The organism is Plantactinospora soyae, from assembly GCF_014874095.1.
Lineage (GTDB): Bacteria > Actinomycetota > Actinomycetes > Mycobacteriales > Micromonosporaceae > Plantactinospora > Plantactinospora soyae.
Genome location: NZ_JADBEB010000001.1, coordinates 5,453,383 through 5,511,053 on the forward strand (window position 1 = coordinate 5,453,383; position 57,671 = coordinate 5,511,053).

Genomic DNA, 57,671 nt, shown 5'->3' on the forward strand with positions numbered 1-57,671 from the left:
GCAGCTATCCGGCCGGCGACCACGTGATCGTCGTGGGCGTCGTGCGGGCCATCGAGCAGTTCCGTGCCGGCAGCGCACTGCTGTACGGGTTCCGCCAGTACGGTCAGTGGGCGCAGACGGCTCCGGCCACCACCGGCTGAGACGTATCCACTGTGGCGTGTTCGGCCGCTCTGTCCGGCGAGTCGCACGCTCGGCGCCGGTCACCGACGCCATTGCACCCACCGGAACGCTTCTGTCAGTCTTGCCGCGGTATTCGAGTCCGACGATGCTCCGCTTGGGAGGCCAGATGACGGCGCAGCAGATCGCGTTCGTCGAACTGTACGCGAGCGAACAGAAGGCCGCCGTCGACTACCTCGCCTCGGCCCTGGGTTTCACCGAAGTGGCGGAATCGGAGGACGAGGCGTCGCAGTCGGTCCTGCTGCGGCAGGGGCGGGTGCAGCTCGTCGTCACCACCGGGCCGTGCACCGAGCGGTTCATCGAAGCACATGGCGACGGCGTCGCCGACCTCGCGCTGGGCTGCGACGACGTCGCCGCCAGTCACGCCACGGCGATCGCCGCGGGTGCCACGGATCTCGGCACCTCGCGCGGCAACCCGATCGTCTCCGGCTTCGGATCGGTCCGGCACACGCTCGTCCCGGCGAGCGCGGACGTGTCGCCGCCTGCCGGCCACGCGTGGCGGCCGGTGTCCGCCGATCTCGCCCCGGCGCCCCGGATCCGCCTGCTCGACCACGTTGCGATCTGCGTCGAGCACGGTTCGCTGGACCAATACGCCGACTTCTACGCCGCCGGGTTCGGCCTCGGCCGGTACTCGTCCGAGTTCGTCGACGTCGGCGGCAGCTCGATGGACTCGGTCGTGGTACGCGGCGGGTCGGACGACGTGACGTTCACGTTCGTGGCACCGGGCTCGGCGACCGGGACGGGACAGCTGAACGCGTTCCTCGACCGCAACGGCGGCCCCGGCGTGCAGCACCTGGCGCTGCTGGTCGATGACATCGTCTCGGCGGTGTCCGAGGCCGGGCAGCGGGGCGTCGACTTCCTGCGGACGCCGGCGTCCTACTACGACCTGCTCGCCGAGCGCTTTCCCGACATGCCGGAACGGATCGCCGGCCTGCGTACGACGAACGTGCTGGCCGACCGGGACGAGTGGGGATACCTGCTGCAGCTGTTCACCCGATCCCCGTACCCCAGGAACACACTGTTCTACGAGCTGATCCAGCGTCGTGGCGCACGCGGCTTCGGCAGCGCCAACATCCGGGCTCTCTACGAGGCCGTCGAGCGGGACCGGCTGACGGCTCGCTGATGGACATCCTGACCCTCGCGGACGCCGCGCGACTGGCGCAGACGCGGCTGCCCCCGGCGGTCTGGGATTTCATCGAGGGCGGTGCCGGCGACGAGCGTACCCTCGCGGGCAACCGGGCCGCCTTCGACCGGGCCTGGATACGCCCGACGATGCTCGCCGCCGCAGGCACGCCGCAGCTGGCGAGGACGATTCTCGGCCGTCGCTGGGCGGCACCCTTCGCGGTGGCACCACTGGCCTACCACACCCTGGTCCACCCCGACGGCGAGCTCGCGACGGTGCGGGCGGCCGGCGAGGCCGGCGTACCCGTGGTGGTGAGCACCTTCGCCGGGCGTACCTTCGAGGAGCTGGCCGGCGCCGCGACCGCACCGCTGTGGGCACAGGTGTACTGCTTCCGGGACCGGGCGATCACCCGGGACCTCGTGCTGCGGGCCGAACGTGCCGGGTTCGAGGCACTCGTGGTGACCGTGGACACCCCGCACCTCGGTCGGCGGCTGCGTGACGACCGCAACGGGTTCAGGCTGCCGCCGCACATCCGACCGGTGAACCTTCCGGAGGGTGAGTACGCCTCACCCGGGGAACACGCCCGCGCGCAGTTCGACCCGGCGCTGGACTGGTCGGCCATCGACTGGCTGCGCTCCGTCAGTCGCCTGCCGATCCTGCTCAAGGGCATCCTGACGGCGGTGGACGCCCGCCGGGCGGTCGACGCCGGAGCCGACGGTCTCGTGGTGTCCAACCACGGTGGTCGCCAGCTCGACGGCGCGCCACCGACCCTCGACGTGCTGCCCGAGATTGTCGCCGAGGTGGCCGGCGGGTGCGTGGTGCTGGTGGACGGCGGTGTGCGTCGCGGCACCGACGTGCTGGTCGCGCTCGCGCTCGGCGCGGACGGCGTGCTGGTGGGACGCCCGGTGCTGCACGGCCTGGCCGCCGGGGAGCAGGCGGGCGTGGCGCGGGTGCTGGGGATCCTGCGCGACGAGCTGACCGACGCGATGTCGCTCGCCGGGGTCACGGCGGCCGACCAGACGGGTCCGGAGCTGGTCGCGGTCGCCGGACCGGATCGCCGCCGCGCCGTGCTGCAACGGGAGCACCTGCACGGGAGCCTCTCCGACCCGCTGCTGGACACCATGAACTTCCTCAACGAGATCACGATGCGCCACCCGCAGGCGATCTCGTTCGCCGCCGGCCGTCCGTACGACGGGTTCTTCTCGACCGAGCAGATCTTCGACTACCTCGGCCGTTATCTCAAGCATCTGGAGGACGAGGGGCGTACGCCGGACCAGATCCGCAGTCTGCTGTACCAGTACGGTCCCACGGCGGGTCAGATCCGGGAGCTGGTCGGCGACGCGCTTCGCATCGACGAGAACATCGACGTTCCGGCCGAGTCCATCGTGGTCACGGTCGGGGCGCAGGAGGCGATGCTGCTCGTCCTGCGCGCGCTGGCGTCGGGTCCGGCCGACGTCCTGCTGGTCGCCAGTCCCTGCTATGTCGGCATCACCGGGGTGGCGCGGCTGCTGGACGTCGAAGTGGTGCCCGTGGTCGAGCGGCCGGACGGGCTCGCGGCGGAGGACGTCGTCGAGGCGATCCGCGCGCAGCTCGCCCGGGGGCGCCGGCCGAAGGCGCTGTACGTCATTCCCGACCACTCGAACCCGGCGGGCACCACCATGCCGCTGCCGACCCGCCGGGCGCTGCTGGACCTCGCCGCCCGGCACGACATCCTGCTGGTCGAGGACAGCCCCTACCGGCTGGTGAGCCCGGGAAACCAGCTGCCGACACTGAAGTCGCTCGACACCGAGCATCGGGTCGTCCATATCGGGTCCTTCGCGAAAACGATCTTTCCTGGTGCCCGCGTCGGATTCGTCGTCGCCGATCAGCCCGTACGCGACGCAGCCGGCCGTACCGGGCTGCTCGCCGGGGAGCTTACCAAGATCAAGAGTATGGTCACGGTCAATACCTCCTCGCTCAGCCAGGCGGTCGTCGCCGGTGCGCTGCTCAGCGTCGACGGCTCTCTCGCGGCACTCAACGCCGGTCCCGCCGGGCACTACGGTGAGTCGATGCGGCTCATTCTGGATCATCTTGACCGGGAACTGCCGGCTGCGCGCCGCGCCGAACTGGGCGTGACCTGGAACAGTCCGAGTGGCGGCTTCTTCCTGACCATGTCGGTGCCGTTCCGGGCCGATAACGCTGCCCTCGGCCGCTCGGCGGAGCATTTCGGCGTGCTATGGACACCGATGTCGTACTTCTACCCTGGCGATGTCGGTGGAGAGCGCGGCATACGTTTGTCCACCAGTTACCTCACTGCCGCGGACATTGAAGAGGGGATAGCCCGGTTGGCCCGATTCGTCGAAGCGGAGGTCGACGAGTCCGCCGGAGCGAACCACCCGGCAATTCGAGGGTGACCTGGCAACGGTGTGTTAACGGCCCGGCGGCCCCGGGGTCTGTGGAAGTTTCCCCGTGTCGCACGTCGCCATGCCTTTCGTATGGATGGGCGTCTTGCCTGTTGCCCGCATCAGTTTTGTGTGACTAGGATGTTTCGGGACGGGTAAGGATCAACGCTACGCGCGCGTGTCCTCCGAAGGTACACGCGCGACGATGGGCCATGGATCAACCGTTTCGGGGGCTGTCTTGGAGCAGAGTCGTGTCGTCAACGTGGCCGTAGAAAGAAGAGTGGAAGTATCTAATTCGATACATTCCTCTGTAGTGCGGCAGGGATTGCCGGGAGTTCATTCGGAAGTGCAATGGTTGCCAATTCGATCGCTACTGCCGGGAGATTCGCCGCGAGCGGTCGGCGAGGATTTGGAACATACGCGAGTCCTGGCAAAGGTCGAGGATCGACTTCCACCTATCATTGTGCATCGGCCGACGATGCGCGTAATCGACGGAACTCATCGTCTGGGCGCGGCCCTGCTACGCGGCGATGAGATGATCGAGGCACTGCTGTTCGACGGGAGCGAGCAGGAAGCGTTCGTGTTGGCGGTGCAGGCGAACATCGCCCACGGTCTGCCCCTGTCGCTGGCGGACCGGACCCGGGCCGCGGAGCGGATCATCGGATCGCATCCGAACTGGTCGGACCGGGCGATCGCGGCGGTGGCGGGATTGGGCGCGCGGACGGTGGGCAATGTCCGCCGCCGGATGGACCTTGGCACGGACGCGAGTGACATCCGCGCGAGGACCGGCCGGGACGGCCGGGTGCGTCCACTGAACAATGCGGAGGGCCGGCTGCGTGCCGCCGCGCTGATCAAAGAGCGGCCGGGAGCCTCGCTGCGCGAGATCGGCCGGGAGGCGCATGTGTCGCCGAGCACCGTGCGGGACGTGCGCAGGAGAATCCAGCGGGGTGAGGATCCGGTGCCGCAGGTCGGCGGGCGCCGCAACGACGCGAAGGCCGTCGAGCCGGGCGTCGAGCAGTTGGCCCAGGGCGCCGGGCTCGCCTGGATGTTGCAGGGTCTGAAGAAGGACCCTACGCTGCGCCTCACCGACTCCGGACGCAACCTGTTGCGCTGGATCTACACCCGTGCGATCCGTTCCAACGAGCGGTTGCACGTCGCCGAGCAGGTGCCGCCACACTGCACCTACATCATCGCCAACGTCGCCCGGGCCTGCGCCGACGAGTGGACGCAACTGGCGGACGAGCTCGAGCAACGCAGCATCAGCGACACTGCCTGACCGCCATCTGTTCACCGGGGCGCGGCACGTGCGACTGCGCACCTGGCGCGGTTGTACGGCTGCTGTGGCGTAATGGTTTCCCATCATGGTTCCCGACAACCGATAGGGGTGACCGACCGTGATCACTGTGGCGACCCGCCTGCGGAGCAAGCCTCGCATGTGGGGGTGGACCTTCCGATGACGCCTGCCGTCAGCACCGAGGTGTCCGCCACCATCGCACTGCCGCGCCCCAGGCCGGTCAGGCCGGCCACCGCCGACCCGTACATCGCCGGCATCGGCACCGCCGTCTCCGGCCGTCCCTACTCCCAGCGGGAGTTGCTGGACCTCTACGGCATCACCGATGCCAAGGTGCGGTCGGTCTTCGCCAACAGCGCCATCCAGCGGCGTTACCTGACCGTCCCGGAACGCGTCGACGGCGCGTTCGTCGACGAACCCCAGGGCGCACTGCTGCGCAAGCACAAGTCGGTCGCCGTCGACATGGCCGCGCGCGCCGTGCGGGCCGCGCTCGCCGACGCCGCACTGACGCTGGTCGATGTGGACTATCTTTGCTGCGTGACGTCGACCGGCTTCGCCACCCCCGGCGTCAGCGCACTGCTCATCCGCGAACTCGCCATCGACCCGGGCTGTCACCGGCTCGACGTCGTCGGCATGGGCTGCAACGCCGGCCTCAACGCCCTCAACGCGACGGCGAGCTGGGCGAAGGCCAACCCCGGCCGGGTGGCGGTGATGGTGTGCACGGAGGCCTGCTCGGCCGCCTACGTCATCGACAGCACCATGCGTACGGCGGTGGTCAACAGCCTCTTTGGCGACGGCGCCGGTGCCATCGTGCTGACCGCGCCCTCGGCCGGACCGAACGGCGTGGGCGAGTCGTCGCCCCGCCGGTCGAGGGGACCGCGGATCCTCTCCTTCGCCAGCGCCATCATCACCGACGCCTTCGACGCCATGCGCTACGACTGGGACGACGCGCAGCACAAGTTCAGCTTCTTCCTCGACCCGGACATCCCCTACGTCGTCGGTGCCCACGCCGGCCCGCTGGTCGACGGGTTGCTCACCCGGGCGGGCCTGCGCCGCAGCGACATCAGGCACTGGCTGGTGCATTCCGGCGGCAAGAAGGTGATCGACGCCGTCCGGGTCAATCTGGGTCTCACCCGCCACGACGTACGGCACACCGTCGGTGTCCTGCGGGGCTACGGCAACCTGTCGAGCGGATCATTTCTCTTCTCCTACCAGCGGCTGCTGCAGGAAGGCGTCGCGGCGCGCGGTGACTACGGGGTGCTGATGACGATGGGACCGGGTTCGACGATCGAGACAGCGCTGGTGCAGTGGTGACCCGGGGGCAGACGCCGGTGGATTCCGGCGCGGCGGCCGGCGACGATCGGCTGGAGCTGCGGATCGACGGTGCTCGGCCACTCAGCGCCGAGACGGTGGCGGCCGTCGCGGCGGTCTGCGACCGGGCGGAGGACCTCGAGGGTTCCGCCGTCGTGGTGTTGCACGTGTCGGGCAGTCCGTCCGGCGACTGGGCCGGTGCCCTGACGGTGAAGCTGGTGAACCGCTGGGAACAGGTGCTACGCCGCCTGGAGCGGCTTCCGGCGACCACCATCGCGGGGGCCGTCGGCGACTGCGGCGGGCCGGCGCTGGACGCCCTGCTGGCGACGGATCACCGGATGGCCACCGCGTCGGTCCGGCTGATCCTGCCGGTGCAGGCGGGTCTGGTCTGGCCCGGCATGGCGCTGTACCGCCTGGCGAGGCAGGCGCCGAACGCGGCGGCCGTTCGGCACGCGGCCCTCTTCGGCAGCGTCCTCGACGTCCGGGACGCGCTGACGCTGCACCTCGTGCACGAGGTGGTCGACGACCTGCCCACCGCGCTGGCCGGGGCGGTCGCCCGGGCATCGCTGCTGTCCGGCACCGAACTGGCGGTGCGCCGGCAGCTGGCCCACGACGCGCAGAGCGTCGGCTTCGAAGAGGCGCTCGGCCCGCACCTGGCCGCCTGCGACCGGGCGCTGCGCCGGATCGCCGCCGTGGCGGCGCCATGAGTACCGCCCCGGGGAATGCTCTGCTGACGGCGGACGCGGACCTCGCGACCGCCCGGCACGCTCTCGCCGACGCGGCGCAACGCGCCGCCGCCGTGCTGCGGCGGCTGCCGCAACCGTCGGACCGCTCGCCGGAGCAGCGTGCGGCCGGCGCCGCGGCCCACGCTGACGTGCGCGCGATCCGGGTCAGGTTCATGCGCCGGCACGGCCCGGCGGTCTACGCCGAGCTCACCGACGGGCTCGCGCGGCAGCCGCGCCTCGCCGAGCTCTGCACCGCCGCCGCCACGGCATTCCCCGGGCTGGTACCCGACGAGCCGACGATGGCCGTCGAACGCGCCCGGCCGCAGGCGGACAAGGAAGGCTGGGAGATCGATCAGGGCATCTTCGTCAGCGGCGTGCTGCGGCTGCCGGAGGAGGGCGTGCACCTGCTCGACGCGATGCTCCGGCCGACACCACGTGCCCTCCGGTTGCTCGACGGTTACCTGGACGGCGGCGAGATCGACCTCGGCTCCGTCCGGCTGCGGCGGCACGACGGCACCGCACACCTGACCATGTGCCGCGACGACTGCCTCAACGCCGAAGACAACCGCCAGGTCGACGACATGGAGACCGCCGTCGACCTGGCGCTGCTCGACCCCGCGGTAGAGGTGTGCGTGCTGCGCGGCGGCCCGATGACCCACCCGCGCCACCGTGGCCGGCGGGTGTTCAGCGCCGGTATCAACCTCAAGGCGCTGCACGCCGGCGAGATCGGGCTGGTGGACTTCCTGCTGCGACGCGAGCTGGGGTACGTGCACAAACTCGCGCGCGGGCTGCGCGAGGCGGACGGCTGGTCGTCGGGTGGGGGCAAGCCGTGGCTCGCCGTCGTCGACGGGTTCGCCATCGGCGGCGGCGCGCAGCTGCTCCTCGTCGCCGACCAGGTGATCGCCGCGTCCGACGCGTACCTGAGCCTGCCGGCCGCCCAGGAGGGCATCGTGCCCGGTGCGGCGAACCTGCGGCTCACCAGGTACGCCGGTGCCCGCCTCGCCCGACAGGTGATCCTGCTCGGCCGCCGGCTGCGGGTCACCGAACCCGAGGCTCGGCTCTTCGTCGACGAGGTCCACGAACCCGGCGAGGCACTCGACGCGGCGGTGCGGCCGGCCGCCGAGCGCCTGCGCGGCGAGGCGGTGGTCGCGAACCGGCGGATGCTGCTCGCCGCCGAGGAACCGGTCGACGCGGTGCGCGGCTACCTCGCCGAGTTCGCGGTGCAGCAGGCGTTGCGCCTGTACGGCGGGGACGTGGTCGGCAAGGTCGGCCGCTTTACCGTGCGCGAGTGAGCGGTGCGGACGTGACTGGGGTGGATGTCAGGCCGGGTGCCGGGCGGTCGCGTGTGCGGTTCGAGAAGCGGGCCCACGTCGCGTACGTGACGCTGGACCGCCCTGAGGTGCTCAACGCGATGGACCTGCGGATGCACGAGGAACTCGGGGTCATCTGGGACGAGGTCGAAGCCGACGACGACGTCCGGATCGTCGTGCTGACCGGCGCCGGTGACCGGGCGTTCTCGGCCGGGCAGGATCTGCGCGAGCGTGCCGAGCTCAACCGGCTCGGCGCGCAGCCGACCACCTTCGGCAGCCGAGGTCAGCCCGGCTCGCCACGACTCACCGAGCGGTTCAACTTCTCCAAGCCCGTGGTGGCCCGGGTCAACGGCTACGCCTTGGGCGGCGGGTTCGAACTGGCGCTCGCCTGCGACATCATCGTCGCCGCGGACCACGCGGTGTTCGCGCTGCCGGAGGTGCTGCTCGGTCTCGTGCCGGGCGCCGGCGGCGCATTCCGGCTGTCCCGGCAGCTCCCTTTGAAAGCCGCGATGGGATACCTGCTGACCGGGCGCCGGATGACCGCACATGTCGCGTTCCACTTCGGACTCGTCAACGAGGTGGTGCCGGCCGACCGGCTCGACCGGTGCGTCGCCGACTGGGTCGACGCGCTGCTGCGCGGCGCACCGCTGGCCATGCGGGCCATCAAGGAGGCGGTGCTGCGGTCGGTGGACATGCCGATGGAGCAGGCGTTCGCGACCCGCTTCGAATGGGAACAGCGACGGATGTACAGCCGGGACGCGGTCGAGGGTCCGCAGGCGTTCGCGGAGAACCGCGACCCGGTCTGGGACGGGCGCTGAGTACTCGTCCGGTCCACACACTCGCACACAGTGGTCGCCCTGGGTCAGGATCCCTCTGGCCCGTCGGAAGGGGTGACACGATGACGCTGGCGCCGCCGCTCGGAGCGCATCAGCTGCTGATCTTCCTGCTCGCGGTGGCGACCCTGCTGCTGCTCGCGCGGTGCCTGGGGTGGCTGGCACAGCGGGTGGGGATGCCCGCGCTGGTCGGCGAACTCCTCACCGGCGTGTTTCTGGGACCTTCGCTGCTCGGCTGGGTCGCCCCGGACCTCAGCGGTTGGCTGCTGCCCGCCGAAGCGACCCAGATGCACCTGCTCGACGCGATCGGCCAGTTCGGCGTACTGCTGCTCGTCGGCGTGACCGGAGCGCATCTCGACATCGGCCTGTTGCGACGGCGAGCCGGTACCGTCGTCCGGGTGAGCCTCGGCGGGCTGCTGATCCCGTTGAGCTTCGGCATCGCGCTGGGCGCGTTGCTGCCCTCGTTGATGGAGACCGGTGACGGCGGTCGGCTCCTGTTCGCGGTGTTCCTCGGGGTGGCGATGTGCGTCTCGGCGATTCCGGTCATCGCCAAGACGCTGTCCGACATGCGGTTGCTGCATCGCAACGTGGGGCAGCTCATCCTGCTGGCCGGCACGCTCGACGACGTCGTCGGATGGTTCCTGCTGTCGGTGGTCTCGGCGGCCGCGGTCAAGGGCGTCAGCGCCGGACAGGTCTCGCTGTCCCTGCTGTACCTGGTCGGCTTCATCGTCTTCGCCGTCCTGGCCGGCCGACCGGTGGTGCGCCGGGTCATGAGGATCGCGGACCGGTCGGAGGACGGCGGCCCGAGCGTGGCCACGGCCGTCGTCGTCATCCTGCTCGGCGCGGTCTGCACCCACGCCCTGGGCATGGAGCCGGTCTTCGGCGCGTTCGTCGCCGGCATCCTGATCGGCCTGCCGGGCGCGGCCAACCAGATCAAGCTGGCATCTCTGCGTACGCTCGTCACGGCGGTGCTCGCCCCGATCTTCCTGGCCACCGCCGGACTGCGGATGGACCTCACCGCACTCGTGGACCCGACCGTCGCACTCGCCGCGCTGGCAGTGCTCGTCATCGCCATCCTCGGCAAGTTCGCCGGCGCGTACATCGGCGCCCGGCTCAGCCGGCTCAGCCGCTGGGAGGGCCTGGCGATCGGCGCCGGTATGAACGCCCGGGGCGTGGTCGAGGTCATCATCGCCCTGACCGGCCTGCGGCTCGGTGTACTCAACACCGTCACCTACACCATCGTCGTGCTGGTCGCCATCGTCACCTCCCTGATGGCACCACCGATTCTCCGGTACGCCGTCAGCCGCCTGGAGCAGGGCGACGACGAGCGGCTCCGCGAGATCGAGCAGGAGGCCTGGCGCGGCATTCCGGGTACCCAGCCCTCCCGCGACACCAATCCCGCGTCCGGTCCGACACCATGACGCCGACACCCGGGTGTTGGAAGGCTCGAACGGGCGTCACGGGACAGCGGTGACAGATTTCGCGCAGCTACTGGAGCCTTAGTACTCCAACGTCACTGGGTTTCGGCGTTGGGCGTGGCGTCGGCATGACGACGGCCACCGCGTTGATCATCGATAGTTCGTGCGGACAATCGAAGATCGTGCGGTGGCCGTGGGCGTCTAGGGCTCGAGCGTGGCGGGCATGCTGAAGGCGGCGACCTGACGAGCGCCGATGAAGGCGTTGCTCTCTACGATCTTCCCGTTCTCGATCCGGAGTACGTCGACGACCAACGCCTCGTAGTACGGGCTGCCGGGCAGGCGGAGATAGTTGATCAGTGCCGGGCGCCCGTTGGCCGAGGTGGGGAAAGTACGCCAGTCGAGCGGTCGACTGAGGAACTCCGCGGCCGCGTCGATCCCGACGACCGGCGGCTCGGGCGGCATCGTGATCCGTACGTCCTCGGCGAGCAGTGCCCGAATCGTCTCCGGGTCCTTCGCGTTGGCGTAGCGGCGCAGGATCTCTTCGTCCTCACTGGTGAGCTGCGGGCGGCGCCAGTCCTTCGGGTCCGACGGAGCGCGCCGCCGGAGGGTGTGGCGGGCCCGCTGGAGGAGGCTGTTGACGGCCGCTACGGCGGTGTCGAGCGCGGCGGCGATCTCCTGCGGCGTCCAGCCGTAGACGTCGCGCAGCACGAAGGCCACCCGCTGCCGCGGCGGCAGGTACATGAGCGCTGCGATCACGGCCAGCTCGACGGTCTCCCGGGCGGCGAGACCGGTCTGCGGATCGTCGGCCAGCAGGGCGTCGGGATAGGGACCGAGCTCAATGGACCACTCCAGTGGGTCACCATACGGTACCGTCCGGTGACCGGCCGCCTTGCGGCTGTCGAGAAAGACGTTCGTGGCGATCCGGTAGAACCAAGTGCGCGCCGACGCCCGACCCTCGAAGCGGTCGCGCGCCCGCCAGGCACGCAGGAAGGTCTCCTGCACCAGGTCGTCCGCGTCGGTGACGTTCCCGGCGAGGCGGTAGCAGTGCACGTGTAGCTCACGCCGGTGCTCGTCGAAGGCGCGCTGCAGCCAGACCGCCTGCTCATCAGGCGAGTCGGACATGTGATCTCCCTGCGGTTCGGTGGTCCTCACCACCGTACTGACGACCGCGCACCCCATCCGTCATCGGTCACCGATGACGATCGCCGACTCGGTCGTCTGTACCTGTGACCGATCCCCACTCCACGAAGGAGATAGCCATGACGGCAACCCCCGCGCCCAGCGCCGCCGCGCCCCCGGTCGTCGACCGGGAGACCTGGCTGCGCGAACGCAACGAACTGCTGGTCCGGGAGAAGGCCCATACCCGCGAAGGAGACGCGATCGCAGCCGCTCGTCGTCAGCTGCCGATGACCTTCATACCGACGGTGACGGTGCGGGGCCCTGGCGGGAACACCCCGTTGGTGGAGGTGTTCGAGGGCCGCCGGATGCTCATCGCCTACTTCCACATGTGGCACGACGGCAAACCGTACGAGCATCAGTGTGAGGGGTGCACCTTCTCGACCTGTCACATGCAGATGCTGGACTACCTGCACGCTCGGGACGTTACTTACGCCGTGTTCTGCGAGGGTCCCTACGACGAAAGCGCCCCGTTCGCGGAGTTCATGGGCTATAGGTTCCCCTGGTATTCGGCGAAAGACTCCGACCCGGTTCTGGCCGACGGTCGCGGCTTCGGGTTCGTCGCGTGCTACCTGCGCGACGGCGACGAGGTCTACGAGACCTACTGGACCACCGGGCGGGGCGTGGAGGCCTTGATGACCACCTACCACGCCCTGGACCTCACGGTGTACGGCCGGCAAGAGAACTGGGAGAACTCGCCTGAAGACTGGCCGCGGGTCACCGGGCACCCGTGGCGTCTCAACGGCCGCCCCACCGCGCAATGGTCACGCCCCGGCGCCGCACCGCGATGACGTCCTGATGATCGAGGTGATCATGCTCGGGTCGGGCCACGATGTCAGCCTGCTGCTGCGTCGTGCCGCGGGCGGGCGCTTCACGCAGCGCCCGAATGCTTGCGGGTGCGGTGGTGGCTGTCATGGTCGCGGTGACCCTCGACGCCGCATCAGTTGTGTAGTACGCGGGCACGCTGCTGCTCCTGGCCTTGGCGGTGGCAATCGTCGTCGGCGGTCCGACCGAGCACGGCCCGGAGGTGGAGTGGCACCGTATGGCCAGGGCCGTGCTCATGGCGTTCGCCGTGCTGATGCATCAACACGGCGAGTTGACGGCTACTTCCCACATGGCCGCCGGGCCCGGACGGACCACGGCACCGTCACCGGCCATTATGCGGCGCTCGTGTTGCTACGCGCCACCACGGCGGCTTACCTCTGCTGGATAGCGACCGTACTCGTCCGGCTGCGCAATCGACCGATCACGGACCTGCTCCGTCGGGAGCACCTGGTGGCTCTGTTGCGTCGCCGGTTGCGGGCCGGGGCAGTGTTGACGCATGAAGCAATCGGGCCAGCGTCCTGCGTGGTCGCCGCCAGGGTCGGCGTTCGCCGGGTTCCGGTTTCCGGCTGAGGTGATCGTCGTCGCGGTCCGCTGGTACCTGCGCTTCAACCTGTCCTACCGGGATGTGGAGGAACTGCTGGTCGAGCGGAGTGTCGCCGTCGACCACGTCACCGTATACCGGTGGGTACAGCGGTTCATGCCGCTGCTGGCCGACGCCGCCCGGTTCGCCCGCCACTCGCCTGGTGACCGGTGGTTCGTCGACGAGACCTACGTCCAAGTCAATGGTGTGTGGCGGTACGTGTACCGGGCCGTCGACCAGCATGGGCAGGTCATCGACGTCCTCGTGTCGACCCGCCGGGACGCCGCCGCGGCGCGACGGTTCTTCCAACGGGCGCTGCGAATCCTGAAGGTGACACCCGCCGAGGTGGTCACCGACGCTGCCCCGGTCTACCCCGCGGTCCTCGACGACCTCGTCCCGTCAGCCTGGCACCACGTCGAGCGGTACGCCAACAACCCGATCGAGGCCGACCACAGCCAGCTCAAGCACCGACTACGACCGATGCGCGGGTTACGGACAGACCGGACCGCGCAAGTGATCATCGCCGGACACGCCTTCATGCAGAACCTGCGACGCGGACACTACGAACTCGGACACTACGAACTCGGACACGAAGCGCCACCGGCGCTCCGCGTCGCCGCGGCGTTCACCGAACTCGCCCGAGCGATCTGAATCCCGACCTGCATCCGAGGTTCGACATGTCCACCGAGTCGAGAACGCAACAGCCCCCCGGCCGGGATCGAGAAGTTGTCCGGCTCGCGCAGGCCGTCCGATCCGGTCTGTAGGGTCTCCAACAACGCGTCGCGATCGCTGCTTGGTACGAACTGACGGGACAGCGTCGGCTCCCACGACGCATGCCCGGCCGAGGCGCTGGCCCGCGCGCTGAGGTGTGCTGCGGCGACTAGCGCACCGACCATGCTGTGCTCGTACCCAGATGCGGTCCCCCCGACGACAGTGTGCGGCCCGGCCGACGCGCTGACCGGTACCATCCGCGCCGCGACCCGCTGCCAGGTCACGTCCGGCGGCGCCTCGGTCGGCACGCGTTCGGGTCCGTGATACGACCGGCACATATAGCACCAGGTGCGTGGATCTGCCTGCCACAGGTCATGGGCAAAGTTCATAGCCTGCCGGAGTTGGTCGCTGGTTAGCCGTCGAGCGTCCCAGCCCAAGGCGGCGAGCTTGGCCCGTTGTGGGTGCGGTGGGTGGCCGGTTTCGACTGGTGGACCGACCCCGGTCAGGGCGGCCAGGTCACCGGTTCGGATGCCCAAGACGTTCGCGAACGCGGTCACGTAATGCGGAGTCAACGCAAACCGGCCGTGGCAGACTCCCTTAACGGTGGAGTTGGACACGTACGGGCCATCGCCGACGACACATAGCAGGCGCGCGTTCCATGGATGGATGTTGCGGTTCTCCAGCAGGCGCAGCAGCGTGGTGGCAGGCCCGGGCGGATAGCTGCTGGCCGGCCGGCTCGGGCCAGCCGGGGGGACGAGGGGCAGCGACCGGATGAAATCGTGCAGCCGCTCCCGAAGCTCCGGCAGCAGGCGGGACGCGTCAGACATCAGCTGTCCGGCGTTCCAGGAGACGGTCCCGGTCGCCGCGGCCAGTTCGTCCGGCAAGTCGAGTTGGGCGATCACGAACAAGTCCGCGGCGTGCAGACCAAGCGCGGGTGCCAGACGCCACACTAGCGCCGGCCGTACCTCGCTACCGGCAAGAACGGCATCCAATTCCAGTACGGACACTTCGGCCATCCGCGCCAGGGCGGACGCCTCGATCCCACGGTGGGCAAGCAGGCGTCCCAACGGAGCGGCCGAAGGTTGTGCCAGATTCCCGTTCACCCCGGCAGCGTACGCACGGTGGCAACGAGCGCCGACAACAGCGCGCCGTCACAGGTCATGATGCTGCGGCGAATGCTTCTGGAGGCCATCGGGCCGGACGAGCCTGAGAGCACGCGCCCGCACGGCTCCTCGGCCCGGTACGCGGGGACCACTTGGGGACCACACGTGGTGCGTGATGGTGGACGATGCGCGGTCAGTTGCACGACTCGATCGTGGGCATAGCGTGCGTGACGTGCGGGAACGCTTAGCGAATCGTCCTGGGGGTCAAGGGGTCGTCGGTTCGAATCCGGCCGTCCCGACAGAGTTACAACAGGTCAGGGCCTTGATTCACTTCGGTGGGTCAGGGCCTTTGGCATACCTCATCTCACACCTTCTCACGTACGGGCGTACTGCTACCGCCGAACAGGCCCGAATCGAGCTTCTTCGCAGCGTCCTGCAAGCGGGTCAGGTCGGGCTTCACGTAGATGCGTTCGGCCAGAGTGCCGCCGTCCGCGTGACCGGCCCACGCCCGTGGGGCTCGAAAATTCGGTCACGGCCTGTGAGCTGGGCGCCTTTTCGAGGAACGCCTTTCGTTCGGCCGAGAGATAAACGCGTTCAATCAAACGCAGGCGTTTCTCAAACGCGTTCAAGTTGACGAGGAGTGTTGATCATCGCTGACCACATAACGCCAGTTGAGGCCCTATTGTCGAGTATTCGAGCTCCACAGGTCTTGGCCGGCGTGTCGTGACCGGCGGGAACGCACCCCGGCCGTTCGCGTCATGCCGATGGGGTCGCCCCGGCGCTCGGCGGTCCTCCCCGGGTGGCGTTGGGGCGGATCGCGGCGAGCAGCGGTGGGGAGGTCCACGCTGGTTCGCCGGTGAACCAGCGTTGTACCGCCGGGGACGGTGGACGACGTACGCCGCCCAGCGCGTAGAGCGCGACCGCGAGCAGCGTTCCGCCGACGGCCAGACCGAGGCAGACCCAGAGGGCCGTTTGGGCGCCTGCTGCGGGGCTGTCCCCAACGGTCATGGCGACGTACAGCAGGATTGGCGTGATCATGAACGCGGCCACCGCCCGCAGCAGTTCGATGATCGCGAACACCCGCTGGAGAGCGGCGTTGCGCAGCGAGAAGCCGGCGATGAACAGCGCTGGGGTGACCGTGGCGCCGACGCCGATCCCGATCAGCCCCGTTCCGACCAGCGTGGCGATGGTGCCGGGCGGGATGCTGACGGCGATGAGCGCGATGCCCGCGATGAGCGAGAGCATCCCGGCCAGCGCGAAATAGTGAAGTGCCCGCGTGGTGAACAGGTTCGCGAACACGATCGCGGCGATCACCGCGCCGCCGAACTCGGGCAGGAAGAGGAGTCCCAGGTCCAGGGGCGAGTGCCGGTCCCGGAGCACGACACCCGTCAACACGATCGCGGGTAGGGAGGATGCCGCCGCGGACATGGCCACCACGATCCCGGCCACCGGTAGCGTGCTCGTGAGTGGGCGCACGATCAGCAGCGGCCGCTTGGCGCGGTACTGCTGGATCAGAAGGATGAGGATCAGCGCCACGCCCACGATCAGCGGTGCCAGCGCGGTCGCGTCGAGGGACTGGTGGGGGAGGAGCTGGGATGCTCCGTAGAACGCGGCCACACAGCCTGCGGTGGCCAGTGCGACGGCGACCGGGGAACGCGTGGCCGTGGGATCGGCCGGCGGCACGTCCTCGAAGGTCAGCAGCGCCAGCAGCAACGCCAAGACGGCGATTCCCGTAACCACCCAGAACAGCGGCCGCCAACCGTTGTGGTCGGCTTGGATGCCGGCGATCAGCGGACCCAGCGCGACCGCCCCGAAGATCGACAGGTTGAGGACGGCCGCGGTCGGGAGGAGCTTCGTCGGCGGGAATCCGGTGACGAGCGGCGGTACGGCGGCGATCAACAACAGACTGGTGCACAGGCCCTGGAGTACGTGCCCGAGGATGAACTGCACCGGCCCGGTCGCTGTCGCCGCCAGCACCGAACCGATCACCAGGATCGAGGCGTAGATGATCAGCATCCGGCGCTGAGGCAGATGCTGGGCGAGCTGGACCGACAGCACGGTGCCCAGCGCGTACCCGGCGTTGGCCAGTCCCTCCGCCAGACTCGCCTCTCCCGGGCTCATGCCGAGTTCCTTGCTGATGATCGGCAGGAGTGGATCCAGCGTCGACGAGAGCACCAGGTACGGAGCGAGCGCGGCGACGACCATCGCCGCCACCGCGGGGTAACGGCCAGCCAGTGGACCTTTTCTCATCATTTCGGCAGCCTCACCATTTTGCCAGCAGACCAGGCGCCCACTGTGCTCGGCCGCAGGTCGTGGGCGCCGAACATAATGGCTCACCACCCGTCCACGGGGCAGGGCGCAGGATCACCCGGCACGGGGGAGGATGGCGGGCGCTGAACGGTCGTTGATTCGTGCCGGCGGCACCGATCATTCTCATCCAAGCTACTCGGTCAACGGGCCCTACGGGCCGGATTGCGACGGCACGAGCCCGACCAGCGGCATCCCGCCTTCATCGATGCCGACTTGTCGGTGTACATCCCGAACAGATGGTTCCGGTCCGCGGTCCTCGTGCGGACGCCATGGAGGGCTTCGCTGCCGGGCATAGTGAGATTCTCGCTGACGAGGCGGTGCGCCATATCAAAACCCGGTGTTCAGCTGAGTTCCAACCAGGGAATCATTTGATCGGTAAGAGAATCGCCGCCGGGCTCGGCCCAGTGTCGACCCAAGGAGTCGGCAACGAGCTGAGGGGCCCGCCGGCGGCTCTCTGCCGCACGGACTACGAGACGTTCGCCCCTGCTCGCCGCTGGACGGACGGTGGTGCCGCGCGAGGCTGACGACCCAGGACTTGGGTGCCCCGTTCCGGGTCCCCGCGCATCCAGTCGATTCGCCGTCCCGAAACCCTTGCGTGGACTGGCGAGCGACGGTGGACGCCGAACTGCTGGCCGCAGTCGTCCCTCGCGGGATGCACGCCATCGAGCGCACGACGACACAGACGGTACCGTTCCATCTTTCCGACATTCACCTCTCTGTCGGTCGTCCTGATCTATCATCTGCATAACGCGCCCAAACCGGGCCGGCCTGCTCCCTACGACGTCGCCCCCGCTGTGATAGTGGAGGCGGCAAGCAGTTCCGACCGGACCATAGCCCGAAGTCGAAGCCAAAGGGTGTGGCTGCCGGCTGCGGCTCGCTGCTTGCCGTGGGTTATCCCGTCTTCCGTGAGGCTCGCTCCCCGAAGGAGAACGACATGGTTTTCGTGCGCGTACATTCTGTCAAGGGTTATCTGAGTGCCGAACAGAAGCGCGAGATGGGCGACAGGCTGATTGCAGCCGTAGCGGATGCGGAGGGTCTCTACAACTCGGAACGCCACCAGCAGACTTCCTGGATCCAATATTTCGAACTGGACCCTGAGAACTGGTACGCACCCTTTACCGTCGGTGACACGAAAGCCTTTCTGCAGGCGGACATGATCGCGCCGCAGGATTACGTGAAATCCAAGGAGGACGCCCGAATCGCGATCGAGAAGGTCACGGCTGCGATCCGAGACGTGATAGGTGATGGCCTACTCCCCGGGCGTGGGCCCTGGGTCCAACTCTACGTTATTCCTCAAGGGCAGTGGGGCATGGATGGCCTGGTTCCGGACTTCGAGAAAGCGCGCGCCTACTTTGCGGCCGAGACCCATGATGAAGCAGTGCGAGTACTTGAGACGGTGATGGGCCAACGGGTGGATCCCTCCCAGGTCTCCTGATACCCCGAATGGAGATCTCGTCCCTCGGGGCGGTTGCGGTAGTAACTAACGTCAAGCCTGATCCGACCTGCAGCGAACTCGCCCACCGCTTCCATCGACAATCCGTCTTGGCCGCGCAGCTCGACGCGATCTTCGCTACAGCGCGGGAGCCGCTCTATCCGAGACCATTGGGTACCTGGCCGCGTACGTGAGGAGCCGGCAGGTCACAACGATCTGCGGCTGGCGATCCGCGTGCCAGGTTTCGATACATGACGAGGCGCTTGATCTCACATGTCGCGTCAGCCCGGATCGGTGGTGTCAGTCCGAGGCGGCGGCGAGAGTTCGGGAAGCGTTCAGCTCGGCGGGCAGCGGCACGGCGGGGTTCGAACACGGCGTTGAAGCCGGTCACGCTAGCGATCAGGGACGCCCGAGGCGAGTCCGGCGATCGAATGGATATGGTGGGTCCTGCCGATGGGCAGCGCGGGGCAGTTCGAGTGAGCGTTGCGGGTGGCCTGAGCGTTGCGGTCAGAACTCGACGGAGCGGGTTCCGAGGCGCTCCTCCAGGTCTCCTGACTGCTGCAGTCCGGCTGCGAAGGCACCTGCTGACCAGCTTTCGTAGCGCGGCATGCCGAGTCGTGCCGCGAAGGTGGCGGACTGGGGTGGGAATTCGTTGTCGTCGGGTAGGGTGATGGCGTTTACCCAGCCCTTTATCTCGGCTAGGGCGCCGCGGTCGAACGACGCGACACGACTGGCGAACGCGGTGACGAACTCGTCGAGCTCCGCGTCCGGGACGGCCCGGTTGACGTAGCCGTACCGTTCGGCGAGGTCGCCGTCGAAGTCTTTGGCGCCGACGAGGATTTCCAGGGCGCGGCCGCGACCGACAAGGCGCGGCAGGCGGGCTGGGCTTCCGCCGCCTGGTGGGACGCTGCCTGCGCCCATCTCGAACTGGCCGATCAGAGTGCGCTCCCGGCTGGCGAAACGGATGTCAGTCGCCAGGAGGAACTCGCTGCCGGCCCCGCGCGCCCGACCGCGGATCTTGCTGATCGTGACGACGGGGAGCTTGCTCAGGCGCACCACGACGTCGACGAAGGGCTGCTGCCCGGTGACCGGCGGCGGCTGGTCGGCCAGACTTGAGAGGTCGTCGGCGAGATCCCAGTGCGCGATGAAGTAGTCGGGATTCGCGCTCTCGAACACGATGACGGTGAGCTCGGGATCTTTTTCGGCTGCGTCGAGGAGAGCGCGCATTTCGATGATCATCTGTGCACCGAAAACGTTGACCGGCGGGTTGTTGAGCGAGGCACGCCAGAAGGAGGGCGACTCCTTCGTGATGTTGATCTGCGTCATGCATCGAGTATGTTGCAAACAATGGTCGGACGGACGCGAAACTGTGTTTGGCAAGCCGAAGGGCTTGGGACTCAGTCTCGACGCGGAGGCGTGGTGGCTGGGTCGGCTCCTGGTGCGCCGGGCATACGAGATCGGTTGCGGGAGAAGTCGCGTCGCGACTGGACGAAGACGCGCCTGACGGGAGTCCCGAATACTTCGTACCGCTCGGCTTATGGATTGGCCGCTGTGCCGATAGTTCGAGCAGGCGTGTGCGGGGTCTGCGGTGATTGTCGCCGTCGCGCGTACTTCCCGGGTGCTGTTCGCTGAGGTTCGCCGGGGGCGGGGCGGGTAAACGTTGGGACGACGTAACCGGCGAACGAGTTCCACTCGAGGTGATTGCATGTTGCGTGCCGACGGTGCCGGTTCTGCCGGAGCCGGTCGTGGCGCAGGCTGGCGGACCACTTTGACGAATGGTCTGCTGGCCGGTGCCGCCGCCACGCTCGCCCGGGAGCTGGTCAGCTCACTGGACATGGCGGTTCGAGCCCGACCGTCCAGCGACACCCACGAGCGGATGGTGCGGCGGATCGCCCACGGAAGCCACGTGAGCCTTGGGACGGGGGAGCGTGCGACGAACCGCCTGGCTGGCCTCGGTCCTGTACTCGGCTTCGCCAACGGGGTGCTGACCGTGACGCTCTTCGCGCTCCTCACCCGGCGGCGTCGCCCCTTGCCGCCGGTGTCGGCGGTACTGGTCGGGGCTGGCGGCATGCTGGTCGCCGACGCTCCGATGGCGGCGCTCGGGGTGGCCACCCCGCAGAGTTGGGGGATGCAGGGCTGGTTCGAGGACGGGCCACCCTACGTTGCCTACAGCCTGGTCGCGGTCGCCGCACTGGACCGTCTTGAGCGGGGGTCCGGGCGGCGGTGACCCACCCCAGCCGGCGCCTTTGTCGGTCAGGAGGCCGCCGGTGGGGCGGGCGGAGGGAGGAACCGTCCGCGGGCCGCGGCCACGATCGACCGTACGGCGATGCCGCCGATCAGCGCCGAGACGACTGCCAGCACTTAAGTAGGTGTCGACGCGGTGACCCGGGGCTGGTCATTGGTGATCCAGTGGAGGGCGATCGTCGCTACCGCTGACCAGGAGAACGTGAACGCCCAGAAGCTCGGGGCGAAGCTGAGTCGCAGGTAGAGCGAGAGCAGGCGGATCTGCGCGATGACCAGCAGCAGTCCGTACCCGGAAACCAGCATTACCCAGATGTCGATCCGGCCGCCGTCGCGGGCGAAGAGCGCGAGGCCGGCCACGGCGGAGGGGGCCACCTCGATCGCGAGGGTCGGTACGAGCGGCGTGGGCAGCGGTGGCCGGATGAAGAGCCGGTTGAGGATCCGCGAGCCGAGGACGAGCCAGCAGATGAGCCCGAGCCCGAGCATGATGTTCGCCAGGGTGTGTTGTCCGACGTCGGACGCGGCGGCCGAGGCGATGAGCCCGCCGGCCACGGTGGGTAGGAAGTAGCCGGGGTGGATCTGGTCGATGTCGATCCGCCGTAAATCCACTGCCCGGTGATCCAACCGCCGAAGATGAGGGTGAGGACCAGGAACACGTCGACGAGGACCCGCCCGACGCCCAGGTTGTACGGAACGACGCCCTGCGCGCTGGGAGATATGTCAGGCACTAAATGAGGCCGATACGCTGGCCTGATGTGGTCGCCTGGAGGCAGACGACCACACCAGCGCGAGTTGCTCTGCTACCGCGATGCGAGAGTTGGGTACAGGGCGGAGATGGGCTGGGAGAGCGCGGCTTGCACCTTCTTGGTCATTTCGTCGAGGAGCACCTCGTATTCGCCCGCCTCGAGCGCGTCGAACACCGACGCGACGACGTCGGACGGCTTGCTCATTCCTGACCGGTCCTCGCCCGGTTGCATCGGTGTGTCGGTCGGGCCGGGGTAGACGCCGAGCACCTGCACGCCGTCCGAGGCGAATTCGAGCCGGAAGGCGTTCGTGGCCATCCACAGGCCGGCCTTCGAGACGCTGTGGGCCTTTCCGACCGCGAACCAGCTGAGCACGGAGTTCACGTTGACGAGCGCACCGTTGGCTGACCGCAGGGCGGGCGCCAGGGCGCGGGTCAGGCGGATCGGCCCGGTCAGGTTGGTCTCGATGGTCGTCGTGATGTCGTCGATCGGGGCGCTCAGCAGGTCACCGCGCGGGAAGATAGCTGCGTTGTTGACCAGGATGGTGGTGTCACCCGCCTGGCCCGCGGCCCGATCGATCGACGCGGGGTCGGCCATGTCCAGCTGCAGCGACACGACGCGGGCGTCGCCCCACTTCTTCTCGGTCCGTGCGCCGGCGTATACGCGGTCGGCACCTCGTTCGAGAGCCGCCTCGACGAAGGCGGTACCGAGTCCGCCGTTCGCGCCCGTGACGAAGACAGTCGCGCCGTTGAGCGATGCCATCTTTCTTGTTCCTTCCGTTTAGGACCAGATCTACCAGGGGAGGAAAAACTGGCGCTACGCCGCGTGAACCTTCCCGCGCCGAGCCCCGTACGTGCCGGTGACGACGACGCCGACCACGGCCACGACCGCGATGGCGATCCCGAAGTCGACCGCCATGGCGGCCACGCCGACGCTTCCGACGGACATGCCCGCGACGATCGAGGAGATACCCATGGCGAGATAGGCCACGAGGAAGATCGCAGCGAATAGTCCCGCCCGCTCGTGAGCTTGCACCTGAGGCACGAGTCCACGAGTGGTGCCGGCGAATGACGCACCGAGCCCCGCACCGCAGAACACCGCGGCGGCCCAAAGGAGAGGCAGCGCTTCGGCACCGACGCATCCGATGAACAGGATCGCACCGATCGTCATCGCACTGGCCCCAAAAAGCCTCAACCGGTGCGGTTGCACGCCAGTCGTGACCGCCGAGACCACAGTACCCACTCCGAACGTGACGAATGCAGCCAATGCCGCAATAACAGGACTCTCCACGTCGAACGCGGCGCGGAGCACGATCGGGACCAGGCCCAGGAACAGCGCCATCGTCATGAACGCGCTGATCGTCCCCGGCAAGGTTGACGCGAACAGACCGCGTACCTGCGACGGCACCGAGACACGTGGGATCAGCGACGCCAACGCGCCCGCCTTCCGGGACCCCGTCTCGGGGGTGAACACGGTGAAGACGGTTGCGACTGCCATGAGCACGACGAGAACGAGCCATACCGTGAACGCGGCGTCGGAGACGATCTGCGCGAGGATGCCCGCGAAGAGCGCTCCGATGCCCAGTCCCGCCAACGGCGCCATGCCGGCCATGAGAGCGCCGAGCTTCTTGTGCCGCTCGGGGGCGAGTTCCACCACGGCAGCACTGAGGGCGCTGGAGGCCGCTCCCGTGGCGACTCCTTGAACGATGCGAGCAGCGATGAGCCCGTCGATCGAGGAGGCGAACAGAAACATCAGCATCGCCACCAAGTTCAGCGCGAGCGCTGCGATCATGAGCCGACGGCGGCCGATATGGTCGGACAACGATCCGATCACGAGGATCGCGACCAAGAGCGCGATGGCGTAGACGCCGAACGCGAGGGTCAGCTTCCACGAGGGGAAGCCCCACTCCCGCTCGTAGATCGGGAGCAGCGGCGTCGGCGCGCCGGCCGCGACGAGGATGGACACCATCGCCGCCGAAATGCCCACGAAACCGACAGTGTGCGGCACGTATGGCCAGCGTGCGGTGTTGACCGGCCGCCGGCCGCTCTTGGGTGGCAACTCGGCTCGGAATGCATCAGTGACAAAACCATATTTCACATCGGCCACCGTATCGGATTGCATCGGTGATCGAACCATCCTGAGCTGTGACAGCGCACACTGCCACCGTCACGGAACCAGACCGCTACGTGGCCGTACCTGTGCGATCAGCTGGTCCTGCCTTCAAGCAGCCGCCATCAGATGGACTGCCAGCCGCGCGGGCTTTGGATGCCGTGGGCGAGCGGCGACCCTGCTGATCATCGGACCGCGCCGTTACGGCGATCTCCGCAAGCGCACCTGCGGGTCGGGCCCGCGACCCTCACGCAGCGCCTCATTCGACTCATCGGCGAAGGAGTCGTTGCCCGTGTCCCCGGCCGGGGCGCGCGACGAGTTCGAGTTGACGCCCAAGGGCCAAGGCCTCTGGCCGGTCCTGAACGGGCTCGCCCAGTGGAACCTGTGCGCTCGCGGGCACGAGACCCGAACCGACCGCTCGACCCGCTGCTGGCTTCGATCACAACAGCGCCGATTCACCGAGAGCCGTAAGCTCAGCGCACGGGGAGCGGGCAGCCACTACCCGGGCAGGCGCTGCCTCGACTGCGGCACGCCTTCAGCGGGAACCGCGCGGCAAGTCGACGTTTCTTCTGTGGCGGTAGCGGTGGCTGGTGAAAGGCGAAGGTCACCGCTTCGACTACAGAACAAGACTGCTACGGTGACAGAACCTGTTGGGATATCCTTCGGGCATGTCTCTCGGCGGCCGCTACGAACTCGACTGCGCGATCGCGCGGGCGTTGGACGTCGTGGGCGAGCGGTGGACGCTGCTGATCATTTGCGAGCTTTTCTACGGGCTGCGTCGTTACAGCGAGTTACGTAAGCATATCGGCGTCTCCCCTGCGGTCCTGACCCAACGCCTCAACCGGCTCATCGAGGAAGGCGTCGTGGCCCGCGTCCCGGGACCCGGGGCCCATGACGAGTACGAACTGACCCCCAAGGGCGAACGCCTCTGGCCGGTGCTCTACGGGCTCGGCCAGTGGGGAGACGAGCACTACACAGAGCCCGAGGCGCGCCGGACCCTCACCCACCACCAGTGCGGGACACCTCTGGGCGACGCCGGCATGTGCGAACATTGCAAGATCGTTCCGCCCGCTCGTGATGTCGTCGCGCAACCGCGGCCGGTTGAACTCGAAGCTGAACGCACCCGAACCCGCACGCGGGACCCGCACCGACTTCTCAATCCGATACGTCTCTGATCACAACGTGAACCCCGAGTCTCAGATGCGCACTTCGACGCAGCACGTCGTGTCGTCGGGCGCGCTCGGGCTCGGCCAGCGGGCTCGCGCGTACGTCGCCGGCGCGGCGTTGCGGCGAGGAGATCGTCATAACGGCGAGGCCCAACGCCCACCCCCCGTACCATCAGCGTGTCGGCCCCGCCGAGTAGTCAGTCGTACGCGCGTCAAGACCCGCCCGCTCGTTTGAGGAGACCAATTTCGGCCCGCTCCGGGGCGCAGTCCGCTATGCGATCTCTTGGTAGGCAGGAGTCCATGGTGATCGACATCGACGAACTGGTCCGGCGCAACGCCGAGTTCGCCGCGAGCGGGGCCTTCGCTGACCTTCCGATCCTGTCCAGCGGCAACCTACGCGTTATCGGCTGCGTCGATCCTCGTGTCGACCCGAGCCACGTTCTGGGCCTCAGCGCGGGCGAAGCCGTGATCATGCGCAACATCGGCGGCCGCGTGACGCCTCCGGCCCTACGCTCGTGGGCGATGCTGGCGAAGGTCGCCGAAGCCCGCAGCAACGGCCGGCCACAAGGCGACGCGCACATGGTGATTTTGCATCACACCGACTGTGGAATCAGGGACCTGGTGCCGTTCCCCGATCTGCTGGCTGATTACTTCGAGATCCCGGCCGCCGGCCTGGACACGAAGGCGGTTACCAATCCGCACGTCTCCGTCAGGATTGACGTCGAAGCCATGAAGCATACGCTTCCAGCCGGAGTTCAGGTGTCAGGTCTCGTCTACCACGTCGAGACCGGACTCATCGAGACCGTCGTTCCGCCCACGGCAGGCACGAAGCAGGCACAACCGACGGGTCGGTACCACAATCGCCTGCCGTAGGTTGATGTGCCGGGGCCGGCTCGTCACGTACGCGACCAGGTCCGCGATGTCCTCGGGTGCGAGCGGCTCCCGCGCCGCGTCGAAGATCGCATCGAGCTGCGCGGCGATGTCCGGGTTGTCGATGTGCTCAGCTGTGCGCACGGCCGTCCGCAAACTTCCGGCCGCCTCCAGCAGCGGATCGGACCCGCCATCCCGTTCGTCGTGTCACTGCGCCACGTCTTCCGCCGGACTATGACGCCCACCATCGACGTGCTGATGAACGGTCACCACCACAACCCGAACAGCCTGCAGCACCGGTGTCTGCCTTCGACACGGTCTTCACCGCCGCCGGTATCGACGTTCTCGCCTCGCCGCCACAGGCCCCGCAAGCGAACGCCTTCGCGCAGCGCTGGGTCGGCACGGTACGGCGCGAGTGCACCGATCGGAGGCTCATCGTCGGCGAGCGGCACCTGGCGGGCGTCCTGACCGAGTACCCGGAGCATTACAACGGCCACCGGCCACACGGATCACTTGGACAGCGACCACCGAACCCACCACCGCAGGTCGTTGACCTCAACGCCGCCCACGTCGAACGACGCCGATCCTGGGCGGACTGATCAACGAATACTCGCAGGCAGCGTAGCCGACTCTGATTACGAGCCCCACACCCTGCCGATTTCTCCTTCACTGAAGCGGGCCCGCGCTCGGCGCTTTACCCGGCGGCGTCGGCGAGGTCCCATCCGCTCAACGACACTATGAACGCGAACACCTGGATCGGCGCCGGCAGCCCGGGCAGGTCGGCGTGGGAGACATCGCTGTGCAGGTATTTGCGGCGGATGGAACCGGCCGGTTTGCCGTCGACGATGAGCCGTTCCTCCAGCCGGAAGATCGAGGCGCGCTCGAACGCGTACGTTCGTCCACCCGAGGTGATCGTCCAGTTCTTGCGCCCGACGCGTTCCGCGACCGCGACCAGCATCCCGGTCTCGTCGGTCAGCTCCCACTGGGTGGCCAGTATGTTGGCCTTCACCTCGTAGGTCCGGCCGTCGAGCGGGAACGATCCGCCACTGCGCAGGCTCTTCGCGTTCCAGTAGGTCAGCGGTTTCCCGTCGGCGCTCAACTCGTAGTCGTTCTTGAACAATCCCTGGCCTTTCGCAGTCAGCTTCACAGCCACACCACGATGATCAATTGGCCGATCAGGTTGTTGACCAGGTGGACGACAAAGCCGGGCCACACCGAACCGCTACGCCGACGCAGCTCGGCGGCGATCAGGCCGACGACGAGCGCGATGACGGAGATCGAGAGGTTCCAGTGGGCCAAGGCGAAGATCAGCGTGCTGCCGATGACGCCGATCAGCGCGCCGTAACGCAGCAGCGCTGTGGTGATGACACCGCGGAACAGGAACTCCTCGCCGAGCGGGGTGAGCACGGCAAGGAACAGGATGGACAGCACGATAAAGAACACGCTGCCCTGGGCCGCGTCGCGATACGGCTCCTGGATGTTCTCACTCGGTCCGGCGAGGACGAAGACGATTCCGGCCACCACCCGCCACACGGTCGCCGCGACGATTCCGCCGGCGACGCCGATCAGCAGCCACCGTACGGAGGTACGGCGTACGCCGAAAGCGGACCAGTCGCGGATGCGTACCTGATTGGCGGCGAAGAAGGCGATGAGTCCGGCCACGCCGGACAGCGCGGCGAGGATCAGACCGGAGACCAACGATGAGAGCTGCTCGGCGACCCCGGTGGCCTTGAGCAGCGCCGGAAAGCCGAACGCGACGGCCACCAGCACGACCAGGCCGACCACGATCTCCGGCCAGCCCGGTGTGATCGAACGGCGTGTCTCGCTTCCCGTCAGGACTTCGGTAGAGGACATGAACGGCTCCTTCAAGAGTACGTCTTGGCCTATGCCAAGACTCCCATTGACCGCTCTCGTCCTATGTCAAACCCATCGCCTGGCCCGGATCTCATCGACGACCGTCGCGACCATGTGGATCGATCCCTCGTCGAGGACGTTGCCGAACTCGACCACCTCGGTGCCCGGACCCACGCCCTCGCCGAGCCGCGGATCCTCGCTCGGCACGACCAGCACCGCCAGGTCCGCGGGGACCGGCGCGGCGGACGCGATGAGCACGACTTCCGCGCTTCCGGCGGTGGCCAGCCAGTCGCGGACCTGCGCGCTCTGGTGCTCCGTGGAGTAACGGACACCGACCCGGGCGCCGGCGGGCAACTCGGCGACCTTCATCAGCGTGCGGATGTGCGGGGCCACCACGATGGCGGCCGTTTCGATGTCGCGCTGCCTGGTCCGCGCCCACTGACGGACCTTCGCCAGGTGGAAGAACGTGGTGATGACCAGGTCCACGTCGGTCGTGATGGTGTCCAACTCGGTGAGCAGCCCCGGCCGCACGTCGATGTGCAGCCGGGCGGACAGCTCCTTCGAGAACGCCTGCGCGCGTTCCTCGTTGCACTCCACGAACGCCGCCCGCACCCCGCTCGCGCCCTGACGGGCGATCGAGTACGCAGCGTCGCGCACCTGCTCCGGAGACATCCCGCCGTGCAGCGCCGCCAGCACGGCGTCCCGCAACGCCGGCGCCTGCTGCACTGCGACCGGCGGCGTGGCGATCACCGTCCCGGACGCACCGCGGGTTTCGATCATCCCCATCTCGCGCAACGTGGCGTACGCCTTCACCACGGTGTTCCGGTTGACGCCGAGATTGTCTGCGAGCCGCCGGACCGGTGGCAGGCGCTCGCCCGGCCGCAGCCCGCCGCTCTCGACCAGGAACCGGATCTGCTCCACGATCTGCCGATAGACCGGGACGGCCGACGCCGACTCGACGGACAGCTTGCTCATCGCCCGAGCGTACGTCGCCCGATTGCCCAGGCCAGGCCAACACCGCCGCCGCGCAACGCGAGCAGGCCAGACGCATCGGTCGGGAAGAACTTGCCCACGCAGCCCGGCTCACCGGGGCCGCCGCATGAGCCGTGATCCCACCCCGCGCTGGTACTCGCCCGCCGAGGTCGCCGTCCTGCTCGGCTTCGGCATCTCCAGGGTCAAGATGAGGATCGCTACCGGCGAACTGGCGCTCTATCAAGGACGGCAAGTACCGCCGCGTCCGGTCCCGCCAGGACAGTCGTGGCCGGACCGGAACCTGACGGCGTAGTACCGCCACCTCATGCCGTAGCGTGAGGACCTCGACCAGCAGCGCTCTGTCGCCCCGGACCAGTAGCGCCAATCCGGTGAACAGGCGGATCATCCCCAGGTACAGCAACCGTACGACGACCATACCGGCGATCATCAGCCCGAGCCGAGAAACGCAGCTCCCAATATGTGCGACGAGTTCTGGCACCGTACACGGGATGACTGGCGTCCGCGCTTAGCATTTGTTCTCCGCAGTTCCGAAGATGAAGCGCCGGCACGGCCCAGCGCACTATGGGCGGCGACACGCCACGCGAGATCAGAGGACCGTGCTGATGTCTGACACCATTGAGATCGTCCTGCCCAATCACGCCGAGTGTCACCTGCGCAACCCCGCCCTGCGGCTGTCCGGCGAGGACCGCGCGCGCCTGATCAGTTTCAGCGGCACCTACGAGTCCGAGCACTCGGTATTCTGGAGTTCGGAACCCCGGGTTCTGGTTCTCTCCGAGGGCTGGAACCGGCAGTGGTTCGACGACATCCACCGGGTGCTGGAGCTGGCGCCCCCGCCGGTGGTGTCGCCCGCGATGCGGTCCAGCCTGCTCGTCAGCGATCTGCTGCTCGACGGCGCGGCGCAGAACGAGCTGCGGGAGCTGGTCGCCGGCCGGCACACCATCCGGCTGGTCATGGTGGGGCCTACCCCGGAGACGTACGCCCTGGCCGCCCTGATCCGCGGTTGGGGGCACACGGTGGAGCTGGACTCGGCTGGCGAGGACGCCTACTGGACCAGCCTCTACCTGGACTCCAAGATGAGCTGCCTGGACCTGGCCCGTGAGGTGCCGCTGATGCGGGTTGCGCCCAGCATGGTCGTCGGCAACCTGGTGGAGCTCAGGGGCGCGCTGCCGAAGATGTTGGCCGAGCACGGCCGGGTGATCGTCCGGACCCTGTTCGGGGTGGCCGGCGACGGGACAGCGGTGGTCACCGGCGAGCCGGGGCGCGTCGAGCGCGTCCTGGAGGATGCCAGCCGCGACTCGTTCTTCGCCTTCCCCGTCGTGATCCAGCGGTTCGTCGGGCACGCCGAGGGCGTCGGCTGTCCGGCCGCGGACCTCTGGGTCGGAGAGGACGGCGTCGAGGACCTGACGCTCTGCGCGCTGACTGTTGAGCGCGGATACAAGTTCAGCAGCGTGGACGTCGGGCTCGGGTCGCTGCCCGAGGTCTGGGGTGAGCGCATGACTCGGGCCGCGTACGAGATCGGCGAGGCGGCCCGGGCGCTCGGCTACTACGGCTGGATGTGCATCAACGCCGTGGCTGGCGTGGACGACGAGCTCTACATCACCGAGATCAACGCTCGGCGCAGCGGATCGCTGCACGCCAACGGGCTCCTGCGGCACTGGGGCGCCGAGAAGGACCTCACCGTGTCGACGCACTTCGTCGTGCCGGTCCCCGAGGGCATCACGTACGAGGACCACATCCGCCCTGTCTTCCAGCGGCTCTGGGACGGCGGAGTCCGGGCGTACCCGACCAGCCTCCGCGCCCTGGGGTGGCCGGGTCCGATCATGGCGGTGGTCGCGGCGGCGTCCACCGCCACCGAGGCCCGGGACCTGGTGTCCCAGATCCGCGACAGCATCGAGGCGGCCGCCCGGGGCCGTGTCTGACCCACCGGTCGGAGAAATACGCGATGGTCCATACGCTAGTACCGCGTTCGTCGTTCTTTCGAATCGACAGAATCTCCGAACTGGAGGACCGGTGACAGGCCAGAACATGTGCGGCGCCACCATCTCGGCCGGCTGCCGCAGAACCCTGCTCAGCTGCACTCTCGATGCTGGAGAGTCACGATGACGCCGGAGACGCGCCGGCAGACCCTGATCCGGCTGACCCGGGACCGGCTGGAGATCGCCCGGCTGACCGGGCGCGCGGGCTCGCCGATGATCGTCGCCGCGGTGCTGGTCAATCTGGTCGTCGGGTTGTTGCCGCCGGCGTTCGTGGTGGCCTCCTCGATTCTGCTCGGCAAGGTGCCGGCCGCAGTCGTCGCGGGCCTGGGCTCGCCAGAGTGGGACGACCTCGTGATCGCCTTCCTGCTAGCCGCAGCGGCCTTCGTCGGGCAGCAGATCGTCGCGCCAGTGCAGGAGTTGTTCGGCAAGCTCGTGGCCCGGCGTATCGACGGCCTGGTCAGCGATGAGCTGATGGCCATCGCAACCAGCACCGACGGGATTGGCCCCCTGGAAGACCCGGGCCTGGTGGAGCACCTCCGGGTGGCCGCCCGGGAGCTGGAGAACTGGCTGTTCAGCCCGGGCGAGGCGTGTGCCGGCCTGGTCGCTCTGGTCGGGCGCTACACGCAGCTGGCCGGCTATGCCGTGGTGGTCGGCGTGCTGCTGTCGTGGCCCGCGGCGGCGGCGATGACCGCCGCCGTGGTGCTGCAGCGGTACGGGCAGCGCGGTGGCCTGCGGATGTTCGCCGAGGAGCGGTTCCTGCTCGACCCGCAGGAGCTCAGAAACGACTACCTGCGTGAGGTGGCCAGCGCGGCGGGTTCGGCCAAGGAGATGCGCGTCTTCGGGCTCCACCACTTCTTCGTGGACTTCTGGCGCCAGAGCTACCTCGAATGGCTGGTGCCGGTGTGGAAGGCGCGCCGGCGGATCTACCTGTGGCGGTTCCTCGGGATTACGTCTTTCAGCCTGGTCATCACCGCTGCGGTGTTGGCCTTCACCGGCCGCGTCGCGACGGATGTGACGGCCGGGCTCACCCTCACCGGGTTCGCCATGGTCATGCAGGCGGCGCTCGGCGCGCTGCGGCTGGGCGAGTACTACCCGGAGTCGGACCTGCAGACCGCCCTCGGTATGCATGCCTATCAGAAGGTCAAGAGCTTCCGCGAGGGGGTCGCCGGGTACGCCGGACAGACCGCCGGGGAGGTCGCGCCGCCCACGCCGGCGACCGGGATGATCCAGTTCGACCGGGTGAGCTTCCACTACCCGGGCGACAAGCGGATGATCTTTCAGGAGCTGGACCTCACCATCCCGATCGGTCAGTGCACGGCCCTGGTCGGCGTCAACGGCGCCGGCAAGACCACCCTGGTCAAGCTGCTTGCCCGGCTGTACGAGCCCACGTCGGGCACGATCTGGCTGGACGGGGTTGACATCCGCTCGTACGGGCTGGACGAGTGGCGTGCCCGGCTCGGTGTCACCTTCCAGGAGTTCGCCCGGTTCGAGGTGGCGGCCGCCGACAATGTCGGCTTCGGCGCGGTGGAGCACCTCGACGATCGGGCCGGGATCCGGTCCGCGATTGAGGCGGTGAACCTGCACGAACTGCTCGACAACCTGCCGCGCGGCATCCAGACCCCGTTGGCCCGGCACCTGGAGGACGGCGCCGACCTGTCCGGCGGCCAGTGGCAGCGGGTGGCGCTCGCCCGGGCCCTGTTCGGCCTGCGCCACGGCGCGTCGATCCTGGTGCTCGACGAGCCCACGGCCAGTCTGGACGTCCGTGCCGAGGCCGGATTCTTTCGGGAGTTCGCCCAGCTCACTGAAGGTGCAACGACGCTGTTGATCTCTCACCGATTCTCCACGGTGAGACAGGCGGACCGGATCGTGGTGCTCGACGGCGGCCGGGTGGCCGAGAGTGGCAGCCACGACGAGCTGATGGCCCAGGAGGGCGAGTACGCACGACTGTTCCGGTTGCAGGCCGACCGGTTCACCGGCCAGACGGCGAGGACGGCATGAGGACGACGGTGAGCGGAGCCTGGCGATTGCTGGTGATCGCCTGGCGGGCGAATCGCCGCAAGACCGTCGCGGCGACGGTTCTGATGGTGGCCGGCACCGTGGGCAACCCGCTGCTGGCGCTGGTGATGGGCGTGATGACCGACGCTGTCGTCTCCGGGCAGGTCGGCGCGGCTGTCTGGTACGGCGTCGCGGCCGCGGTCCTGACCATCGTGAGCCTGACCTTCGCGCACTTCTCGCAGATCTTCTACACAGAGCTGGCCGAGCTGGCCGAGATCCCCGTGGTGCGGGATCTGATCCTGCTCAGCAACGGCTCCGATGGGATCGAACACCAGGAGCGAGCCGAGTATGCCGACGAGCTGACCGTGCTGCAGCGGGAGAGCCGCGGGCTGATCGGCGCGCTGGAGTCGATGTTCGGGGTGCTGGGCCTGAGCCTGGCCGCGGTGTTCACCGCCATCCTGCTGGCTGGCCTGAACCCGGTTCTGCTTCTCCTGCCGCTCGCGGCGGTGCCGCCGCTGATCTGCGGACGCTGGGCCGAGTCGCGGATCGACCGAGCCAAGACCGACACCGCCGAGCCGACCCGGGCCGCCCTCAACCTGTTCCGGCTGTCCACCTCGGCCCGGTTCGCCGGTGAGCTGCGGGTCTTCCAGCTCAGCGACGAGCTGCGCCGGCGGCACATGCGGGAATGGCAGCGGGCGAGCCGGGGCCTGGTCCGGTCATACGGGATGGCCGCCGCCGTCCGGACCCTCGGACAGGTGATCTTCGGCCTGGCCTACGTCGGCGCGGTCCTGCTGGTCGTACGGGAGGCCATCACCGGCCGCCGCACCATCGGCGACGTGGTCCTAGTCATCGTCCTCGCCACGCAGGTTAACCAGCAGGTCACCGCGGCGGTCACGCTCCTGGCCACCCTGCAGCGGATGGGCAGCATGCTGCGCCGCCTGGACTTCGTGCGGGAGCTGGTCAAGGTCGACTACCCAGTGCCGGTCGACCAAGAGCCACCGGCCCGGCTGACCAGCGGGATCGAGCTGCAGGACGTGGACTTCACCTATCCCGGCACCGGTGATCCGGTGCTGAGCGACGTGTCGCTGAGCCTGCCGGCCGGGTCCAGCGTGGCCATCGTCGGCGAGAACGGCGCTGGCAAGACCACCCTGGTCAAGCTGCTCTGCGGCCTGTACAGGCCGACCACGGGACAGATCCTGGTAGACGGCACCGACCTGCGCCGAATCCCGGCCGAGTCGTGGCGCAGGCATCTGTCGGCGGGCTTCCAGGACTTCGTCCGTTTCGAGCTGCGCGCTGGCGAGGTGGTCGGTCTCGGCGACGTGAGCCGGATGGGGGACGACGGCGCGATCCTCGGCGCGCTGAGCCGGGCACAGGGCGGCGACGTCCTGGCCAGGCTGGAACACGGCCTGGACACCCAGCTCGGCACGAGCTACACCGAGGGCACCGAGCTCTCGGGTGGACAGTGGCAGAAGCTCGCGCTAGGCCGGGCCCTCATGCGCGAGGCGCCGTTGTTGCTGGTGCTCGACGAGCCGACGTCGGCGCTGGATCCGCAGGCCGAGCACCGGTTGTTCGAGTCGTACGCCCAGCAGGCTTCGCAGTTGCGGTCGAGCACCGGCGCGATCACCCTGTTCGTATCGCACCGCTTCTCGACGGTGCGCATGGCGGACCTGATCATCGTATTGCGCGATGGCCGGGTGGTCGAGAGCGGCAGCCATGACGAACTGATGCGACGCGGCGGGCTCTACGCCGACCTGTTCAGCCTCCAGGCCGAGGCTTACCGCTAGGTTCTGTCTCGCGGATTATGAAGGTCGCTCGTTAGACCCGTTGTGGCGCGAGGCGATCTGACGAATCACGAGTGGGCTGTGCTGGCACCGTTGCTGCCGGCACAGCCCGTTCGCGGTAGCGAACTGATACCGCTGCTGGACCAGATCCGCGTACCCCGACCAGGCGGTACCGGCCGGCCACGTAAACGGCCCGACTTACTCACCGGCGACAAGGCGTACTCCTCACGCGCCAACCGGACCGCTCTGCGGGACAAGGGCATCACCACGGTGTCGATGGTCCTGTATGGACCTCAACTCGACAAAGATGTTGGTCCCTTCAGGTTGGCCGGAGGGTCACGCCTGGACCAGTGATGAGAGCAGGGCCGCAGCCTCGCCTGGGCGGACCAGTACACCGGCGTGGCTGATATCGAGCGACCGGACGTCGAACCGGTTGCCGGGGGTCAGCGCGTCAGCCTCGGCGATGAACCGGTCCTGGAGCGCGACCGGAATCGATCGGTCGGCGGTGAGCCGCACGTATGTGCGCGGGATCCGGCCCCAGGTCTTGGCGTTGACCCGCTCCTCGCCGGCGTCCAGACTCTCGTCCGGCTCCAGGGTGTTCAGATATCCGTGGAACTCGTCGTCGGTGCCGTCGGCCAGCATCGCCTCCCGAAGCGTTGCGAGCAGTTCGGCGTCGGCGGTACGCCAGTTGAAGCGCAACGCGCCGAGTTCCGCCGGATTCGCGGCGATCAGGCCACCGATGCCGGACAACGCAGACGACGCGTTCTCCGCCGAGGTCTGATATCCGGCCGGGGTGTCGTCGACACAGCACCACGCCGAGATATAGACCAACCGGTCCACCAGTTCCGGCGCGGCGTTGCCGACCCCGGTCAGGGTGACCCCACCTCGGCTGTGCCCGACCAGGATCACCGGCCCGTGCTCGCGTACCCGCTTCACCACGTCCAGGACGTGGGCCACGTTGTCCGCGTGCCCGATGCCGGCGATCGCGCTCGGCGCGGTCGCAAGGCCAGCGAGATCCTGCGGCGCCTGATATGCCGCCGGAAACGTTGCGCCGAACCCATGTCCGGGCAGGTCGACGGCGAGCGAACGATGCCCGCGCAGGGCCAACTCCCGCTGCATGGGTGCCCAGGTGAACGAGTTACTGGCGGCACCGTGGACGAAAACGAAGGTCGGAGCAGTCATGCAGAAATGGTGCCATCGTCGCCACCGCTCCCCGCTGCACGAGCGATCAAGATCACGATTTGCGAGCGGGCCGCGCCGGGCAGCATCGGTGCCGGCACGGCCGACTCGTGACTCGTCGGATCGCTTCGCGTACCGCGTCCGACGAACGATGTTGATGATCCGTGAGACAGAACCTAGGCGGGGCGACCGCAGCTCCAGCACGCCGTACCGGGTGACGGGGTGCCCGCCACTGCCGCGTCCCCGGGCGGTAGGACCAGCGACTCGTCGACGCAGACCAGCATGAGATATTTCATCGGCCCCTCGTGAAGGACGCACCTCCCACCGTACGACGACCGGCGAGCTCGCGGATGGACAGCGACGGCGAGTTCGGGTCACGCCGGATGCGGGCGCCGGCGGCAACGGCAAGGGAGGAGATGCGCCCAGCCGGGCGTCGCGCCGATCATTGCTGCATGCAGCCGTTTCGTGTCGAGATATCCGAGTCGCACGTTAACGATCTCAGTCGCCGCCTAGCTGACGTCCGCTTGCCGGAGAAGCTACCGGATGTCGGTTGGGAGCGCGGCGTGCCGACGAGTTACCTCAAGGACCTGGTCGAGTCGTGGCGCACCGAGTTCGACTGGCGCGCCGTCGAGGCTCGCCTGAACGAGCACCCCCAGTTCACCGTGGACTTCGACGACACGACCATCTACTTCATGCATGTGCGGTCGCCCGAGCCGGACGCCATGCCGATGATCATGACCCACGGCTGGCCCGGCTCGGTCGTGGAGTTCCTCGACGTCATCGGGCCGCTGACCGATCCGCGGGCACACGGCGGCGACCCGGCCGACGCATTCCATCTGGTGATCCCGTCGCTGCCGGGGTTCGGCTTCTCCGGGCCCAACCCGAACACCGGCTGGAACAACCTGCGCACGGCCCAGGCGTGGGCGGGGTTGATGCGCCAGCTCGGATACGACCGCTACCTGGTCCAGGCCGCCGACTTCGGCACCGGTGTTTCGCTGACGCTCGCCGGCATCGACGAGGAGCATGTGGCCGGGGTGCACCTCAACACGCTGCCTACCCCGCCCAGTGGTGACCCGGGCGAGCTCGACAACCTCGACGACGAGGACCAGGCGCGGCTGGCGCGGTCGGCCCGGTTCGTCCGGGAGCTCGCGGGATCGATGAAACTGCAGGCCACCCGGCCACACACGGTGGCGTACGCGCTGACCGACTCGCCGGTTGGGCAACTCGCCTGGATCGTCGAGAAGTACAAGGACTGGACGGACTCGGCGAGCGTTCCCGAGGACGCGGTGGACCGCGACCGCATCCTCGCCATCGCGAGCGTTTACTGGTTCACCGGCACGGCCGGCTCCTCGGCCCAGTTCTACTACGAGATCGCCGAGAACCTGCCGATCAACGTGTCCACCGGCCGGTACCCGGCGATCAAGGCGCCGCTCGGCGTGGCAGTGTTCCCGCACGCGCCGTTCGTGCCGATCCGGCGCTTCGCCGACCGGGACTTCCCGTCGATCGTGCACTGGAGCGAGTTCGACCGGGGCGGCAACTTCGCGGCCCTGGAGGAGCCGGACCTGTTCGTCGAGGACGTCCGGACGTTCCGCCGGCTGATCAAGGAATGACATGACCCAGCAGCCGACCACGATCGAGGACTTCCGGGCGCTCGGCGCGCGGCTGAGCAACTGGGGCCGCTGGGGACCCGACGACCAGCGCGGCACCACGAATTTGATCACACCGGAGCGGCTGGTGGCAGCGGCCGGGCTGGTCCGGCGGGGCCGGGTTTTCGACCTCGGCATCCCGCTCGACGAGAATGGGCCGCAGCCGGGTGGTGGGCGGATCAACCCCGTACACCTGATGTCGGAGACCGGCGCCGAGCAGGTGTTCCCGGGCGGGTTCCGGTTCGCCGACGACTACATTTTCATGGCGCTGCAGGGCTCGTCGCAGTGGGACGCGCTGTCGCACGTGTACTACGACGACCGGATGTACAACGGCTTCCCGGCCGGCGGCGTGACCGTCAGAGGGGCCGCGCATTGCGCGATCGACCAGCAGAGCGCGGGGATCGCCGGTCGTGGGGTGCTGCTGGACATCGCGGCGCTCAAGGGCGTCGACTGGCTGGAGGCCGGCACTGTCATCACCCCGGAGGACCTCGACGAGGCGGCCAAGCGGCAGGGCGGCGTCGAGGTCGGCCCGGGTGACATCCTGCTGTTCCGCACCGGCTGGCGCCGCAAGTTCCTGCGCGACGGCGACCGGACCGCGTTCATGGCTGGCGAGCCCGGCCTCGGCCAGGCGTGCTGCGCTTGGCTGCGCGACCGGGACGTCGCCGCGGTCTGCTCGGACAACTGGGCCATCGAGGTGCTTCCGGGTGAGACCCCGGACGCGCTGTTGACCGTCCACATGGTTCTCATCCGCGACATGGGCATGACGCTCGGGGAGATCCTGGACTTCGAGGAACTCGCGGCCGACTGCGAGAGCGACGGTGTCTGGGAGTTCTTCTTCGTGGCGCCCCCGCTGAAGGTGAGCCGGGCGGTGGCGTCGCCGATCAACCCGCTCGCCATCAAGTAACCCGGATCCATATAACTCGGGCTCCCTGGCCGCCGGACAGGGAGCCCGAGTTGTATGCCGCCTACAGGTACAGCGTGTCCGGCGCAAGGCCGCTCAGCACGCGGCCGTACAGCTCGAGGTTGGTCTCAGGCTGCATTAGGGCGTGCATGTTCATCGCCTCGATGTCGCGGGCGATGCGCTGGATCGGCACGCTGGTGTAGATGGAGGAGCCGCCGCTGGCCCGGCGCAGGAGGTCCACGGACTCCTGGGCCAGGCGGCAGGCACGTCCCATGTCGGCCCGGGCCCGGGCACGGTCCTCGATCGTCCAGGCATCCGCGGCGGCGTCCTTGGCGTCCAGTTGCCCGGCGAGCCGCTGCGCGTGGAACTCGGCCTCGTCAGCGAGCAGGACGGCCTCGGCGAGCTTGAGGTGGGTCACCGGGGCGGCCGCCTGCGAGGTGTACGAGGTGTACGTGATGCCCCGCTGCGACATCCGCTGCCGGAACTGGTCGGTGGCGGCCCGGGCCATGCCGACTGCGAGGCCGGATACGGAGGCGGCCGCAGCCGCCACGAGCGGAGCGCCGTAGATGCCGGTGCGGCCCGAGTCGTATCCCTCGGACAGCGCGGACACCAGCGGCATGACCCTCGCGGCCGGGACGAACACGTTGTCCGCCACCGTCGTGACGCTGCCCGACCCGCGCAGGCCCGAGGTGTGCCAGTCGTCGATGACCACCAGGTCCGAGAGCGGGGCGAGGGCCATCACCGGCCACGGGTCGCCACCCGGGCCTGGGGCCATGGCCACCAGGACTTGCCACTGGCTGTGCGGCGCGCCGCTGACGAAGCCCCACTTCCCGTTCATGACGTAACCGCCGTCGGTCGGCGTGGCCGTCGCCGACGGGCTCAGGGTGCCGCACGTGCGCAGGTCCGCGCTGGCGAGGACCTCGTCGCGCACCTCCGGTGGGAACAGTGAGGCCATCCACGAGGTGATCCAGCCGACCGACACGGTCCAGGCCGCGGAGGCGTCGGCCCGCGCCAGCTCGGTGGCCACCGCGACCATGGTGGCTGCGTCACTCTCGTAGCCGCCGTTGGCCACGGGCACCCGCAGCCGGAAAAGCCCGGCCTCGGTCAGCGCCTCGATCACCGTGTCGTGGACCCGGCGGTTCTCCTCGTTCCAGTCGGCGTACTCGGTCAGCACGGGCGCCAGTTTCGACGCCCGGTGAACCAGTTCGATGTGCGTCGGTAACGCGATGGCCTCCACTGCGTCCTCCTCGGGGCTTCGGTCCAGGGACGTCGCGGGCGAGTCCCTTCGGACAATGCGCCGTCCGGAAACGCAAACCGGCCGGTACCCGAATTGTCGGGCCGGCCGGAGCGGTGCTTCATCTTCGTCCGTGCGGCTCAGCCGCACTGTGCCGCGTCACTCACCCACGGGCGGGTGTCACTCCTTGATGACCGACATGATGTTGCCGGCCGGGTCGCGGAACCAGGCGATCAGCGGACCGCCCTTGCGGAACACGCCGTCGTCGTCGACGCCGTCGAATTTCTCCATCTCCACGCCGCGCTCGCGCAGCCACGCCACCGCCGCGTCGATGTCATCGACCGGGAAGTTGAGCATCGTGTAGGTGGCCGCCTGGTGGTCCGGCTTGGGGTATACCAGGATCTCCCGGTTGCCGCCCACATGCAGGTGCAGCATGCCGTACTCCTCGGTCACCGGGATCCCGAGCGTGTCGCGGTAGAACTCCTGCGCGCGGGGGATGTCGTCCACCGAGAACCCGTTGAACGCCACCGAACCCGCGAGCATCCCGGAGCCACCGCGGGCGGCGGCGAGGTACTCCGCGTTGAGCTCGATGATCTGCACGTAGTTGCCGTCCGGGTCCAGCAGCGTGCCGAACAGGCCGTCCTTGCGCTCCTCCAGCGGCGCGACCCAGGTCACGCCCATGCCGTCGAGGTGTGCGGCCACCCCGCGGGCATCCGTGACCTCGAAATTGAGGATGACCCGCCCGGGTTCTACCGTCGTCGCGGCGACGTCGTCGCGACTGTCCACGAGCACGTCGAACCCGTCGAAGTCGAGAAAGCCGGACGGTTGCTGCAGCGGGTCGAACGCGTCGATGTACCAGGTGCGCAGCCGTTCCGGATCGGCCGAACCGAGCAGAATGCTGCCGAGTCGTGGCGTTGGCATTTAAGATCCTCCATGTGCCGATAGATGACCTCTAATCTTCAGCCTATCGAGAAATGGCGGCCGTCTTTTGCATCAACGCGGGCGTGAGTTGTACCGATCCGCCGACTCGGGCGGCCTCCGCCAGGATCTCGGCCGACCAGCGCGGCCAGAGTCCGGCCAGGCGCGACGTCAGGACCACGACATCCACGGCGTGGTCGGGCAGCGGGGTGCGGATGCCGATGGCGTGGTACGTGGCACCGAGCTCGACCACCGCGTCGGCGTCGAAGTCCAGGGTCACCGCGCCGGCCAGTTCCGCCGGCAGGCGGCGGCCCGCGCCGAACACCGCGAGTCGGCCGGGTGGCAGCTGCGGCAGCAGATCGGCCACCTCCGCCGCCACGTCGACTGACCGGACCTGATCGATACAGCCGATCAGGAACCGGTAGTTCTCGTCGACGTCCAGCAGGTCATCGTCATTGTTCAGCAGGTTCCAGGCCAGCTCGGTCGCCGGCTCCGGGAACCTGGCCATCATCCGGCGCATGTTCACCATGACGTCGGCCAGGGCGTCGGCCAGAGGGGCCCGCTCGTGCGGTGCGTGCACCGCCCAGGCGGTGCGGCTGAGCCGGAATTCGAGGCCGGCCTTGAACAATCGGAACCCCAGTTCCAGGTCGTCCAGACCCCAGCGGACTATGCCCTCGTCGAAGCCGTCCACCCGCCAGTAGTCGTCGGCGGATATGGAGAAGTTAAGCCCCCAGAGCAGGGCCCACGGTGCGACCATCCGGCCGAGGTCGAAGTCGGTCTTGACGAACGCCGCGTGCCGGGCATCGAAGAAGGGCTCCGAGTCGTGGAACCGAGCGACGACCTCCTCCGGCAGCGACTCGGCCAGTGCCTCGGCCAGACCGGGGGGAGGTGCCTTTTCGAAGTCGTAGCCCCAGGTGTAGCCCGCCACGACCAGCCGTTCGCCTTCGGCGTGGGCCGCGACGTGCTCGTGCAAGAAGTCCGGCCCGACGTATACCCCGCTGTCGAGGAAGACCAGCAGCGGCGCGGCGGCCAGCCGGGCGCCGGCGTTGCGGACCAGGCACACCCGGTTGCCCTCGTCCGGCTGGAAGTGGTACTTGATCCGCAGCTGCTGTGACGCCTCTTCGACCACCGCGCGGCTGCCGTCGGACGAACCGTCGTCAGCGACGACGACCTCGAATTCGTCGGCCGGCATCCGCTGCCGGGCGAGGTTGCGCAGCGTCTCACGCAACATGTCCCGCCGGTTGTAGGTCGGGATGACCACCGTCACCCGCGGAACTGGGCCTGCTGTCCTGGTAGTGATCACCTTGCCAGTCTGCGGGCGGCGATCTCCGTACTCATCTCCCAGAGTGCCCTCCGCGTCGCATTCACGAAGGTGCGCCCGTGACGGCGGCCGAGTGACGCTGCATGGTGTCGCCAAGGCCTGGAGGAGACACCGTGAGCGCGTCACGCGGTTCCGTGATCGTCACGACATACAACCGGGCCGAGCTGCTCGGATACACCCTCGCCTCGGTGACCAGGCAGACCCTGCCGGTCGACCGCTTCGAGGTCCTGATGTGCGACGACGGGTCCACCGACGACACGGCCGCCGTCGTCGACCGGTTCCAGGACCGGCTGGACATCACCCGGCTCTTCCACGAACACGATGGCTTCGGCGCGAGCCGCTCCCGCAACGAGTTCTACCTGCGGTACCACGACGACTTCGCCGACCTGCCCGCGCGCTGGGTGATGCTCTGGACGGCCACTTCGAGGCCGGCCTGGAGATGTCGCGGACCAACCACCGGCTGTTGATCCCGAAGTACGACTCGCCGGTCGTCCCGTTGCTCATGGCGCTGCCGACGATCAACCCCTTCAACATCAACGACGTCATCGAGGCGCTCGGTCTGGACACGACACCCGGACGCGCCTGGTCCGCGCGTGCGGACCTGCTGCACATCGGCTCATTTCGGTAAGGGGAGAGGATTCATGTCTGTCGTCAACGAGATGCCGCGTACGGTGCGGACCGCGGAGGAACTCGCCGAAATCGACCGGCGGGTGCTGGTGCACCCGCACCACCACGGCAGCCGGCAGGAGCGCATCACCATCGTCCGCGGTGACGGTTGCTCGGTGTGGGACGCGAAGGGTGTGGAGCTGCTCGACGTCATGGGCGCCGGCAACTGGGTCGCGCAGGTCGGGCACGGCCGCCGCGAACTGGCCGACGCGGCGGCGCGCCAGATGAGCACGCTGGAGTACTACACCAGCTTCGACATCTTCGCCAACGACCAGTCCATCACGCTCGCGCAGCGGCTGGTCGACCTGGCGCCCGACGGCCTGGACCGGGTGTTCTTCACCAACGGCGGGTCCGAGAGCGTGGAGACCGCCTTCAAGTTCGCACGGCTCTACCACCACCACCGCGGCGAGCCCGACCGCACCTGGTTCATCTCGCGGAACCTCGCCTACCACGGCTGCACCTTCGCCAGCGGCACCGCCACCGGGTTCCCCGGCATCCACGAGGGCATCGGGCCGGAATTCCCGAACGTGGCCCGGGTCTCGACCCCGCACCCCTACCGGGCGCCGGACCTGTGTCCCGGCCGGGATCTCACCGACTTCCTCATCGAGGAGTTGACCGCCACCATCGAACGGATCGGCCCGGGCAACGTGGCGGCGATGATCGGCGAGCCGGTGATGGGCGGCGCGGGGATTCTCATACCGCCCGCCGACTACTGGCCGCGCGTCCGTGAGCTGCTGTCGCGCCACGGGATCCTGCTCATCGCCGACGAGGTGGTCACCGGCTTTGGCCGGACCGGCGCCTGGTACGACTCGGCCGACCGCGGGATGCGAGCCGACGTGGTGGTCGTGGCGAAGGGCCTCACCAGCGGCTACGCCCCGCTGGGCGCGGTCCTGGTGAGCGACGCGATTGCCGAGACCATCGCGGGCCGCGACACATACCTGTTCCACGGACACACCTACTCCGGCCACGCCACCGCGTGCGCGGTCGCGCACGCCAACCTCGACCTGCTCGAGCAGGAGGGGCTCGTGGAGCGGTCCCGCACGATCGGCACGTGGCTCAGCGAGGCCCTGGCGCTGCTGGCCGACCTGCCGATCGTCGGCGAGGTGCGGGTGGCCGGCGCCACCGTCGGTGTGGAGCTGGTGGCCGACCGGGAGACCCGGGAGCCGCTGATGGCCGACTGGGTGACCGTCGCCCTGCGCAACGACCACCGGGTGGCGGCGCGGGAGTACGGCAACACCCTGGTCATGGCCCCGCCGCTGGTGATCTCCCGGCCCGAGATCGACCGCGCCGCGCAGGCGCTGGCCGACGTGCTGCGCCGCCGGCCGGCCGGCCGCTCGTGATGGAGTCCTATGACTACGTCGTCGTCGGCGCCGGCACCGCGGGTTGCGTGCTCGCGGCGCGGCTGAGCGAGGACCCCGACGTGACGGTGTGCCTGCTCGAGGCCGGGCCCGGCGACGACTCGGACAACATCCGCGTCCCGGCGGCCGGCGGAAAACTGCTGCGCTCGCAGTACGACTGGGACTACAACAGCAACGAGGAGCCGCAGCTGGGCGGGCGCCGGCTCTACCTGCCGCGCGGGCGGGTCCTCGGCGGCACCAGCGCGCTGAACGGCATGGTGCACATCCGCGGCAACGCCCGCGACTTCGACGAGTGGCACCAGCCCGGCTGGACGTACGAGACGATGCTGCCTTACTTCGTCCGTAGCGAGGACAACGAGCGCGGCGCCTCGGCGTACCACGGGAGCGGCGGCCCGCTGCCGGTCGCCGAGGGGCGGTCGCGCAACCCGATGGCGGCGGCCTTCGTGCGTGCCGCGGTAGAGGCCGGGTTCCCGAGCAACGACGACTTCAACGGTCCCAGCCAGGACGGCTTCGGCCTTTATCAGGTGAACCAGCGCAACGGGCGGCGGTGCAGCGCCGCGGCGGCATACCTGCACCCGGCGGCCACCCGGCCCAACCTGACCGTGCGCACCCGCGCCCACGCGCACCGGGTCCTCGTCGAGGGTGGCCGGGCGTGCGGGGTCCGGGTACAGCGGTTCGACGAGGTCGTCGACATCCGGGCGCGGCGTGAGGTCATCGTGGCCGCCGGGGCGTACAACTCGCCGCAGCTGCTGATGCTCTCCGGGGTCGGCCCGGCCGACCGTATCGCGGCGCTGGACCTGCCGGTCGTTGCTGACCTGCCCGAGGTCGGCCGCAACCTGCAGGACCATCCCGCCACCTATCTGGTCTTCACCCACGACGAGCCGGTCAGCCTGCTGTCCGCCGGTGAGGAACGGCACGTGCGCCAGTTCGAGGCGGACGGCAGCGGGCCGCTGTCGTCCAACGTGCCGGAGGCTGGTGGCTTCGTCCGCACCCGTGACGGCCTCGACGCCCCCGACGTGCAGTACCACGTGTTGCCGGTGGCGTTCGTCGAGTGCGCCCTCGGCGAGTCCACCGAGCACGGCATCTCGTTCGGCCCGTGCGTGCTGCGGCCGGCCAGCCGCGGCGAGGTTACCCTCGCCTCCGACGACCCGACCGCCAAGCCACGCATCCGGCACCGGTACTACGAGCAGGCGTCGGACTTGCGGACGATGACGGCCGGGCTGCGCATCGCCCTGGAGCTCGCCCGGCAGCCGGCGCTTCGGCCGTACACGGTGCGCCCGTTCGCGATGCCGGCCTCCACCACCGAGGCCGACCTGCACGCCTTCCTGCGGGCACACACCCAATCGATCTTCCACCCGGCCGGCACCTGCGCGATCGGGACCGTGGTGGACGAGGACCTGAGGGTGTACGGCGTGGACGGCCTGCGCGTGGTGGACGCATCCGTGATGCCGCTCGTGCCCCGGGGCAACACCAACGCTCCGACAGTCGCGATCGCCGAGCGGGCGGCCGACCTGATCTGTGGCCGCACCGACGCGACCCGGGCCCGCACCAGCTTGATGGAGGCACACCGATGAGTGAGAACCTCGGCATGCGGGCGGTCGTGCTCGGTGCTGGAATAGCGGGCCTCGTGACGGCCCGGGTGCTGGCCGACCGGTACGCCCAGGTCGCGGTCGTCGAACGCAACACCGTGGTCGGCGTGACCGACCCGCGTCCCGGTGTTCCGCAGGGCCACCACGCGCACGCGCTGCTGGCCCGCGGACACGAGGCGATGGAGCAGCTCTTCCCCGGTATGCAGGCCGACCTGACTGCGGACGGCGTGCTCAGCGGAGACCTGTCCGGGGAGTTGCGCTGGTACTTCCGCGGTCGCGCGCTGCAGCAGGGGCACTCGGGCCTGATCAGCGTCTCGGCGAACCGGCCGACGCTGGAGGCGTATGTGCGCCGGCGGGTGGTCGAACTGCCCAATGTGGTGATGCGCGAGCGCACCGTGGTGCAGGCCCTGGTGACGACCAGCGACCGCGCCCGGGTCAACGGGGTGCGGGTCGTGGGCGACGACCCGGAGGCGACACCCGAGACGATCGAGGCCGACCTGGTGGTCGACGCGACGGGACGCGGCAGCCGCACCCCGGCCTGGCTGGAACAGCTCGGCTACGAACGGCCCGCGGAGGACAAGGTCCGCATCGACCTGGCGTACGTGTCGCAGTACTTCCGGTTGCGCAGCGACCCGTTTGGCGACGACCTGGCGATCAACTCCGTGCCGCACCCGGGCAACCTGCGCGGCGCCTTCTTTGGCAAGTTCCCCGACGGCGTGGCCCTGCTGTCACTGACCGGCATCCTCGGCGACCACCCACCGCGCGACCGCGAGGGTTTCCTTGAGTTCGCCCGCTCGCTGGACGCGCCGGAGATCTACGAGGCGGTCCGCACCGCGGAGCCGCTCACCGAGCCTGCGATGTTCCGGGTGCCGGCCAGCGTTCGGCGCCGGTACGAGAAGCTGACCCGCTTCCCCGACGGCCTGCTGGTCGTTGGCGACGGGGTGTGCGCCTTCAACCCGGTCTACGGGCAGGGCATGACGGTGGCCGCGATGGAGGCGACCGCGCTAGCCGAGCACCTGCGCCGCGGCGCCGTACGCCCGCGGGAGTTCTTCCAGGCCGTGGGGCGCATCGTCGACGGGCCCTGGGAGACCTCCGTCGGTGGCGACCTGGCCCTGCCCGGGGTCGAGGGGAAGCGGACGGCCAAGGACAAGATGGGCAGCAAGTACATCGCCCGGCTGCACACCGCGGCGCAGCGCGACGGCGCGCTCACCGCCGCGTTCTTCCGGGTGGCCGGCCTGGTCGACCCGCCGACCGCGCTGATGAAGCCCGGCCTGATAGCCCGCGTGATGCGCACCGCCCGCAAGGTCGACGCCGAGGCTGTCCCGGCCACGCGGCCCGATGCCACCGTCGGTCGGCGCGCCGTCGTCGTGGGCGGCAGCATGGCGGGAACCCTCGCGGCGCGGGTGCTGTCCGACCATTACAAAGAGGTGGTCGTCGTCGACCGCGACGAGGTGCTCGGCGTCGACGTTCCCCGGCGCGGAACGCCGCACACCGCGCACGCGCACGGACTGCACGCGCGTGGTTACCTGATCCTGACCGAGCTCTTCCCAGGCCTGCGGTCGGACCTGCAGAGCCGCGGCGTGCCGGTGGGCGACCTGGGGCAGATGCGCTGGTACTTCGACGGCCGGCGGTTGCAGTCGGCGCGCACCGGCCTGCTGTCCGTGACCGCGCAACGGCCGATCCTGGAGGACTACCTGCGGTCCCGGGTCGCGGCGCTGCCCAACGTGACGTACCGGCAGGGCACCGAGCTGACCGGCCTGCGGGCCACCGCCGACAACCGGCGCGTCACCGCGGTGGCGCTGCGCGACGTGGTGACCGGGACGGAAAGCGCACTCGATGCGGACCTCGTTATCGACGCCACCGGGCGCGGCTCCCGCCTGCCGGCGTGGCTGGATCAGCTGGGGTACCAGCGGCCGGACGAGGAGCGCATGAAGATCGGCTTGGCGTACACCACCCGGCTGTACCGCAAGCGGCCGGAGATGTTCGACGGCACCCAGTCCATCAACCCGGTCGCGTCGCCGGCGCACCCGCGCGGCGCGTTCTTCGGGCAGGTCGGCGACGACGAGTGCATCGTGTCGCTGACCGGGATTCTGGGCGATCACCCGCCGACGGACCCCGACGGCTTCCTGGACTTCGCCCGGTCGCTACCGGTGCCGGACGTGTACGACGGGCTGCGCGACGCCGAGCCGCTGACCGAGCCCGTGACGTTCACCTTCCCGGCGAGCCTGCGCCGCCGGTACGAGCGGCTGTCCCGCTTCCCGGAGCGCCTACTCGTGCTCGGCGACGCGGTCTGCAGCTTCAACCCGGTCTACGGCCAGGGCATGACGGTCGCCGCCATCGAGGCCATGACGCTGCGCAAGTGGCTGCTCCGCGGCGCGCCGCCCGAGCCGCGCGGGTTCCTGCGCGACATCGCCCGCGTCGTGGACGTGCCGTGGCAAATCTCCACCAGCGGCGACCTCGACTTCCCGGGCGTGCCGGGCAAGCGGCCGGCGATGGTGCGGTTCGGCAACGCGTACATGGCCCGGGTGCAGTACGCGGCGACCAAGGACCCGTCGATCACCGCGTCGTTCATGCGGGTGGCCGGACTGATCGACCCACCGACCGCGCTGATGCGCCCCGGCATTGTCCGGCGCGTGCTGCGGCTCTCGCGCGACCGCACGGCCGCGCCAGCCGCTAGACCCGTCACCGCATCCGACCGCATCGAGAAGGTAGAGGGGGCCGTACCGTGAGACCGTTCCGAATCGAGATCCCGCAGGCCGACATCGACGATCTGAACCGCCGGCTGGACGACGTCCGGTGGCCCGCGCCGTTGGGCGACGACGACTGGAGCCGCGGTGTGCCGGTCGGGTACCTGCGCGAGCTCGCCGGATACTGGCGCACCCAGTACGACTGGCGGGCCGCCGAGGTCGAGCTGAACCGGTACCCGCAGTTCATCGCCGAGATCGACGGTGCCACGGTGCACTTCCTGCACGTGCGCTCCCCGGAGCCGGACGCGGTGCCGATGCTCGTCACCCACGGTTGGCCGGGTTCCGTGGCCGAGTTCCTCGACGTGATCGGTCCGCTGACCGACCCTGCCGCGCACGGCGGCGACCGGGCCGACGCGTTCCACCTCGTCATTGCCAGTCCGCCCGGGTTCGGCTTCTCCGGCCCGGCCCGCCCGGGGTGGCACGCGGGCACCATCGCGCCGGTCTGGGCCGAGCTGATGAATCAGCTGGGCTACGACCGGTATGTGGTCCAGGGCGGCGACGCCGGCTCGGTCATCTCGCAGCAGGTCGCCGCCGTGGCACCAGATCATGTCATCGGGTTGCACGTCAACATGCTGATGACCTTTCCGTCCGGCGACCCGGAGGAACTGGCCGGGCTCAGCGAGGTCGACCAGGCGCGTCTCGCACTCATGGGCCGCTTCGACGCGGAGCTGTCCGGATACATGAAGCTGCAGTCGACCCGGCCGCAGACCTTGGCGTACGCGTTGACGGACTCGCCCGTGGGCCAGCTGGCCTGGATCGTGGAGCGGTTCCGGGAGTGGGCCGACGCGGCAAAGGTGCCCGAGGACGCGGTGTCGAGGGACCGGTTGCTGACCATCGTGACCATCTACTGGTTCACCGCCACCGCCGGCACGTCGGCCGCGCTCTACTACGAGGGCGCGGAGGGCATGCGCGCGATGGCCTCCGGCTGGCGGCCGGAACCGGTACGGGTCCCGGCCGGCGTCACGGTGTACCCGCACGATCCCTTCCAGCCGTTGCGCGGGCTGGCGCACCACTACCTGGCCGACATCGTGCGGTGGAGCGAGCCCGACCGGGGTGGCCACTTCGCCGCGATGGAGGAGCCGGACCTGTTCGTCGACGACGTGCGAGCCTTCGGTCGTACCGTGCGGTGACGGCAGGACGGGCGGTGTACCGTGCCAATATTCGCGCATGCGCGGTGACCTGCTCTTTTGCTGCTCGGGTCAGAGTGCGCGGTGGTGGTGTGGGTGGTCGCTGACGTGATGTGGGGGAGCAGGTTGGGAGCAGTAGCCTGCTCCCGACGGCGCTGAACCGCGCTCAACGGCCTGATCTGTGGGTATCGTCTCTGGTCAGTCGGCGGCCAGAAGGCCAGCGGCCTGGTTGCGTAGGAAGGTCCGCCAGATGGTGTCCTGCTGGTGCGGCGGCGGGCCGACACGTCGGCGGGCCAGGATTCGTCGGATTGTGCCGGCCCCGATGTGCTCGTATCCGGCGGGGCAGTAGGCGGGCGAGGCACTCAGGACGCTGGCACGATCGCTCCATACGCCAACACTGCCCCGGGCACGCAACCGGACGCAACAGAGCCCCCGGACCTTCCCCATTGCTGTCGAGCGGCCGACCCGGCTCAGGCCGCCCGCTCAGCCCGGGGTTCGAATCGGCCGGCGCCAGCCCGGATGAATTCGGTGGGCGACATGCCGTAGCGGCGTTTGAAGAGGCGGCTCAGGTGACTGCCGTCCGCGAACTGCCAGTGGGCGGCGATCTCCGAAACGCTCAGGCGGCCGTCGGCCAAGGCGGCACGAGCCTCGTGCAGACGGCGGTCGCGGATGTGCGCGGTCAGCGACTGGCCCTCGCCACCATCCTGCGTGAGGGGGCGTACGACACCTCGCTCATCCACGTCGTCGATCGAGGCCGTGAACGAGATCCACAACGCCCAGCTCGTGCCGGCGGTGGACCGACCCGATCATCGTCCCGGTGGCCCGGTCCAACGCCGCGAACAGGCTCGTCACACCCACGTCCGCGTCACTAACCTGGCGCGGACGACTCGGACGCGGCTCGTCATGCAACCCATCAACCCGATGGACGACGAACCGCGACCGCCAGGTACCGACCGCCGGCAACGACACACCAAGCAGCCGCGATACCTCACTGTTCGACAGACCCCTGGCACAGACCAGGACGATCCGCGCCCGCGTCGCGAGGGCCTGCGCGGCCGAACGCCTACGCGTCAACGCCTCCAACGCGTCCCGCTCCGCACCCGTCAAATCCAGCAGAGCCAACTACGGCCCACGACCATCACTAACCCAAACTACGGACTCAGGACACTAGTCCCGTGTTCTCCGGGCAACCATGGGATAGTCAGCCGTTTGCTCAGCAGTCTCTCCGGAGGGTGGATAGGCGTCGATCATTCGGCGCAGGGTGGCGATCGCGACGGCACGGACGTCCGTCTCGCGCAGTGGGGCAGAGAGCAGCGCCGAGCTGAACGAGAAGCCCTCAACCAGGGCGAGCAGCAGGAGCGCTTCGCGATCTAGCGCCTCCTCGTCGATCATGCGGTCGGCCAGCGCGTCGCGCAGCAGCGAGCGGATCACTTCTGCGCCCTCAAGCGATATCGCAGCGATGTCGGCCGCAAGCTCCGGTTCCGTGCGCGCCATGACGCGGTACTCGACGAAGGCGATGTGCTCCCGGCGCTCCTGATCGCTGGTCGGCGCGGCAAAGGCGATGACGTCAGTGATCCGTGCCACCGGGTCGTCGGACATCGTCACCGCGCGTCGCACGATGCGCTGCATGAGCACGCTCAGCGTGAAGCGCATGACTTCGCGGACGGTGTCTCCGAAGTAATACCGGATGCTCCCGATGGCCAAGCCGGTGCGAGCGGCGATCCGGGCGAGGGTCACCGAGCGCAGCCCGTGCGCGGCGACTTCATCGATCACGGCCTCGGCGACCTGCTCCCGGCGGACATCCGGGTCGACTCGTTTGGACATGATCCCATCATAGCAATCTCTAGCATTGGCATGCTAAATTCTCTAGCATGGACATGCTAGAAGCGCTTCGTGACGGTCCCCCTTCCCGTTACGGCCCCGGACAGGGCGAGACATGAAGGGCTGGTACAACCCCCGGACCGGCTCGACGGGCGAGGATCCTCACGGCTTCGACGGCGATGCGGGGGCGTGGTCGACGCCCGCTCCAGGGCTTGATTCACCGTTGCCACCGTTCCGCCCCTCCCTCTCGCTCGAGCGCACACGATTTGCAGTCGACCTGCCCGATGCGTCGACGGTGACGGTCGATGTCGATCACATGTCGGGCCGGGCGTCGCTCTACCGGGACGACCGCCACGTGCAGACCGCCGACATGCTGGTCCGGTTCCCGCTCGGGTCGGACAGCATCGAGGTCGCCGCGAGCAGGTACGGCATGCAGCGGATTCACCTGGTCAGCGCGAACGGCAGCCAACGACGTCTCGATCCCGCGCCCGGGACGCCCGAGCACTGGCGAGCTCAACTCTCCCGGCGGCACCCGGGAGCTGGGCGAGCCTTGGCCGCCGGTGCCGTGATCGTGCTGGCGGTCAACCTGATCCTGCTCGCGCCGCAGCTGCTCGAGGTGGTCACCCATCTGCCGCTCTGGGCGGATCGCTTCACGCCGTTCATCTCGCCCATCAACCTGCCGGCACGGGCGAACACGGCGCTGACCATCGCCGCGGCCCTCGCGGGGATCGAGCGAGCACTCACCTTCCGACACCACCGCCTCCTGGACGCCGAGACGGATGGGATCGAGAGCTGACGTCACGGCCCCAGCGGACAAGGGCGCTCGGTCATCGAGCGTCTCAGCGCACTCAGCCAAGAACACCCCGTCACACACCGCCGCCGCCTCGTACCCAACTGCGGCTCAACAAAGGAAGAACACGTGCGATCACATCCTCGACCCTCGAATCGATCTCGGCGCTCCACGACCGTGCTCGCCGCCGCCACGTCGGCACTCCTAGTGCTCGCCGGCTGCACATCCGCATCTCCCCCACCGGACTCCGGCGCGGATGCGGACCTCGGCTCCTACCTCACGCAAGAGCTCGACTGGGGCGGGTGCGAGGACACCGCGACGAACGCAGCGGACGCCAAACTGTTCGCGAACCCGGCGCTCGAGTGCGCCTCGGTCGAGGTGCCGATCGACTACGACGAGCCGAAGGGCGAGAGGGCGCACATCGCGCTCCTGCGCCTGCCCGCCACGGGCGAGGCCGAGGGCTCCTTGCTGGTCGACCCGGGCGGCCCCGGAGGCTCCGGCACCAACCTCGTCGCGTTGACCCTGCCCCTGTGGCAGGCCAGCCCCGTCGCCGAGCGCTTCGACATCGTCGGCTTCGATCCTCGGGGGATCGGGTCGTCCACCCCGGCCCTCGACTGCTACACCGACGATGAGTACGACGCAGGCGCGGCGCTACGGTTCGGCGTCGTGTACGACATCACCAGCGCCGAGCAGACGGCCGAGCTCGCAGAACGTTGCGCCAAGGGCTCTGGCGGGGCCGCGAACCTGGTGAACGCCGGGTCGACGAACGTCGTGCGGGACATGGACATCATGCGAGAGGTGCTCGGCGACAAGAAGCTCACCTATCTCGGCTACAGCTACGGCTCCCAGCTCGGCGCCATGTATGCCGCGACCTACCCCGAGAAGGTCCGCGCGATCGTGCTCGACGGGGCCATCGCGCCCGACCTGACGGCACAAGAACTCCGCGTCTCCCAGTTCACCGGCCTGCAGGCTCGGTTCGACGACCTCGCCGCGTTCTGCGCCGAATCACCCGACTGCGTACTCGGCACCGATCCCACAGCAGCGAACGATCGTCTGCACGAGATCGTCCGACCGCTCATCGAGACGCCGCCGACCGCCGACGGCAGAGAGGTGAGTGTCTGGGACGTCTACCTCGGTATCACCGGAGGGCTGTACTCGCAGGCGAGGTGGCCCAACGTCATCGCAGCGCTCACTGCCCTCGAGGCAGGTCAGGCCGACGAGATGCTCGCTCTGCGGGACACGTTCTACGGCCGCACCGGGGACGGCGCCTACACGCTCGACCTCGACACGAACATCGCCGTGCGCTGCATGGACTGGCCCCGCCCGACGCCCGAGGAAACCACCGCGCTGGCGCGCAAGGTCGGAGAGGTGGCGCCGATGTTCGACCTCGACGTCTTCACGGCAGCCGACTACCACAGCGAGTGCGAGGCGTGGCCCGCGCCGCCCACGGGCGGCGATCCCTGGCTCGCCGATGTCAAGGACCTTCCCGCGACTCTCGTGGTGTCAGTCACCGGCGATCCCGCGACGCCGTACGAGGGCGGCGTCGCGTTGGCTGACGCTCTGGGCGGAAGCCTGCTCACCGTCGACGGAAAGCAGCACGGTGCCTACCTCCTCGGCGGCAGCGAGTGCGTCGACGACGTCGTCAATGCGTATCTCCTCGACCTCGAATCCCCGCCGGCCGACGCCCGCTGCAGTCTCTAACCCGCCCGACTCCAACGAGCCCGCCGCGGCAGGCCCTGGTGCCATCGCTGGCGCAGATCGCCGCTTCCCCCTCCCTCGCATCCGTCGACAATCGCCGCGCCGAACATGACAAAAACGCATGTGATAACCGCCTAGTACTGCAACGGCACTGACCGAGTCGAGTTGTGTTCACGTTCGTTGGGTATCGCGTGACGGATGTCGATGTTGTTCGGTGGCATGCTGAGTTGGACCAGCTCCACGGTCGGATAGCGGCCCGGTTTCGTCGGGCGGAGCCGAGACGGCGGGCTCGTCAGTACATGTGTGGGCTGGTCACCAGCCTGGACCGGAAGAACGGGTGGACCCTTGCGGAGCTGGCCGGGGATGTGTCGCCGGACGGGATGCAGCGGTTGTTGCGGTGGGCGGACTGGGACGTCGACGCGGTCCGTGACGACGTTCGGGACTACGTGGTCGAGCATCTCGGTGACCCGCGGGGTGTGCTGATTGTGGATGACACCGGGTTCCTGAAGAAGGGCGTCCGGTCGGCCGGAGTTCAACGGCAGTATTCCGGGACCGCGGGGCGGAGGGAGAACTGCCAGGTCGGGGTGTTCCTGGCCTACCGGTCAGCTCGTGGGCACGCGTTGATCGACCGGCAGTTGTACCTGCCGGTGTCGTGGACCGATGACCGGGACCGGTGCCGGGCCGCCGGTATCCCGGACGAGGTGGAATTTGCCACGAAGGTGGAGATGGCCCGCACGATGCTCGGCCGGGCGTTGGACGCGGGGGTGCCGGTCGGGTGGGTGACGATGGACGAGGCCTACGGCCAGTGCAAGTCGCTGCGGGTCTGGCTGGAACAGCGGGACGTGGCGTATGTGGTCGCGACCCGCCGCAACGACGACATGGTCACCACCGGCATGGGTCGAGCCCGCGCGGACGAGTTGATCGCGGGCCTGCCGGACCGGGCATGGTGCCGCCTGTCCGCCGGCGCTGGAGCGCACGGCCCCAGGGAGTACTGGTGGGCGCGGGTGCCGGTCCGCGTGTTCTGGAAACCGGGACGCGGGTACTGGCTCCTCGCCCGCCGCAGTATCACCACCGGGGAGATCGCCTACTACGTCTGTTACGGACCCCGGCGGACCCGTCTGGTCGACCTGGCCCGGGTCGCCGGCAGTAGGTGGGCGATCGAGGAATGCTTCCAACAGGCGAAAAACGAAGCGGGTCTGGATGAGTACCAGGTACGGGACTGGCGGGCCTGGTACGCCCACATCACCCTGTCGATGGCCGCCCACGCCTGGCTGTCCGTGGCCCGATCCCTTGCCGTAAAAGGGGAACCGACAGCAGCACCGGCATGATGATCGGCTACACCGTACCGGAGATCCGCAGGCTCCTCACCGCACTGGCCGTGCGACAAACCCACCCACCAGAACACGTCTGGTCCTGGTCGAGATGGCGACGACGACGCCAACACCAAGCCCGAACCTGCCACTACCGACAACACGGCTACCCCTGACAACTGCCGTTGCAGTACTAGGACGTGTTTTGGATTGTGATCCTGACCTGGTGTTTCGGCATGATGCGGGGTCGTGAGTGACGCGAGGCGACATGACCTGACCGATGAGGCGTGGGCGTTGTTGAAACCGTTACTGCCGACGCAAGGCCCGCGGCCGTAGGCCGCGGGCCTTGCGTCGGCAGATGGACGGGCTCTGGGATGCAACCGTGGGCATCGATGGGTACTGCAACGGTCTCTTTTCGCGTGTCAGACGGGCCTGGGGGAGGGACAACTTCGTCACGAACCGTGTCAGCAGGTTGCGTCGAGCCTCGAGCCTCGAACGTGTCGAGGCGTTACGCGCGGCGGGCTCGGTCGCCCTCGCCCTCACCCCGCTCGATCGGGACCGATGGAGTCAGCGCCGGACCGGAACGCCGGGTCCGCAACCAGACGACCGCCGCTGCGGCCAGGGCGACAAGGCACGGCCCGGCGATGGTCGCGGCGTTCGCGGCGCCGGCGGAACGGTCGAGGCCCCTGCTTGCGGACCCAGTTCCGCAACGTCTCGTGGCTCATCCCCAGCTCACGTGCGACGTGGTTGATCGGCCGACGCGACGAGCGGACCAGGTCAACCGCATCACGCTGAAACTCTTCCTTGTACTTCGATGGACGTCCCAACGGGGACACCCCTTCCTCTGGACCAACATCCAGTCTCAGGGTGTCCACATCTCAGGGGGAAGCCCACCACCTCATTCTTCGCGTGGTCCGGTGGTGTGAACAGTGACGGCACGTCACGTGTGGGGTGTGACGTGGCGGCACTGTTGGGTGGTTGCGGCGGCTGGTGGCATGGGGGGGCATCGGGCTGGGGGTTGAGGAAGGACCGTGAGCAGTTGGCTGGGGGGCAGGTATGGGACGACGTCGGAGAGTGGCGTTGACCGTGGTTGTCGGGCTTGCCGCGTTCGTGGTGGCGCTGGTCTAAGCGGTGGGGTGCGGCGGCGGGTTGGCTCTTTCGGCTGGCTGCGACGCACACGCTGACGCTGGTCGTGAACGCCGGGTGCGGTGCGGACAGTGTCGAGTTGGCGGAAGCGTAGGAGGGGAGTCCGTAGCGTGAGTAGAAGGATGAGCAGTACGTCTCGCCCCGTTGGGGGTGGTCCGCCGGTGCGGCGACTTGGTTTCGCGGGTGTCGCCTTGGTGGTCTGTGTGGTTTCGGTCGTGGGGTGTACGTCCGGCGGGGAAGAGGATCCGGGTCCGGGTGAGAGCGTGGTTGGCGGTGCGTTGGAGCAGTACTACACCCAGAAGTTGGAGTGGAAGGGGTGTACGGACTTCGCGACGAGTCCGCGTGAGGCGGAGATCCTGGGGAAGGCTCCGGGTGAGTGCGCGTGGCTGAGTGTGCCGCTGGACTACGACGATCCTCAGGGCGCGGTCACCACCGTCGCGGTGTTGCGTGTCGCGGCTCGGGGGGAGTCGCGGGGTTCGTTGCTGTTCAACCCTGGTGGTCCGGGTGGCTCCGGCATTCTGGGTGGTCTGGGTGTGGTGGCTCAGATGACGAAGAGTCGCATCACGGAGCGGTTCGATGTGGTCGGGTTCGACCCGCGTGGTGTTGGTGCTACGAAGCCTGCGGCGGACTGCTACACCGAGGGCGGCACGAGCCGGGGTGACAAGGTGTTCCCGCTGATGACCTTGACAGTCTCGCTGACGGAGGAGGATACCCGGGCGGTGTTCGACCGCTGTGCCAAGGGATCCGGGGGTGTGGAGGCGCTTACGCAGATGGGTTCGCGGACGACCGCTCGTGACATGGATGTGTTGCGGGCGGCGCTCGGTGAGGAGAAGTTGACGTTCCTCGGTCAGAGTTACGGTACCCGGCTGGGGGCGGTTTACGCGGAGCAGTTCCCGCAGCGGGTGCGGGCGATGGTCCTCGACGGTGCCTTCGACTCCCGGCTGGGGACGATCGAGCGGCGGCTTTCGGCGTATGGGGGCTTCCAGCGAGCTTTCGAGGCGATGGCCGCCGCGTGTGCGCAGAAGGCATCCTGTCCATTGGGGACTGATCCGAAGGCGTGGACGTCGACGTTCCAGACGATCGTCGCGCCGCTGCGGGACAGGCCGGTGCCCGCACTCGACCAGGAGCTCGACTTCGACGAGGCGCTCGGTGGGGTGATGGCGGGCCTGTACAGCCCGGACAAGTGGCCGGCGATCATGAGTGGTCTTGCGGAGGTGCGGCAGGGGCGTGGCGACACGCTGCTGGAGCTGACGTTCGACTTCGAAGGTGGTGAGCCCGATTCCGTGGTCAACGGTAACGCGATCGAGGCGATGTTCGCGATCAACTGCATGGATGAGCAACGGCTCACCCCGCAGGACGCCACCCGGCTGCGGGTGAAGACCTATGAGACGGCGCCCTTCATGAACCCGGGCGGAGATCCTGCGGCGGGTGCCCGCGATGGATGCGAGTTCTGGCCGGTCCCACCGACGCTCGGTATCCCGTACGCGCAGAATGTCACGGGTCTGCCGGCCACGCTGGTCGTTTCGATCACCGGTGACGCCACCACTCCGCACCAGGGTGCCGTCAGCCTCGCCGAGACCCTGGGCAGCGCCCTGCTGACCGTCGAGGGGGAGGGACACACCATCGTCTCCTCGGGGAAGAGCGAGTGTGTCGACACCATCGCCGCGGACTACCTCATCGACCTCAAGCTGCCGGCCAGCATGCCCACCTGTTCCATCTGAACCCGGCGGTACGGCGTTCGAGATGAGCGCGGGAAGGAGACGACATGGCCTGGAGCACACGTGCG

At 68.7% G+C, this 57,671-nt stretch carries 50 protein-coding genes and 2 pseudogenes (2 of these 52 only partly in view); 34 read left to right on the forward strand and 18 right to left on the reverse strand.

Going from position 1 to position 57,671, the window contains the following annotated elements:
* From H4W31_RS24010 to H4W31_RS24050, 9 genes are all read left to right on the forward strand, one after another.
* Nucleotides 1-140, forward strand: the 3' portion of a protein-coding gene (locus H4W31_RS24010; protein WP_192768705.1) for a flavin reductase family protein. Its footprint begins 358 nt before the window's first position; 140 of the gene's 498 nt are visible here — the last part of the coding sequence; its start codon lies off the left edge, out of view; the stop codon is at nucleotides 138-140.
* A gap of 146 nt (nucleotides 141-286) precedes the next feature.
* Nucleotides 287-1,300: a 4-hydroxyphenylpyruvate dioxygenase gene (gene hppD, locus H4W31_RS24015; protein ID WP_192768706.1), complete on the forward strand. Its 1,014-nt coding sequence runs from the start codon at nucleotides 287-289 to the stop codon at nucleotides 1,298-1,300.
* The gene (locus H4W31_RS24020; RefSeq protein WP_192768707.1) at nucleotides 1,300-3,693 is read left to right on the forward strand and encodes an aminotransferase class I/II-fold pyridoxal phosphate-dependent enzyme; all 2,394 of its coding nucleotides are present in this window, start codon (nucleotides 1,300-1,302) and stop codon (nucleotides 3,691-3,693) included. Before hppD ends, H4W31_RS24020 begins: the two co-directional genes overlap by 1 nt.
* 451 nt (nucleotides 3,694-4,144) lie before the next feature.
* Nucleotides 4,145-4,957: a helix-turn-helix domain-containing protein gene (locus H4W31_RS43045; RefSeq protein WP_318783376.1), complete on the forward strand. Its 813-nt coding sequence runs from the start codon at nucleotides 4,145-4,147 to the stop codon at nucleotides 4,955-4,957.
* 177 nt (nucleotides 4,958-5,134) lie between these two features.
* Nucleotides 5,135-6,286 (forward strand): 3,5-dihydroxyphenylacetyl-CoA synthase DpgA, encoded by a 1,152-nt coding sequence (gene dpgA / locus H4W31_RS24030; protein WP_192768708.1) that lies wholly within the window; start codon nucleotides 5,135-5,137, stop codon nucleotides 6,284-6,286.
* Nucleotides 6,283-6,990, forward strand: coding sequence for an enoyl-CoA-hydratase DpgB (gene dpgB, locus H4W31_RS24035; protein WP_225945650.1), 708 nt, complete (start codon nucleotides 6,283-6,285; stop codon nucleotides 6,988-6,990). The genes dpgA and dpgB overlap by 4 nt, the downstream gene beginning before the upstream one ends.
* On the forward strand, nucleotides 6,987-8,300 hold the full coding sequence (gene dpgC, locus H4W31_RS24040; RefSeq protein WP_192768709.1) for a (3,5-dihydroxyphenyl)acetyl-CoA 1,2-dioxygenase DpgC: 1,314 nt from the start codon (nucleotides 6,987-6,989) through the stop codon (nucleotides 8,298-8,300). Before dpgB ends, dpgC begins: the two co-directional genes overlap by 4 nt.
* A gap of 53 nt (nucleotides 8,301-8,353) precedes the next feature.
* Nucleotides 8,354-9,136 (forward strand): enoyl-CoA-hydratase DpgD, encoded by a 783-nt coding sequence (gene dpgD / locus H4W31_RS24045; RefSeq protein ID WP_192768710.1) that lies wholly within the window; start codon nucleotides 8,354-8,356, stop codon nucleotides 9,134-9,136.
* An 80-nt stretch (nucleotides 9,137-9,216) separates the two neighbouring features.
* Nucleotides 9,217-10,572: a cation:proton antiporter gene (locus tag H4W31_RS24050; protein ID WP_192768711.1), complete on the forward strand. Its 1,356-nt coding sequence runs from the start codon at nucleotides 9,217-9,219 to the stop codon at nucleotides 10,570-10,572.
* A 198-nt stretch (nucleotides 10,573-10,770) separates the two neighbouring features.
* Here the strand turns inward: H4W31_RS24050 and H4W31_RS24055 are convergent, their stop codons facing one another.
* Nucleotides 10,771-11,691, reverse strand: coding sequence for an RNA polymerase subunit sigma-70 (locus H4W31_RS24055; protein ID WP_192768712.1), 921 nt, complete (start codon nucleotides 11,689-11,691; stop codon nucleotides 10,771-10,773).
* Between the two features lie 137 nt (nucleotides 11,692-11,828).
* Between H4W31_RS24055 and H4W31_RS24060 the strand changes: the two genes are divergently transcribed.
* Together H4W31_RS24060 and H4W31_RS24065 are read left to right on the forward strand one after the other, a co-directional pair.
* Nucleotides 11,829-12,536, forward strand: coding sequence for a DUF899 family protein (locus tag H4W31_RS24060; protein ID WP_192768713.1), 708 nt, complete (start codon nucleotides 11,829-11,831; stop codon nucleotides 12,534-12,536).
* 530 nt (nucleotides 12,537-13,066) lie between these two features.
* Entirely contained in the window at nucleotides 13,067-13,801 is a 735-nt protein-coding gene (locus H4W31_RS24065) for an IS6 family transposase (RefSeq protein WP_192768714.1), read from the forward strand.
* On the opposite strand, the gene H4W31_RS24070 is transcribed toward H4W31_RS24065, so the two are convergent.
* Nucleotides 13,726-14,964, reverse strand: a complete 1,239-nt coding sequence (locus tag H4W31_RS24070) for a hypothetical protein (protein ID WP_192768715.1) — start codon at nucleotides 14,962-14,964, stop codon at nucleotides 13,726-13,728. The genes H4W31_RS24065 and H4W31_RS24070 overlap by 76 nt on opposite strands.
* Before the next feature lie 756 nt (nucleotides 14,965-15,720).
* On the reverse strand, nucleotides 15,721-17,217 hold the full coding sequence (locus H4W31_RS24075; protein ID WP_192768716.1) for an MFS transporter: 1,497 nt from the start codon (nucleotides 17,215-17,217) through the stop codon (nucleotides 15,721-15,723).
* 991 nt (nucleotides 17,218-18,208) lie between these two features.
* Between H4W31_RS24075 and H4W31_RS24080 the strand changes: the two genes are divergently transcribed.
* Nucleotides 18,209-18,709, forward strand: a complete 501-nt coding sequence (locus tag H4W31_RS24080; protein WP_192768717.1) for a tautomerase family protein — start codon at nucleotides 18,209-18,211, stop codon at nucleotides 18,707-18,709.
* Between the two features lie 504 nt (nucleotides 18,710-19,213).
* Here the strand turns inward: H4W31_RS24080 and H4W31_RS24085 are convergent.
* On the reverse strand, nucleotides 19,214-20,032 hold the full coding sequence (locus tag H4W31_RS24085) for an enoyl-CoA hydratase/isomerase family protein (RefSeq protein WP_192768718.1): 819 nt from the start codon (nucleotides 20,030-20,032) through the stop codon (nucleotides 19,214-19,216).
* 379 nt (nucleotides 20,033-20,411) lie between these two features.
* On the opposite strand from H4W31_RS24085, the gene H4W31_RS24090 reads away from it, so the two are divergent.
* Nucleotides 20,412-20,933, forward strand: coding sequence for a hypothetical protein (locus tag H4W31_RS24090; RefSeq protein WP_192768719.1), 522 nt, complete (start codon nucleotides 20,412-20,414; stop codon nucleotides 20,931-20,933).
* A gap of 134 nt (nucleotides 20,934-21,067) precedes the next feature.
* Here the strand turns inward: H4W31_RS24090 and H4W31_RS24095 are convergent, their stop codons facing one another.
* From H4W31_RS24095 to H4W31_RS24105, 3 genes are all read right to left on the reverse strand, one after another.
* Nucleotides 21,068-21,571, reverse strand: coding sequence for an SLAC1 family transporter (locus tag H4W31_RS24095; RefSeq protein ID WP_192768720.1), 504 nt, complete (start codon nucleotides 21,569-21,571; stop codon nucleotides 21,068-21,070).
* A gap of 176 nt (nucleotides 21,572-21,747) precedes the next feature.
* On the reverse strand, nucleotides 21,748-22,452 hold the full coding sequence (locus tag H4W31_RS24100; protein WP_192768721.1) for an SDR family oxidoreductase: 705 nt from the start codon (nucleotides 22,450-22,452) through the stop codon (nucleotides 21,748-21,750).
* Between the two features lie 54 nt (nucleotides 22,453-22,506).
* Complete coding sequence (locus H4W31_RS24105) at nucleotides 22,507-23,811, reverse strand: MFS transporter (RefSeq protein ID WP_192768722.1); 1,305 nt, start codon at nucleotides 23,809-23,811, stop codon at nucleotides 22,507-22,509.
* 656 nt (nucleotides 23,812-24,467) lie between these two features.
* Here H4W31_RS24105 and H4W31_RS24110 point away from each other — a divergent pair.
* The 3 genes from H4W31_RS24110 (at nucleotide 24,468) to H4W31_RS44360 (ending at nucleotide 26,434) form a co-directional block, all read left to right on the forward strand.
* Nucleotides 24,468-24,974, forward strand: coding sequence for a winged helix-turn-helix transcriptional regulator (locus tag H4W31_RS24110; protein ID WP_192768723.1), 507 nt, complete (start codon nucleotides 24,468-24,470; stop codon nucleotides 24,972-24,974).
* Between the two features lie 291 nt (nucleotides 24,975-25,265).
* Nucleotides 25,266-25,838: a carbonic anhydrase gene (locus H4W31_RS24115; protein WP_225945651.1), complete on the forward strand. Its 573-nt coding sequence runs from the start codon at nucleotides 25,266-25,268 to the stop codon at nucleotides 25,836-25,838.
* A gap of 296 nt (nucleotides 25,839-26,134) precedes the next feature.
* Complete coding sequence (locus H4W31_RS44360; protein WP_318783377.1) at nucleotides 26,135-26,434, forward strand: integrase core domain-containing protein; 300 nt, start codon at nucleotides 26,135-26,137, stop codon at nucleotides 26,432-26,434.
* Between the two features lie 95 nt (nucleotides 26,435-26,529).
* Here the strand turns inward: H4W31_RS44360 and H4W31_RS24125 are convergent, their stop codons facing one another.
* From H4W31_RS24125 to H4W31_RS24135, 3 genes are all read right to left on the reverse strand, one after another.
* The gene (locus H4W31_RS24125; RefSeq protein WP_192768724.1) at nucleotides 26,530-26,982 is read right to left on the reverse strand and encodes a hypothetical protein; all 453 of its coding nucleotides are present in this window, start codon (nucleotides 26,980-26,982) and stop codon (nucleotides 26,530-26,532) included.
* Nucleotides 26,979-27,689 carry a CPBP family intramembrane glutamic endopeptidase gene (locus H4W31_RS24130; RefSeq protein WP_192768725.1) on the reverse strand — a complete coding sequence of 237 codons (711 nt, stop codon included), beginning with the start codon at nucleotides 27,687-27,689 and terminating at the stop codon, nucleotides 26,979-26,981. Before H4W31_RS24130 ends, H4W31_RS24125 begins: the two co-directional genes overlap by 4 nt.
* Before the next feature lie 66 nt (nucleotides 27,690-27,755).
* Nucleotides 27,756-28,664 carry a GntR family transcriptional regulator gene (locus tag H4W31_RS24135; RefSeq protein WP_192768726.1) on the reverse strand — a complete coding sequence of 303 codons (909 nt, stop codon included), beginning with the start codon at nucleotides 28,662-28,664 and terminating at the stop codon, nucleotides 27,756-27,758.
* Nucleotides 28,665-28,788: 124 nt separating this feature from the next.
* Between H4W31_RS24135 and H4W31_RS24140 the strand changes: the two are divergent.
* The 4 genes and pseudogenes from H4W31_RS24140 to H4W31_RS24155 all read left to right on the forward strand — a co-directional run bounded on the left by H4W31_RS24140 (nucleotide 28,789) and on the right by H4W31_RS24155 (nucleotide 34,437).
* Nucleotides 28,789-28,966 (forward strand): annotated as a pseudogene (locus H4W31_RS24140) (excisionase family DNA-binding protein).
* 318 nt (nucleotides 28,967-29,284) lie between these two features.
* The gene (locus H4W31_RS24145; RefSeq protein WP_192768727.1) at nucleotides 29,285-30,601 is read left to right on the forward strand and encodes a hypothetical protein; all 1,317 of its coding nucleotides are present in this window, start codon (nucleotides 29,285-29,287) and stop codon (nucleotides 30,599-30,601) included.
* A 180-nt stretch (nucleotides 30,602-30,781) separates the two neighbouring features.
* Entirely contained in the window at nucleotides 30,782-32,656 is a 1,875-nt protein-coding gene (locus tag H4W31_RS24150) for an ABC transporter ATP-binding protein (RefSeq protein WP_192768728.1), read from the forward strand.
* Nucleotides 32,653-34,437, forward strand: a complete 1,785-nt coding sequence (locus tag H4W31_RS24155) for an ABC transporter ATP-binding protein (protein ID WP_192768729.1) — start codon at nucleotides 32,653-32,655, stop codon at nucleotides 34,435-34,437. Before H4W31_RS24150 ends, H4W31_RS24155 begins: the two co-directional genes overlap by 4 nt.
* Before the next feature lie 333 nt (nucleotides 34,438-34,770).
* Here H4W31_RS24155 and H4W31_RS24165 read toward each other — a convergent pair whose 3' ends face one another.
* Entirely contained in the window at nucleotides 34,771-35,616 is an 846-nt protein-coding gene (locus tag H4W31_RS24165; protein ID WP_192768730.1) for an alpha/beta hydrolase, read from the reverse strand.
* Between the two features lie 449 nt (nucleotides 35,617-36,065).
* On the opposite strand from H4W31_RS24165, the gene H4W31_RS24170 reads away from it, so the two are divergent.
* Both H4W31_RS24170 and H4W31_RS24175 read left to right on the forward strand, forming a co-directional pair.
* Complete coding sequence (locus tag H4W31_RS24170; RefSeq protein WP_192768731.1) at nucleotides 36,066-37,223, forward strand: epoxide hydrolase family protein; 1,158 nt, start codon at nucleotides 36,066-36,068, stop codon at nucleotides 37,221-37,223.
* A gap of 1 nt (nucleotide 37,224) precedes the next feature.
* Nucleotides 37,225-38,163 (forward strand): cyclase family protein, encoded by a 939-nt coding sequence (locus H4W31_RS24175; protein ID WP_192768732.1) that lies wholly within the window; start codon nucleotides 37,225-37,227, stop codon nucleotides 38,161-38,163.
* Nucleotides 38,164-38,224: 61 nt separating this feature from the next.
* Here the strand turns inward: H4W31_RS24175 and H4W31_RS24180 are convergent, their stop codons facing one another.
* The 3 genes from H4W31_RS24180 to H4W31_RS24190 all read right to left on the reverse strand — a co-directional run bounded on the left by H4W31_RS24180 (nucleotide 38,225) and on the right by H4W31_RS24190 (nucleotide 41,579).
* A complete protein-coding gene (locus tag H4W31_RS24180) occupies nucleotides 38,225-39,397 on the reverse strand; it encodes an acyl-CoA dehydrogenase family protein (RefSeq protein WP_192768733.1) in 1,173 nt (390 codons plus the stop codon).
* 177 nt (nucleotides 39,398-39,574) lie between these two features.
* Nucleotides 39,575-40,315, reverse strand: a complete 741-nt coding sequence (locus tag H4W31_RS24185) for a VOC family protein (protein ID WP_192768734.1) — start codon at nucleotides 40,313-40,315, stop codon at nucleotides 39,575-39,577.
* A gap of 43 nt (nucleotides 40,316-40,358) precedes the next feature.
* Nucleotides 40,359-41,579 (reverse strand): glycosyltransferase, encoded by a 1,221-nt coding sequence (locus H4W31_RS24190; RefSeq protein WP_192768735.1) that lies wholly within the window; start codon nucleotides 41,577-41,579, stop codon nucleotides 40,359-40,361.
* A 167-nt stretch (nucleotides 41,580-41,746) separates the two neighbouring features.
* Here H4W31_RS24190 and H4W31_RS24195 point away from each other — a divergent pair, with 167 nt between their 5' ends.
* The 7 genes and pseudogenes from H4W31_RS24195 (at nucleotide 41,747) to H4W31_RS24225 (ending at nucleotide 49,123) form a co-directional block, all read left to right on the forward strand.
* On the forward strand, nucleotides 41,747-42,100 hold the full coding sequence (locus H4W31_RS24195) for a glycosyltransferase (RefSeq protein WP_192768736.1): 354 nt from the start codon (nucleotides 41,747-41,749) through the stop codon (nucleotides 42,098-42,100).
* The gene (locus tag H4W31_RS24200; RefSeq protein ID WP_192768737.1) at nucleotides 42,073-42,261 is read left to right on the forward strand and encodes a hypothetical protein; all 189 of its coding nucleotides are present in this window, start codon (nucleotides 42,073-42,075) and stop codon (nucleotides 42,259-42,261) included. Before H4W31_RS24195 ends, H4W31_RS24200 begins: the two co-directional genes overlap by 28 nt.
* A gap of 13 nt (nucleotides 42,262-42,274) precedes the next feature.
* Nucleotides 42,275-43,639, forward strand: a complete 1,365-nt coding sequence (locus H4W31_RS24205) for an aminotransferase family protein (RefSeq protein ID WP_192768738.1) — start codon at nucleotides 42,275-42,277, stop codon at nucleotides 43,637-43,639.
* A complete protein-coding gene (locus H4W31_RS24210) occupies nucleotides 43,639-45,231 on the forward strand; it encodes a GMC family oxidoreductase (RefSeq protein ID WP_192768739.1) in 1,593 nt (530 codons plus the stop codon). The genes H4W31_RS24205 and H4W31_RS24210 overlap by 1 nt, the downstream gene beginning before the upstream one ends.
* Before the next feature lie 14 nt (nucleotides 45,232-45,245).
* Nucleotides 45,246-46,253: pseudogene (locus H4W31_RS44365) on the forward strand (FAD-dependent oxidoreductase); the annotation flags it as partial.
* 372 nt (nucleotides 46,254-46,625) lie between these two features.
* Entirely contained in the window at nucleotides 46,626-47,975 is a 1,350-nt protein-coding gene (locus H4W31_RS44370; RefSeq protein ID WP_404825731.1) for an FAD-dependent oxidoreductase, read from the forward strand.
* Nucleotides 47,972-49,123 (forward strand): epoxide hydrolase family protein, encoded by a 1,152-nt coding sequence (locus H4W31_RS24225; protein WP_192768740.1) that lies wholly within the window; start codon nucleotides 47,972-47,974, stop codon nucleotides 49,121-49,123. Before H4W31_RS44370 ends, H4W31_RS24225 begins: the two co-directional genes overlap by 4 nt.
* A gap of 467 nt (nucleotides 49,124-49,590) precedes the next feature.
* Here the strand turns inward: H4W31_RS24225 and H4W31_RS24230 are convergent, their stop codons facing one another.
* From H4W31_RS24230 to H4W31_RS24240, 3 genes are read right to left on the reverse strand one after another with little or no spacing between them, the layout of a single operon-like run.
* Nucleotides 49,591-49,893 (reverse strand): helix-turn-helix transcriptional regulator, encoded by a 303-nt coding sequence (locus H4W31_RS24230; RefSeq protein ID WP_192768741.1) that lies wholly within the window; start codon nucleotides 49,891-49,893, stop codon nucleotides 49,591-49,593.
* Entirely contained in the window at nucleotides 49,853-50,242 is a 390-nt protein-coding gene (locus H4W31_RS44830) for a helix-turn-helix domain-containing protein (protein ID WP_192768742.1), read from the reverse strand. Before H4W31_RS44830 ends, H4W31_RS24230 begins: the two co-directional genes overlap by 41 nt.
* Nucleotides 50,243-50,287: 45 nt before the next feature.
* On the reverse strand, nucleotides 50,288-50,944 hold the full coding sequence (locus H4W31_RS24240) for a TetR/AcrR family transcriptional regulator (protein WP_192768743.1): 657 nt from the start codon (nucleotides 50,942-50,944) through the stop codon (nucleotides 50,288-50,290).
* A 112-nt stretch (nucleotides 50,945-51,056) separates the two neighbouring features.
* Here H4W31_RS24240 and H4W31_RS24245 point away from each other — a divergent pair, with 112 nt between their 5' ends.
* From H4W31_RS24245 to H4W31_RS24255, 3 genes are all read left to right on the forward strand, one after another.
* Complete coding sequence (locus H4W31_RS24245) at nucleotides 51,057-51,737, forward strand: hypothetical protein (protein ID WP_192768744.1); 681 nt, start codon at nucleotides 51,057-51,059, stop codon at nucleotides 51,735-51,737.
* Between the two features lie 171 nt (nucleotides 51,738-51,908).
* Nucleotides 51,909-53,432, forward strand: coding sequence for an alpha/beta hydrolase (locus H4W31_RS24250; RefSeq protein WP_192768745.1), 1,524 nt, complete (start codon nucleotides 51,909-51,911; stop codon nucleotides 53,430-53,432).
* A 188-nt stretch (nucleotides 53,433-53,620) separates the two neighbouring features.
* On the forward strand, nucleotides 53,621-54,757 hold the full coding sequence (locus H4W31_RS24255; RefSeq protein WP_192767359.1) for an IS701 family transposase: 1,137 nt from the start codon (nucleotides 53,621-53,623) through the stop codon (nucleotides 54,755-54,757).
* 521 nt (nucleotides 54,758-55,278) lie between these two features.
* Here the strand turns inward: H4W31_RS24255 and H4W31_RS44835 are convergent.
* Nucleotides 55,279-55,614, reverse strand: coding sequence for a transposase (locus H4W31_RS44835; RefSeq protein ID WP_404825618.1), 336 nt, complete (start codon nucleotides 55,612-55,614; stop codon nucleotides 55,279-55,281).
* A gap of 663 nt (nucleotides 55,615-56,277) precedes the next feature.
* On the opposite strand from H4W31_RS44835, the gene H4W31_RS24265 reads away from it, so the two are divergent.
* Nucleotides 56,278-57,606, forward strand: coding sequence for an alpha/beta hydrolase (locus tag H4W31_RS24265; RefSeq protein ID WP_318783378.1), 1,329 nt, complete (start codon nucleotides 56,278-56,280; stop codon nucleotides 57,604-57,606).
* A 44-nt stretch (nucleotides 57,607-57,650) separates the two neighbouring features.
* Nucleotides 57,651-57,671: the 5' end (the start) of a MerR family transcriptional regulator gene (locus H4W31_RS24270; protein WP_192768748.1), read on the forward strand. The gene runs 462 nt beyond the window's last position; only the first 21 of its 483 coding nucleotides appear in the window; its start codon is at nucleotides 57,651-57,653; its stop codon lies beyond the right edge, outside the window.

Coding starts and splice junctions, on each gene's coding strand:
- H4W31_RS24245 (WP_192768744.1), top strand. CDS start 51,057: ATGAAGGGCTGGTACAACCCCCGGACCGGCTCGACGGGCGAGGATCCT.
- H4W31_RS24105 (WP_192768722.1), bottom strand. CDS start 23,811: ATGCAATCCGATACGGTGGCCGATGTGAAATATGGTTTTGTCACTGAT.
- H4W31_RS24115 (WP_225945651.1), top strand. CDS start 25,266: ATGGTGATCGACATCGACGAACTGGTCCGGCGCAACGCCGAGTTCGCC.
- H4W31_RS44370 (WP_404825731.1), top strand. CDS start 46,626: ATGGCGGGAACCCTCGCGGCGCGGGTGCTGTCCGACCATTACAAAGAG.
- H4W31_RS24145 (WP_192768727.1), top strand. CDS start 29,285: ATGTCTGACACCATTGAGATCGTCCTGCCCAATCACGCCGAGTGTCAC.
- H4W31_RS24080 (WP_192768717.1), top strand. CDS start 18,209: ATGGTTTTCGTGCGCGTACATTCTGTCAAGGGTTATCTGAGTGCCGAA.
- H4W31_RS24110 (WP_192768723.1), top strand. CDS start 24,468: ATGTCTCTCGGCGGCCGCTACGAACTCGACTGCGCGATCGCGCGGGCG.
- H4W31_RS24090 (WP_192768719.1), top strand. CDS start 20,412: ATGTTGCGTGCCGACGGTGCCGGTTCTGCCGGAGCCGGTCGTGGCGCA.
- H4W31_RS24050 (WP_192768711.1), top strand. CDS start 9,217: ATGACGCTGGCGCCGCCGCTCGGAGCGCATCAGCTGCTGATCTTCCTG.
- H4W31_RS24135 (WP_192768726.1), bottom strand. CDS start 28,664: ATGAGCAAGCTGTCCGTCGAGTCGGCGTCGGCCGTCCCGGTCTATCGG.
- H4W31_RS24065 (WP_192768714.1), top strand. CDS start 13,067: ATGAAGCAATCGGGCCAGCGTCCTGCGTGGTCGCCGCCAGGGTCGGCG.
- hppD (WP_192768706.1), top strand. CDS start 287: ATGACGGCGCAGCAGATCGCGTTCGTCGAACTGTACGCGAGCGAACAG.
- H4W31_RS24020 (WP_192768707.1), top strand. CDS start 1,300: ATGGACATCCTGACCCTCGCGGACGCCGCGCGACTGGCGCAGACGCGG.
- H4W31_RS24150 (WP_192768728.1), top strand. CDS start 30,782: ATGACGCCGGAGACGCGCCGGCAGACCCTGATCCGGCTGACCCGGGAC.
- H4W31_RS24155 (WP_192768729.1), top strand. CDS start 32,653: ATGAGGACGACGGTGAGCGGAGCCTGGCGATTGCTGGTGATCGCCTGG.
- H4W31_RS24185 (WP_192768734.1), bottom strand. CDS start 40,315: ATGCCAACGCCACGACTCGGCAGCATTCTGCTCGGTTCGGCCGATCCG.
- H4W31_RS24060 (WP_192768713.1), top strand. CDS start 11,829: ATGACGGCAACCCCCGCGCCCAGCGCCGCCGCGCCCCCGGTCGTCGAC.
- H4W31_RS24240 (WP_192768743.1), bottom strand. CDS start 50,944: ATGTCCAAACGAGTCGACCCGGATGTCCGCCGGGAGCAGGTCGCCGAG.
- dpgC (WP_192768709.1), top strand. CDS start 6,987: ATGAGTACCGCCCCGGGGAATGCTCTGCTGACGGCGGACGCGGACCTC.
- H4W31_RS24165 (WP_192768730.1), bottom strand. CDS start 35,616: ATGACTGCTCCGACCTTCGTTTTCGTCCACGGTGCCGCCAGTAACTCG.
- H4W31_RS24205 (WP_192768738.1), top strand. CDS start 42,275: ATGTCTGTCGTCAACGAGATGCCGCGTACGGTGCGGACCGCGGAGGAA.
- H4W31_RS24210 (WP_192768739.1), top strand. CDS start 43,639: ATGGAGTCCTATGACTACGTCGTCGTCGGCGCCGGCACCGCGGGTTGC.
- H4W31_RS24100 (WP_192768721.1), bottom strand. CDS start 22,452: ATGGCATCGCTCAACGGCGCGACTGTCTTCGTCACGGGCGCGAACGGC.
- dpgA (WP_192768708.1), top strand. CDS start 5,135: ATGACGCCTGCCGTCAGCACCGAGGTGTCCGCCACCATCGCACTGCCG.
- H4W31_RS24055 (WP_192768712.1), bottom strand. CDS start 11,691: ATGTCCGACTCGCCTGATGAGCAGGCGGTCTGGCTGCAGCGCGCCTTC.
- H4W31_RS24130 (WP_192768725.1), bottom strand. CDS start 27,689: ATGTCCTCTACCGAAGTCCTGACGGGAAGCGAGACACGCCGTTCGATC.
- H4W31_RS24200 (WP_192768737.1), top strand. CDS start 42,073: ATGTCGCGGACCAACCACCGGCTGTTGATCCCGAAGTACGACTCGCCG.
- H4W31_RS24170 (WP_192768731.1), top strand. CDS start 36,066: ATGCAGCCGTTTCGTGTCGAGATATCCGAGTCGCACGTTAACGATCTC.
- H4W31_RS24175 (WP_192768732.1), top strand. CDS start 37,225: ATGACCCAGCAGCCGACCACGATCGAGGACTTCCGGGCGCTCGGCGCG.
- H4W31_RS24085 (WP_192768718.1), bottom strand. CDS start 20,032: ATGACGCAGATCAACATCACGAAGGAGTCGCCCTCCTTCTGGCGTGCC.
- H4W31_RS24075 (WP_192768716.1), bottom strand. CDS start 17,217: ATGATGAGAAAAGGTCCACTGGCTGGCCGTTACCCCGCGGTGGCGGCG.